Raw genomic sequence first — 57,671 nt, 5'->3', positions numbered from 1 at the left:
CCTTCTTCAGGGCCAACAATCAAAGCACCTTGCACTTTTAAATTTTCTATATTTCTTTGTACCGCTTTATGTTTCCACATACTTTGATTCATTGCTGGACAAATTAAAACCGGCGCCTCTATTACAAGGTAGAGCGTAGATAGTAAATCATCTGCCAATCCATTAGCCAATTTAGCTACGCAATTAGCAGAAGCTGGCGCAATAATTAAATAATCAGCCCAACGAGCTAATTCGATGTGACCCATTGCGCGCTCAGCTTGGGAATCAAATAATTGAGTACGTACCTCATAACCACTTAAGGCTTGCAGCGTTAAAGGGGTGATAAATTGCATTGCAGCCTCTGTCATAACCACTCTAACCTCGGCCCCTAGTCTGGTTAACTCTCTGACTAAATAGGCAGATTTATAAGCAGCAATACCACCACAAATACCTAACAATATTTTTTTATTAATAAAATCTTGCATCATTAACTCATTCTAAATAAGAATAGTCGCGATCAAAACACAAACCTCGCTATAAAGGAATAACTAGCATGAATTTAACCACCGTACCCTTGCGCCTGCGTGAAAAATTAATAATACAAGGTGCCCAATATTTATCCGATATGGAGCTACTCGCTGTATTTATTAGCTCAGGTAATAACAAAAAATCCTGCCTAGATTTAGCTTTTGATTTGCTAAAAAAGTTTGGCGATTTGCGCGCAATACTCAATGCAGACTTTAAGTATTTTAATCAGATAGCAGGTATGGGATTAGTTCGCTATCTACAATTACAAGCCTGTAAAGAAATATGCCGTCGGAGTGACTTAATTAATTTAAAAAGAAATATAAAATTAACAAACAGCCAAGAAACTTATACCTATCTTAAACGTCAATTAAGAGATAAAGCTAATGAAACTTTCTCAGCTCTTTTTCTAGATAACCAGCATCGAATTATTCATTATGAAGAACTTTTTCAAGGCACAATTAATACAGCCTATGTTTATATAAGACCTTTAATTATACGAATTTTAAACCTCAATGCAGCGGCAATTATCCTCGCTCATAACCATCCTTCCGGAATACCTGATGCAAGTGAGCAAGATTTCACCATTACTAAAAAACTCAAGCGCGCTCTAGATTTAATTGATGTGCAACTACTAGATCACTTAGTAATTGGTGATAATGAAGTCTTTTCAATTTCTAATCAGGTCAAATGGACTTGCCATTAGCAATCACCGCCACTTAAATCGCATTATAATAACCAGCATTTATGTTGGTTATTATTTTATATAACTGAATAAATAAGGAACATGTGTTAAGAATTGAGACTATACTTAGATTAAATAAGCTTTAGGCCAAAAACAATGGACTATATCTCTCGATCGAAGATTCTTGAACTCTCAACTGAACAACCTGTTGGACTTATTTACTCTCGTGCTGATTTAAATCAATATCTAGTAGAGTTAATTACTTTTAAAAGAGCAGATTACATTCATAGTGGGGTAGATTTGGCTAGTTTCCCTACGGTAGATGAGGCAGTGTATAGTGCCCGAGAGTCTGGCGCTACTTGTTTTTTTCTTTGCTTAGATAACACTTATGATGAATGTGGTTCATTACCAGCCGAAGACCGTTTTAACTACTTACCCATTGTACCTCCTATAGAACCTAATACAGGTACATAAAGTATATGAGCATCTTAAAGCCCTTTTTCTATAGAGACTGACTGTATATGGCAATTTAGAAAGAGTGCCGATATCTCACCGTAGCCATTTTTCCTTTGTTGTGGAGTTTAAAAGAAATCTATAATAATTAATATTAAATAATAAATCTCAAGCAGATTTACTAAAAGGATTTAATATGGTTCAACAAATAATAGATGTACTGGTTGTAGGTGCAGGTCCCGTTGGCTTATTTTGTGCTAATGAATTATCGCGGCATGGGTTAAATTGCCGCATTATTGATAAAAAAGCTACTTTAAGTGATAAATCAAAAGCGTTAGCTATCCATATCCGTACTTTAGAAGCATTAGAAGATACTTCCTTTTTAAATGATGTCTTTGAGGAGGGGCATAAGGTTTATGGTGTATTGTTTAAAGCTGATGGCAAGGTGGTAACTGAAGTTAGTTTCGACAATATAGGAAGTAACTATAATTTTTTAATTGACTTACCACAAAATAAAACCGAGCGTATTTTTTATCAGGGTTTGTTGGCAAGAGACATTACGCTTGAATGGCAAACTGAACTCGTTTCTTTTACCGATGGCGACCCCACAGTGGCTGTAGTAAAAAAAGCTAATGGGCAAACTGAAGAAATTGCGACTAAGTGGATTATTGCCTGTGATGGCTCTCACAGTACATTAAGAAAGTTATGCCATGCAAATTTCTTAGGAGCAGAATATAAACAGCGCTGGTGGTTAGCTGATATTCATGTGCAATGGGATATGCCAGAAGATAAAATGATTATGTATGTTAGTCATGGTGGTCCCTTAGCTTGTTTCCCTATGGGAAATAGACGCTATCGTTTTGTTGCAACAGCGCCAATCAATAAGACCGAAGAGCCTACTTTAGAAGATATTATTACTCTTTTCAATGAGCGAAGCTCGGATAAAGCAGTTTTATCTGATCCCGTTTGGCTAGCTGAGTTTTCAATTCATCATCGTCAAATTGATAATTATCGCTATAATCATGTCTTTTTTTGTGGTGACGCAGCACATATTCATAGTCCAGCGGGTGGACAAGGGCTAAATACCGGTATTCAGGATGTTTATAACTTAGTGTGGAAATTAAGTTTAGTTCTTAAAGGCTATTCCCCGGAGTCACTTTTAAATAGCTACCAATTGGAACGACATCCTATAGCCAAAGCTGTTTTAAAGAAAACAGATATTATGACTAAGATGTTTTTACTTAAAAATAAATCACTAATCAGTTTACGTAATAGATTAGTTAGTGCTTTATCTTCTTATGATTTTATAATTTCTCCTATAGCTAAAGACTTAGCCGAATTAGATATTTCATATGCTAAAAGTCCTATAGTGTGTGTAATGGGGCAAAAAACTCGATTTCGTATTGGGCAATTTATACCAGCAATAGCGCTAAAATCTCTACGACATAGAACATCGCAACTTATTGAACAAATTTGTCAAGGAACGCTACATCACTTATTTATTTTTCTAAAAAAGAACGACTTAACTGAAGCAATGGATAAACAGTTAGTCGAGTTGGCAAAAAGTTATCAAGCTGTTTTAGAAGTGCATTTAGTCGTTATTGACTCCTTAGACTGCAATTCACAACTTTCTTCCGTGTGGGTAGATGAAAATTATATTATTCAAGACCGATTTCATATTAAAAATTGTGCCAGTGTAGTTGTACGTCCAGATAAATATATTGGCTTTGTAGAATCGCCTTTTAATTTTAAATCACTAGAAACTTGGTTAGAAACTATTTTCTGCATCACTCCACATGAATTAATTTAAGGAAGAAGTATATTAATTCTGCTAAGATGAATACTCTACAGCTATTCCCTACTTAAATTTGGTGTTAATATTTTTACAGCATTTTGAGATTTATACTTCTTATCGAAGAATGTAAAGATCAATTAGCCATAAGGGTATCTAAGAGCAATTTTAATAGATAATAATAATTTAAATAAAGCATGAGGACTATTATGCGCTTGCTAATTAGCTTATTTATCTTTGGAGCATCCTTCGCTACTGCTGCAGATACGATTGATCATTATATGAATATTTTTAATAACATTCCGAAGATGGAAATGAAAGCAGACCCGCAAGCACATGCTTGGGCCCGCTCGGCACGAAACATCTTAATTTTAGCTGATGAAAGTATTGCTGAAACACTAGTACAAGGAAATGAACTAGCCAAAAACCAAGGAAAGCCTCTATTTTGTTTACCTAGTAATATAAAGCTGACTGCCGAAACGCTGCATGACATTATTTTGCGTACTTATAATAATATTTCAAGTCAACAAAGCGATAAAGATAAAATGACTGTATCGCAAATTGCTTGGTTAGGTGTTATGCAAAATTATCCCTGTCAATCCCAAGCCGCACCTAGTTTAGGCTTTAAAAATGAAGACCAAGCGATGCAACATTTAGAAGCTGCAGGCTTAAAAAAATAGCCTATTAATTAATTTGACAAGTTACTCTTATAGATGAGCAAGTTCAGCTAATTTATTAGCTTTTTATTTAAATTTCCTGCGTTTTGCTTGCCTCTACTTCTAACGATGCTTTTATATCTTTATAAATAGGAATAGCCGTTTGAAATAAGCTATTGAGATTTTCCCAATTTTTATTTTCAGGACTACAATTACTGGTCACGACCTTAAATAATTTTTGGCATTCAGCATGTAAATTGTCTATAGGCTGCTCATATGTAAAACTATGCTCATTTTTTGAACTAAACAAACCTATTGAGGTCTGCGGTGCTAAAGCCTGTTCATTTACAGATAAGCTCACTAAGTAATTTAGCATCTCTTTTAAATCTGCTGTATTTAATAAATTTAAAAGACTTCCCCCTTTATCATTAAGCAATAAATCCTCTTTTCTTGATAAAATCTCGTTTAACAAAGTGATTATTGGTTCTATTCCAGCGTAAGGGATAAGCGTGCCTACTTTTTCTTCAACCTTATCTATCATTGATAACATCTTTTCTGCTTGCGCGTGCCAAATCGTTATATTTTTATAAAAAATATCTTCTATAGAGCTAGTTTTATTTTCTCTAGAGCTAGTTTTATTTTGAAACAAAGAAAGCAAACCTTTCGTTTTATTTTGACACAAAGAAAGGAAACCTTTCGTTAAATTAGAATCAGCACGGCTCTTTTCCTCAATAATTGCAAAGAAAAGTGCTGATGCTTCTTTAAGAGTTTGTACTTTATCTAAGTCGTTTATTAATTTTCTTGCAACAACAATATTTACTGTTGCAGACGGATTTCTTTTACAATAACTGTTTAACCAATCTTTATAAAATTTTAACAGGCTTCGATTCATAATAAGCTTAAATAATTAATTGGCCTTTAATTATACAAAATAAACATTAAGTAATTATTATGAACAATTGGAAATCGCTCTTGAACCTTTGCCCAGGATAAAAATAACAACTATTAAAAGCTCTTTCTATAGGCTCTATTTCCTACGGCTTGCCCAAAAAAGCCCTTAATTTAGCTAGATTACTGACTTTCACAAATAAGTCATAGTAATTAGGCGAAGATTATTTTGCCCGGTAAAGAGTCTATTAGATTGGTTAAAGAAAAAAAATTTTAAGTAAATTATTAAATTTTATGCTTAAAGGCAGAATGCTTGAGCATCATTCATTACTAAGGAATCAATAAGTTAATAACCCTTAAAATTAAAGTAAAAACTGATACTAAAAAATACCAGTTTTTACTTTTTGCTTAATATAACAGCTTAATTTCTATTGATTAAACTCTTCAAACGCTTCTAAAGCTTCGGCAGCATACATTAAAGAAGGTCCACCTCCCATGTAAATAGCCATTGCTAGCGTTTCCATAAGTTCTTCTTTAGTGGTTTCTAATTTAGCTAATTTTTGTGAATGAAAACCGATACAGCCAGGACAATGATTTGCTACAGCTAAAGCCATAGCTATTAACTCTTTTGTCTTTTTATTTAATACACCATCTTTTCCTGCTGCCTGGCCTAATGTAGCAAAACTAGCCATTACCTCTGGCATTTCTTTGTGCATTTTAGCTAATTGAGTATTAATTCCTTTTGTAATATCACTAAATTTAGTTGACATTGGCGTAAGCTCCTTAAGATTAGCAGTAAATTAAGAAATCATTTAATGGTTTCAACAGAAGAGTTTGTCATCTTCGCGTAGACGGAAGTCTATTTTAATACTTACATTAAACCAGCATAAAAATAGATTCCCGCCTACAGGGGAATGACAGAGTTGTTCTTAAGCTGACGCCATTAAGAGATCCCCCTTACCAAAAGGCTGTATTTGGTACAACGCACGAAAATAATGCTGTAAAAATACTCATCCAAAATACCAAACTGCGCATATTATGTATGCTTATTAAGCACAATGAACTCAAATATAATCTTTCACTAAGGTTCAAATTATTCCCTGCTCTATTACGCAGTAAATAAAACAATATATGTTATAGCATGACTTTCTCTTAGAAACACTAGGCAGTATTAAAGTTTCATTTAAAGTAAAAAACCCTTACCTGCCTATTTTTTTAAAATTTAATAAATCATTCCACAATTGTTTGGCAATTAAACCTTGAACGGGCTTTTGCAAGCGAATAGCTTCAAGCGGAACAAGGCGCTCATCAAAATGGTGGCCTGATAGAACTTGTAAACTGCCGTTATTTAATTCTGTATCAATAAGGTGCTTTGGCAAGCGGCCCCAGCCTAAACCGGCTAAAATAATTTCTTTTTTCGCCATAACGTCACTAACTGTCCAATGCTTACAATGCTCAATAACACCAAATGAAAAGTCAGCTTTTGATGAGTCTTTTAAAATAACTTGTAGGCAGTCTTTAAGTGTATCTAGATTACCTAATTGTTCCTTATATTGATTAATAAACTGCGGTGTGGCAACAGCAGGCATTAACACAGTTGTTAGAGGAATTACCTCGACTGCTTGTTTAGAAATTAAATTTTCACTAATAATTAAATCTGCTTGTCCTTGTAATAGGCGCTCACAAGCGCCCCCTATAGATTCTGAAAGAAAATGAAAATGTGTTTGTGGAAAACAGCTTATCCAGTGATGAAATAAATCTTTTAATTCAGTTAAGGGGTAAAACACATCAATAGCTATGGTAATATCAGTCTCCATATCTTCTTGTAATAACTCTGCAAACTGATTGATATGTTGCCAATGGGAAATTAACGTTTTAGCTCTTTGATACAATTTCTCACCTTGTATAGTTAAGCGCGGTCGATAATAACTTCGATCAAAGAGGCTAATATCTAACTGCTCTTCTAGTTTTTTAATAGTATGGGTAATAGCTGGCTGGGATTTAAACATGGCCTCTGCAGCAGCATGAAACCCGCCTTTTTCAATTACTGTGACAAAAACTTTCAATGCGTCAAAATCAATCATGATTACTTTAACTTATCAAATTAATTCGGTAATAATATTATCAATTTATCAAAGTTTTTACTAGGATGAGAATAATTCTCATTAACAGATTTTAGGAGCTACAACAATGCAGAGGATAGCAGCAGAAATAATTTCTTTACTATTAAAACAAAAGCGACAAGTTAAACCCTATGCTCTTTATTGCCAGGGTAACTATTGCCTAAGTTGCCAAGCGCCTCACTTAGGTCAAGTTATGCAAGCCATTAAAATGGAGCAGCCAATCACTTTAATTTTACCTGCTTTTCCAGCTAAATCTGCTAACCGTGAGAAAACTATTTCTTCTTGCCCTGATTTAGGAGAAATCATGGGACTCACCAATCTTAATCATTTATGTGCAAAAATAAATCAGCTACATGCGCCAGGCGTAAATCTTATTATTTGCTCAGATGGTCGTGTTTTTAATGATTTAGTTTTAGTTGAAGACAGTGATGTTGATTTGTATCAACAGGGGATTAAATCAATCATTGCCGAAAACGAATTAACCTATCTAAGCACTTTTTCTTTAGATGATGTTTATGTCGGGCAAACTTATGCAAGTATGCGCAACAATTTAATGCAAGACTTTAGTGAATCAGTGATGTCATTAAAAAAGAAAATTCAAGCAGATGAAGTGCTTCTCTATCAATTTAATGGTATTCATCGCTTTATTACAGAAGATCAATTATATTTACGACGCACGCTTTCAAAAAATCAAATTCGTAAAGAGGCAAAGCAAGTTGCTTATGAAGTAATAAGACGTTCTAATGCTTGGTCTAACTTATTAGCAAAGCACTTTCCATTTGCCATCCGTTTATCCATTCATCCTCAACCTTGCGGTTCTGAAAAACTAGGCATTCAATTTCTGCCCGCTAGTAATTGCTGGGCAACACCTTGGCATAATGTTTTATTGAAAAATAAAGAATCTTGGCAATTAATTAAACGGATAGAAGCCGAACGCTTAGGTGCTAAACTCAACCACGATCATTACGTTTTGGAGGCTTGCTAATGACTACAATAATAGATTCTTCCTTTCACTCATATATTTTTACAAAAGAGCAAGTTAATTGTTTAGCTGACATTAATTTAACTGAAATTCTTAAGAAAGTTAGGCGCCATAAGATAGTTTTATTTCGTGGTTTACCAACCTTAACTCGCGAGCAATTGTTAACCTATTGCTCCTCGCAAGCTAAACTTTTGCATTGGGATTTCGGTCCTGTGATGGAAATGCGGCCTGATCTTAAGGCTAAAAATTATTTATTCACGCATGGCGATGTACCACTACATTGGGATGGCGCCTTTTATCAAGAGCCACGTTTTTTATTTTTTCATTGTCTACAAGCTCCTAAACAACATACCGGTGGCGAGACGCTATTTGTCAATACAGAAGCAGTTTGGCAAGATGCCACTGAGCAACAGCGACAACAATGGTTAACATATGAATTAACTTTTGCAACAGAAAAATTAGCCCACTATGGCGGCCATATTAAACGAAATTTAATTGCCAGGCATCCAGACACTCAACAAACGATTATACGTTTTGCGGAACCTGTTGGTGAAGACTATCTTAATCCGGTAGAGGTTTCAGTCATTAATAAAAGTCATGCTGAATCAGAAGCCATTATTAAAAATATTAGTCAGTTAATGCGTAATCCGCGTTATTGCTATCAACATCAGTGGCAAACAGGAGACTACCTTCTTGCAGATAACTTCTCTCTTCTACATGGACGCAATGCCTTTAGCGAAATTACACCTCGCCACCTAAGAAGGATTCAAATCCTATGACAACGTATACTTTAATGCAGTTAAAACAAACCACTACGCCTGAAGAATTTGCTCATCATTTACATGAAATGGGATCTTTATTCTGGTGGGATCCGGGTAAATTTTGGGTTGTTACCAAATATGACCTAGCTAAGCAAGTTTTGTTAAGTTCAGATTATACCTGCGATAGAAGTCCTTTTTTTATTTCTCGCATGCCTGAGATGGATTTATCTCTAATCCAAGACTTTTTTAAAGTAGTCAGCAAAATGATGGTCATGAGTGATGCACCAGAACACACCAAAAGACGTCGTATTTGTTATCAGGGCTTTACTAATCAAAAACTAGTAGAGTTAAAGCCCCTTATTGAGCAAACGTTACTTAAGCGCTTAGCTGGTTTTAAACCTAATCAAGCGTTTGACTTTGTCACCGAAATTGCGCAAGTTATTCCTTCAACAACGCTTGCTGAACTATTTGCTATTCCTGAGGAAGAACGCTTAGATTTTTACAATTGGTCTAATAATATGACGCAATTTTTTGGCGGCTCAACTACTTATTTTAATGAAGATGGAATTAAGGTTAATACGAGTGCGCAAAATTTATATAATTACTTTGCAGCGTTAATTGATCAAAGGCGAGCAAAACCTAGTAATGATTTTTTAAGTGTTTTGCTTGAGCATCAAGCGCATTTTGGCTTAAATGATGAAGAAATTATCTCTCAAGCGGTGATGATGTTAGTAGCAGGTCAAGTAACGACCACTGATCAAATGTGCAATAATCTCTATACAATGCTTTCCACACCGAATCTTTGGCAAAAAATGGCCAGCTCTCTTAATCATTTAGATGATTACATAGAAGAAACTAATCGACTTGATCCTGCAGTAACGTTTATTTTTCGTGTAACTAAAAAGGATACTTATTTAGGTGAGCAATTTATTAAAGCAGGAAGCGTTATTTTTATCTCAACCCATGCTATCAACCGTGATCCAGATTATTTTCCTGAACCTGATACCATAAAACTTGACTCACGTTTACATGCTCCTCATTTTAGTTATGGTTATGGCGGGCATTTCTGCTTAGGTGCAAAGCTTGCACGAATCGAGATGAATTTAGTTTTTAAAATGTTATTACAATATTACCCAAGCTTAAAGTTAGATAAAAAGCAATCTGCTATTAGAAAGCATCATAGTTTATCTTTTTCAGGCTTTGAACATTTATGGTTAACCTTAAATTAAATTTATGCAATATATTAATGACGATATAAAGTTGCTTATAAATTTAAATAGGCAACTTTATATTAGGAATTCACTTTAATATAATTTAATTATTTTTAGCCCTTAAAAATTAAACGTTAACTGACCAATTAAATATTCGCCAGTTTGCAAACATCCTCTTAAGGTGACAATAAAGTGACCTTTAAAGGGGCACATTCCTTTTAGGTTTAGCTCCAGGTAAAAATATGAAGTTTATTAGCTCTTTTTTCCACTCAAATCATCGAGCACATTTTTCATAAATCGTTGTAGTTTTTCATTTTCATTAATTTTTTTGCCATAAGGCCCATAGTTATCAAGACCAACAGAAAAATTAATTGAACCCGCTGAAAAAATCTTACTTCCAGAAGGAGTGATAAGTTTGATTGCATCTGCTGGCGAATACGTACCGTATTTTGACATAGCATCTGAATGAAACAAGACAGTAGCTGTTCCTTGGCTACAGCCTGGAGCATATTCGTTCCACTCCCCGCCAACAACATTTGTGATATGCTCCCCTAGTTGAAAACCTGTGCCTTTAAACCAAGGGTCTTTATCTACACTTTGCAAAACAACATAGTCAGAACGATTCGCACCATTTGCACCTACATTATATTTTTCTCCGGTCAAAAGACATTCTGGGCGAGGAGGGGTGAGTAATTCATATCTAATCGTTTTTAAAGAAGGGTTTGGCTCTGGGTCAAGGTTTTTTTCTCTATAGACTACAAGTGTTCTGCCGTTATTTTCATACCTATCTTGCCAATAGATAAAATTAGCGCCCATAAAAGCTAAATTGACTCCCGAATCTCTCGCGCTTTCAAAAGCATCTCGAGTTTGCTTACTCCAATATTCATCATGGGTCATTGAAATAAGTAGTTTATATTTTTTTAAGTCTTCCGGTGATTGGTCAATATCATAATCCGTTGTGTAAGAAACATCATAGCCATTTTTTTCTAAAAAGCGCACCATATTGTATTCACGGCTGAAAGGACCATTGGACATAATAAGTAGTGGTCTATCGAAGGATACTTTATAGGCTCTTTCTTTATAAGCTTGTCTTTTATCTTTAGGTGCGGTACTTCTATATAAACTCTTGCCACCCCACTCATTATAAGCTTGCCAAGTATTAAAAGACGCTTTAACCAAAATAGTGGATTTTTTATCAGGAGCCGCTTTTATAATAAAGGGAATAGGCTTTTCATAAACTTCTTTTTTATCCGTCAGAACTGGTAAAGCAAAGTAGTAACCACTTACCCAATTATTAGGAACTATCAATTTATCGGTAACTGGCCAAGTATTTCTAAGCTCGCCCGTATCTAAGTCCATCGCTCCAGTAGGGTAAAATTGTCCCGGCTTATCTACTGAACAGCTAGGCAAACAAGCCACTTTTCTTGCGCCTACACCCTTATACCAACCTAATCGATAAATATCTAAGCGATAATGGCCAGGCAGATTAAGCATGCGAACATGAAACTCTAAATTGTCTCCAGGCGCGGCACTCGTAGTAGAAGCATATCCTTCGATTAAAGGCTCCTTTTTCTTCCACAACTGTTCATCCCATCCTGGCGTACCAGGCAAGGCGTTTTCTTCTACAATGGGATTTTGTATCGGCGTCATTTTAACAGGGCTGGAAAATGCAGAATGAAAGAGTAAGGCAGAGAGAAAAAACGATGATGTCCTAAAAATAGATAATTTTCTGTTAAAATCCACTTAAAATCTCCTGAAATGCGGAAGGTAAAATAATTTACTTTGTATTTTTAGTATCTTTAGAAGCTCCAAAATTGTCAAAAGTTTATACTCAAGCTGGCAAGGCTTCTAAAAACCAGGCAGCGAATTGTTAGATAATTTAAAATATTATTCAAGCTCTTTAGCAACTGGTTACAAATTGGTTCATTTTTAATTGGTCAATCAGTTAACCAGGATTTTAATTATAACTATGTATATCATCGCTTTAGAATGTCACGGATTTGTACTTAAAAAATTCCCATTTGCCATCCGTAGTTTAGTGTCTATTATTAAAAAGATAGCTTTTATTAAAAAGATAGCTTTGTAATGAAATTAACAGTTTTAGGGATAAGGAGAGTAAAATGGAACATTTACATCAAGAGCCACAGAGTCATTTTAGCCCAAGGCCATTACATAGACGAGTTAAGCAACGATTTGTTGAAGTAATCCATGATAGTCGTGATGGCATTGCTCATGCACAATCAGCAATAAAAAATTATTCTGGCTCAGCTGTACAAAAAATTATTGACAGGCCGCTTCCTTATTTATTGGCAGCTAGTGCTCTCGGCTTTTTATTATCTTCTATGTTTCGCCATCACCATAAGTAAAAACAAGATATTACAGTTAAATGCATCCCGCGAATAAGTCGCGGGACATAGATGAGAAAACTTATAAGACTTTAATTTTATCTTTAAGACGGTTAAAGTCTAACTTAAGAGAAAAACGCTTTATCTATTTAAAAATTGGAAATGGCTTAGCAAGCTTTTTCCTTGCCAACGTTCTGCGACCTATTCGCAGGATCCAATAATGTAGTTAGCTCGTTAGACCCACATAAGTCAAAGGATATAGTAAAAAAGCCGATGGCTTAACGTTTTTAACTAAAAAGCACACTGCTTTATATTACAATTATTTGTTCATACTGGAGGAAAATATGCAAGAAAAACAACCGCCACAACATCAAAACCAGCAACCTGGCATTGAATCAGAAATGTCGCCAAAACCTGAATATCTTTCTCCATCTTATAAAGGTAGCGATAAATTAAAAGATAAAGTCGCTTTAATTACTGGCGGCGATAGTGGTATTGGTCGTGCTGTTGCATGTGCATTTGCGCTAGAGGGTGCAAAAGTGTTAGTGCACTATCTTAATGAAGAAGAAGATGCCAAAGAAACGAAAAGAATTATTGAAGAAGAATTAGGCGGACAATGCCATATAATGGCACGTAACTTACAAACTTATCAAGCCTGTGAAGAAGTAGTTCAGGAGGCCCTTAATCAGTTTAAGCAATTAGATATTATAATTAATAATTGTGCTGAACAACATCCACAAAAGTCTTTTGAAGACATTAGTTGTGAGCAATTAGAGGAAACCTTTAAAACAAACTTTTTTTCTTATTTTTATATGATAAAAGCAGCACTACCTCATTTAAAAAAAGGAAACGCTATTGTCAATACTACTTCAGTTACAGCCTATAAAGGTAGTGATCATTTAATAGATTATTCATCAACGAAGGGAGCAATTATTGCTTTTACTCGCTCGCTTTCACAAAATTTAATAAAAAAAGGAATTCGAGTTAATGCGGTTGCACCAGGGCCTATTTGGACACCGTTAATTCCTGCCACATTCTCCAAAGAAGAAGTGGCTGAATTTGGTGGGCAGGTTCCTATGCAGCGTGCTGGCCAACCTGCAGAGATGGCGCCAGCTTATGTTTACTTAGCCTCCGAAGACTCTTCTTACATGACAGGCCAAGTTCTTCACCCTAATGGCGGCGTGATTGTTAATGGCTGATTATGGTCATTTAAAATGGTATTAACGTAGTAAACTTGCAGCCTTTAGCTAGGCTGCAACATTAAAACACTAAAAACTCTTAGTTTTAAATTGAAAATCTGTTAGCAAGATTTATGTATATTAGTAAGGCACAAAGAAATTATCAAAGCTGTTTTTCCTAGGTAATCATTACTTAAAAGAGAACAACCCTTAACATAGAAGAATAGTATGAATCCGTTGCATGTCATTTAGCAGAGCCTGAAGCGTATTTTCATCCCCTATTATACTTATAAGACACTGTTTAATTTCTTTTCGAAATTTAACGTAAATTAACTCACAGACATCTTCTTTACACTTTTTAAGATCTAGGCAAGCTCTCAAAATACCCTCCTTAGTCGATGACGAAAAATATAATAAATTATTTATTAAATTATTAAGGAATAAATACTCTAAATCAATGAGACTACTTTCAACAGATTTAAACATACTTAGTAATGTATAATTTAATGTGTCTCTCTCTCTTTGAATTTGCTCAAGTATAGTAACGAGTGAAACGATATTATTTTTAGATAATAATACTGTTTCAAACGCTGTATTGTAGCTGTAAATAAATTCCTTTAATTTAGTAGAATTTATAAGGTTTTTGCTGCCTAAAATACCAATAGTATCCACTATATCATTACCCGTCGATGAGCCTGCACCTGCGCTAGATGGCTCAAGTAGCTCTTTAAGTTGATCAGGTCCAGCTTTAACAAAATTAGCAAGGTATAATTGAGACTTTAATATAATATTATCTATTGAGCCCCATATTAGAGGGCTATTTTTATCTTCAATTAATAGTTGTTTTTTACAAATTTTACTAAAATAATCTTTCTTTTTGATTAAGTTATTAAACAATACTTTCGCCTTTATTAAATCTAGCTTAAATAATAAGAAATTAAGACCTGTATCATCAAGAAAAAGTACTGTTTTAAAGCCTGCTAGCTGTAGATTATTAAAAAATTCGTAATCGCCTCGTTGGTATTTAACGGCCTGATCTTCGCTACTGCTCATTTGAGCAATTAAACCACTATAGAAGTCTAAACCTATATGTGCAATTGATCTGCCAAGGTATCTCGATAATACAGCTAAGCAAACACCTTGATCCTCTAATAGATAGCTTAAATTAATTATCGCCTGCTTATTAACCGCAACTGGCGGTATATGCTCTAGTATAATCTGAGAGAATTTAATAGTGGGAAACAAACTACTAAGCTTAGGATTATCTAAACTACATTCAATATCAGGGTTATATTGACTACCCGGTAAATTCATTGTTAAGAATTCATTAGGAGGATGTAATGTCTTATGGTCTAACTGAGGCAAACGTACACCTTGCAAAAGAACACTGTCTTTACAATTATTACCGCATCCAATCACAATTTTATCTTGTGTTTTAGGCTTAACAGAGGCTGGTTTCATATTAAATTCTTAATATGACTTTAATACTAGCAATTATAAAATAGTAAGATTATGGCAATATTAATAAAGTCAAAAATTAAGGCGAAAATAGCTAAAATATACAATTTATAGAAAAATTGTAATAAAAACTCAAGCTTATTAGGCTAATATTAATTTATAACTAAATAAATATCGTATAGCACTGCTCCCTAAACTTTCGAAAGCGCCGGTTAGCGAGCGGAATGAAATGTAGGTAATGGACTACACTACAGCTTATTGAGGAAAAATCATGCGAAAAATCCTGCTATTTTACTTAGCAGTTATATCGACTTGTTTCTCTATGCCTTCACTAGACTTATTCCAAGAAAAGACTGCCAATAATTATAACTTAATGGCTATAATAACTGCCATTTTTAACCCTCCTCTCGAAACGCAAGTTCGGGAGGTAGATCCCTTAAATGACATCAAGCAGATGCTGCAAAAAGAAGGCAGTTCATTAAACGGTGCGGTAATTGATAAAGTATTAACCACTTTAAAATGTGCTTCTCAATATAATGTTGAGCATAATAATGTTTTAACTATTATTGATTACTCACTGCCTTCTAGCGAGAAAAGGCTGTGGGTTTTTGACTTACAAGAAAAAAAATTGCTTTTCCATACTTATGTTTCACATGGCATTAATTCGGGCACTTTATTAACTAATTACTTTTCCAATAAATATAATAGTAAGGCCAGCAGTATTGGCGTTTATGAAACAGAAAAAGCTTATTATGGGCGTGAAGGTTTGTCATTACAGTTAACAGGATTAGATAGAAGTTTTAATGACAATGCAGCTAGTCGCGCTATTGTTATGCATCCAGGATGGTATGTTGAAGAAAGCTTTATCAAAAAATATGGTCGAGCTGGCCGTAGTTGGGGCTGCCCTGCTCTTCCTGAGAACTTAAGTGAATCAATTATCAATGCAATAAAAGATAAATCATTATTAGTTATTTATTATCCAAACGATAAGTGGTTTGCTAAATCAAAGTTTTTAAATTGTGATAATAGCCAAATAATTAGTAAAAATAATTTAAATCTTCTACCTGAACTTAAGCCAGATGCCAATAGCATTCCTCTAGAAGAGATTTTGTATGTTGACTTAAATAAAAATAATAGGCGCGAGGAAAATGAACCTATTTTAGCCATTGCAGCTGATAATTACGAACGTCTCTTTCAAAAAAAAGCGCCACTAACAAGAATGCTGCGCCGCCAAATTAATAATATGGAATATGTTGCTTTAAATAGATCTGAATTTAAAACGTTAATGGACACGAATAATGTTCTTTTAAACACCAACAAAAGTGATGTAAATGCTGTTTACTTTGTTATTCCTGAAGTAAAAATGCGACGCGGTTATTATGAAACATTCATGAAAATTATTGTTTTAGGTAAACCTAAAGATGTACGACTAAATAGTGCCTCCCTGGTCGATAATGGTGATGCAAAAAGCTACAATGTTTACTTCGATACCCAATCCTTCATTAGTCTTAAATCTTCCAAGCAATTTATTCGTTGGCTTGGGCTTTAGCAAAGACTTCTGCGAAAGCTGTTTGTGTCGAGACAAGTTTAAGCGAAAAAAGCGCTGAAAAGCACAGTAGTTTATAGAGCGCTTTTTCATTTGAAGTTAAAGTAATAACCATTTCTAAAGCAGCTTATTGGCTAATACGAACCTCACAATGTTCATCAATTTCCAAATGAGCAGGCAATGAGTTTAAATTATTATCTGGAAAAATGACACGAAAGCCTGGCTCTAGAATTTGCCCTAAAGGGTTAGCAGAGATTTCAGAAGCACCAATTTCAAGTCGTCTTTGTGACAACAAAGCACACATAGTTTCTACCTTATTATACTCTTTTAATTTTTCCTGACACTGATATAAAATCTTTTCTGCTTTCTGCTGATAGAAAGCTGGGTTATGGCTTGGGTCTGTAAGATTAGCTAATAATTCTTTAGCATTTTGAGTGGGCGCATGCTTAAGATTATGCTTAAAAATAGTAAGCCATTTAGACGAGTATTTATCAGGCAGATAACGTAAAAGTGCACAACGCTTAGTTGAAAAAATGGGGTTGGTAATATCAATGGCCAATACATCTGCAACAAATTTATTGGTTATTAGACCTTTATCAACCAACCTTTGTATAATTATTTGATCAGATAATGCTTTTACTGGCGCAAGCCAAGCATGATCAGCATCATGTTGAGCCGTTTCTGGAAAATGACTTAAAGCCTTAGTAAGAGCTGCCTCATAATCAGCCCGCGATATAACAAGAGGCGCATGTTGATAAGACAATAATCTTTCATCAATAAAAAAAGAACTAGGAATAGCAATGAAAGCTTGTTTTAAATCATTAGGTAATGCATCTGATACAAAATTAACTTCAACCGGACAAAATAAAGGTCGCAATTGTTCCTGCCAAGACAACTCAGTATAAGGGTAGCTTTGTGAAAGTTTTTTAACCCCCTTGTTAACGTGATTCGCCAACTCTTTTGCTGAGACCAGCGTTGTTAAAATAGCGGCTAATTTTGTGTCAGGTTTTCGGCCACCTAAATCTAATGGCCTATTTGTCGTCCACCAATCATTATAGGGATTATAAATTTCTTTCATAATTGGTCCGCCTTGGCCATGACATCCTGAACAGCGTAACCGCTTACCAAATTGTGGTTGTTTTGGATTAAGCTGGCGGTGCAAGTATTGATTATCAGCAAAAATTGCTAAGGAATCACCGCGATAAAACCATTGCCCTTTCTCACCATCGCCACGTAATTCATAAAAATTATAAACTTTTTTATTATAGTCCCAAGCAATAGCCTCAATCATTAAAGCGCCCTTAGTAGGCTCTTGGCTCGCAATGAGGTAACCCTCATTATCAATATCTGTAAAATGGCCGAAGAAAAATTCCCCAGACTCAATGGTAGGCCCTTCCTCTACACTACCTGTAACTATCTCAAATAAGCTGAAACTACCTAAACTTGGATTATGAAAACCACGATTAGCTACTAAGGTCGTTTTTAAAATAAGGTGCTGTGCTTTTAATAAATCTCTAAAGGCAAAGACATTGGTAGGACAACTAGAGTTTCGCTCAATAATTAATCTTAAAGCATCGCCTGTAGCTGGCGCTGCCTGATTATTAGAATCTAAAAAAGTACAGGCAGACCTACTTACTACATTGACGCTTATAAATAATAAAAAAATGATAGTACGTAACATCCTGTTATCCTTTTACATAAGACACTTTGCATAACTTTATAATTGTCTAAGTTACCTAATAGCTAAACAAAATAACGCAAGCCAATAGCTTCTTTTACTTCTGTTAGTGTTTTCTTTGCTACTTCTCTTGCTGCAAAGGTGCCTGTGCTTAAGATATCTAGCACTTCCTCACGCTTAAAGGATGCTCGTTTTTCACGTATTGGCTCTAGTAATGACTCGAGTGTCGCCGTTAGCAATTTCTTGATGACTGAATCGCCTAAGCCACCGCGCTTATAGTGATCTTTTAAAGCCTCTACCTCTTCTTTATCAGGGTGAAACGCATCTAAGTAGGCAAAAACAACATTACCTTCGACTTTACCAGGATCACTAACTCGCAAATGATTAGGATCCGTAAACATCATATAAACTTTACGTTTAACTTCTTCTACGCTATCCGCAAGAAAAATAGCATTACCTAACGATTTGCTGGCTTTTGCTTGGCCATCAATTCCTACTAGCCTAGAGGTTTTACTTAAAATAGCTTTGGTTTCTTTCAGGCAATCGGTGTTATAAATTCGATTAAATTTTCTAACAATTTCATTAGTCTGTTCAATCATTGGTACTTGATCATCACCCACCGGTACCGCTTGTGCTTTAAACGCTGTAATGTCGGCAGCTTGGCTAACAGGATAACAAAAAAACCCTGCGGGAATAGATAAATCGTAATTTTTCTGTTGAATTTCTGCCTTGACAGTTGGATTTCTTTCTAAACGACCAAGCGTTACTAAATTAAGAAAATACGTTGTTAATTCTGCAAGTTCAGAAATTTGTGATTGAATAAAAATGGTACTTTTTCTAGGATCAATACCTACAGCTAAATAATCTAGCGCTACTTCATAAACATTTTCAATAATTTTTTCAGGATTTTCAAAATTATCGGTTAAGGCTTGAGTATCAGCAATCATTACAAATTGCTGGTAATCATCCTGTAATGTAACACGATTAGCTAATGAGCCAATATAATGACCTAAATGTAGTTTTCCAGTGGGGCGATCACCGGTAAGAATAACCTTGTTCATGAAAATCCTAATTAAACTAAAAATAAACCTCTAGAGTCTGGCTACACTTGACTTACCAAATAATAAAGTGCACAAGCACTAGAAATAACTTGATCATAAAAGGAATAATGTTAGAAGACAATTGTTGCAGCTAATTGTAGTAAATAATATCGTGACTAGCAAAAGGCACTTTATACTGATAAAAAGTAACTCTTAATAAGCCCATCACTTTCCATGCCTTAGATAAACCCTAAACTTTAAGTTAAGCTAGACAACTTTATATTTGTAATTCTAATGTTACTATTTATTATGAGAGGTTTCCTTTGTTTTGACTGTAACGCTGCTACTATCAAAACTGGAAATTCTCTCTATTTAAATGATAGGTTAGATTACATCGGAATTAATACAAATAAATGAATAAATCTAACAAGTGCTATTAAGATGTTAACCCAGTATCATTATTAGGTCCTTTAGGTGGCTCTGGCTCATTTTGTTTCGGTGGAAATACGCCAAATGCGCCAGGGCTCTTAGGTTTGTCTCCTACAGGATCAGCTTGAGCTGGCTTTTCTTCAATATTTTGTTTAAGAAATATTGCCATTAATTGTTGGTTTGCTTGCGTAGTCTCAACTATAACAGTATCCTGCAACTTTAACGCTTCAGCTGCTTCTCTTACGCTATCGGTCGAACTAAAAAGTATTTTTTGAACTGGAATGTTATTAAAACTTCGTTGTATAAAATCAGATATAATAGCTAAAGGGAAATCATTTGAACCGCTATGGCCTAAGTTAACATCTGAACTAAAAACTATTGACTTTATATTAGGTATCGTTTCATTAATTTTTTTAAACTCTGCCGTTAGCCAGTTTTCTAATGATGCATCATCTGGTATGTCTGCTGAAAGCTTTTGTGAATACTGAGGCTGGCCAAGTTTAGACATCTTCAACCCAGCTCCAGATAAAGCAGAAAAATTATGAGCTGCACCAATTACTAGTTCATTATCATTTGTTACACCGTAGTATAAATAAATTTTAGGCATTTTAAACTCCGTAAATCTCTAATAAAAATAATAAAAATATTATTAAACTTATCATTAATATTTTTATTTCCACTATATTAAAATTTAAATACACTGGTGATTTTTAATAAAGTTTATAGTTATTTTTACCCGTTTTTATTAACTTATCTAAGCTGTTGTTTAAATTTTAATGAAAAATATATTACCATTTTTTCATTAAGAAACTATTATTAAGTAATTTCAATTAACTTAGAATTGAGAAATTTATCTAGTTATTTTTTGAAAAATTCATTGAAAGCATATGAACTTATATTTATATAAAATATCAAAAATATGTTGATTATTTTTTAATATTTTAATACATAACCTTTCACTTTATTCTCTTAATTTACCATCAATGATAAATAATTTATAACTTATACATCATACAAATATTAAATTATATTAATCAATTTATTATCACAATTTATAAGTAACTTACTGATAAAAAACCGAGTTTATTTGACAACATTTTGAATTAGTTCTCGCTTAGCAATATGCGAAGCTCATTTTAAAGCCACTAATTTATATCCAGAATCAATATATAAAAAAACCTTAGAAAACGTCTACCAAAATATATCTTCTAACACGCTTAGAGAAAAATTGATTAAGGGAATCTATAAGGTAGTACGTGAGCATTTTGAAGACTTTTTTCGGCTGAGATTGGCCATTAATGCTAGTTTGGAAAGAGGTCTAATATTAATTTTATAGGCATGACAATTATAGGCTCATAATTTTTGAAACCAAATCAGCTATTATTTGAATTTAAATACTTGTTAGAGCTTCTTAACAAAAGAAGAAATACAAAAATTTATTAAAAGGAGATTGATATGAAAACTGCACTTATTACTGGTGCCAATAGAGGACTAGGCTTAGAGTTTGCTCGTCAATTAAAGAAGAAAGGGTATTATATTATAGGCTGTTGCCGTAATCCATCAAATGCCAATGAACTAAAGGAAGTAGCGGATGAATTAATTAAGTTAGATGTAACTAGTGACAAAGATATAATCTCTTTAAAACAAGCTTTAAATGATAGACCTATTGATTTACTTGTAAATAATGCCGGTACAAGTGGTGAGCAAGGAGTAACAATTGGCAATATTGATAGAAAAAACTTTCTTGACGTTATTAATGTAAATTGTATTAGTGTGGTGAAATTAAGTGATGCCTTGTTAACAAATATAGAGGCAAGTCAGGAAAAAAATATTTTAGTTATTAGCTCAACTATGGGAAGTATTGCTGAAAATCAACGAGGTAGGTCTTATGCTTATCGTACCAGTAAAGCAGCGCTTAATTGTGTCATGCGTAGTTTTGCTATAGATGTGCAACCTAAAGGCATTCATGTCATGCTCATTCATCCGGGGTGGGTAAAAACAGCAATGGGCGGGTCAGAGGCACCAATTGATGCACAAACTAGTGTAGCAAAAATTCTAAAGCAGGCAGAGAAAGAGTTCACCCATAGTCATGCAGAAAAGCTCCTTACTTATGAAGGCGATGTGATAGCTTGGTAATCATGGACGCAGAAGCTATTTTTTAAGACTTCCTTTTGCCAAATTTATTAAATTAGCTCTAGGTAGCAGGTATTCTCCGTATCCACCTATTTCTAGAAAGAGCGGCAAGAAAGGTAGCCTTAAACAGCTATAAGAATGGGTGTTATAATTAAATATAATCAACCAAAATGAGAGGAAAATGAGCATCAGTCTCGTTGAAATTGGCTTATCCTTTCTAGAAGGGTTAGCACTGATTGCCTCGCCTTGTATACTACCAGTATTGCCGCTGGTGCTCGCTGGCTCCGTTGAAGGCGGCCGGAAGCGACCTTTTGGTATCATTGTTGGCTTTGTTGTGGCATTTACTTTGTTTGCACTCCTGTCGCGCCAGCTGGTAGCGACCCTTCATCTTAATCTTGATTACATTAAATACGCCTCACTTTTATTGCTTGCGCTGTTTGGCCTAATCCTCTTATCGAAAAAGTTGTCATTGAAATTTAGTCTGTTAACGCAACGTTTTGCAAATATGGGCAGCAATTTATCAACTAATGCAAAAGAAGGCTTCTTTAGTGGCCTTTTTATTGGTGTATTAATTGGGCTTGTCTGGACACCTTGCGCCGGACCCATTCTTGCTGCAGTGCTAGTGCAAATTATCCGCCAACAAAGCGACCTACAAGCATTTTTTCTAATAGCTTCCTTTGCCGTAGGAGCAGGCATACCGATGCTGGTTATTGCTCTTTTAGGCAGGAAAATAGTTGGTAAACTGGGATTTTTCACGCGCCACGCTGAGACCATACGAAAAGCTTTTGGTGTAATCATTCTACTGGCTGTTATATTGATTGCCTCTGGGGTGGATATACAATCATGGCTAGAAGAAAAAAGAGAAGTGCCTATCGCTAGCACACAAAATAGTCTTATCGACCCACTTTCAAAGCCCTATCAGGCGCCTGAATTTCCCATCAACGGTGTCTGGATTAACAGTCCACCGCTCACTATGGCAAAACTCAAAGGAAAAGTCGTATTGATCGACTTCTGGACTTATTCTTGTATCAATTGTATCCGCACCTTACCATTTCTCACTAACTGGGATAGCAAATACCGAGATAAGGGCCTGGTCATCATTGGTGTTCATGCCCCCGAATTTGAATTTGAAAAAAACAAAAAAAATGTTGAGAACGCTATTGCTACCTATCATATTAACTATCCTGTAGTGCTTGATAATAATCTTGATATCTGGACAAACTTTAATAATCGTTATTGGCCAGCGCATTACCTGATAGATCAAAAAGGCCGTATTATTTACACTCATTTTGGCGAAGGCGATTATGGAATTACCGAGAATAATATTCGCACTTTGCTAAGTTTAAATAAAATGACTATGGCACCTGATGCTGTTGTTTATAGCGCTCTACAAACACCAGAAACCTACTTAGGCAGCGCTCGTCAAAGCAATTTCAGCACTGGTTTAGAACCATTACCGCTTAATCATTGGCGCCTGTTAGGAAAATGGCGCATAGAAGAGGAACGTATAGTCGCTGAAGAGGCAGGGGCTAAATTACAATTACATTTTAACGCCGGTAAGGTGTTTCTTGTTATGGGAGCGCCTAAAGGAAAACCTGTCGAGATAACCATTAAACTCAATGGCAAACTAGTCGGTAAACTGCTTATTGACCAACATAAACTCTATACTTTAATTAATCAACAAGGTTTAAAACAAGGATTGCTCGAAATCACTGCGACCGCCCCAAGGCTCGAGGCTTACGCTTTTACTTTTGGAGAATAGAATGAATAAATCTATTTTTTTAGCCTTTCTATCAATGATGGGATTAGGTTATGTGAACGCATTTGGCCATACAATTCCTAATAAAGAAAGTACACCCTTAACTGAGATGCAAAAATACGTAACGCAACAAAATGGTACTGAGCCCCCCTTTGATAATGCCTACTGGAATAATCATGCAGAAGGCATTTATGTAGATATTCAGTCTGGCGAAGTTTTGTTTTCCTCTAAAGATAAATTTGACTCAGGTACCGGTTGGCCAAGTTTCACCAAACCAATTAATGCGAAAAATATTTATGAAAAAAATGACCTTTCTTTAGGCATGTCTCGAATAGAGATTCGCTCCGTAAAGGGAAACTCCCATCTAGGCCACCTTTTTAATGACGGTCCAGTTGATAAAGGAGGCTTACGATATTGTATCAACTCAGCTGCTCTTAAATTTATCCCCAAAGACAAATTAGTTGAGGAAGGCTATGGTGAGTATCTTAAATTATTTGAATAAGGAACTTTTTCTTAAACCTATCTTTAAAGTTCAACATCCTTAACTTATAAAGCTTAATATAGAAGTTATGCACCAAGTCGTTTACCTAAATCTTCATCATTTGCTATACCTGGATTATTCTTACCTTCTTCAGCGAAAAAAGCCTGCTCAGGTCGTCTACGTTTTTCCTTATGACTTTGCTTGTATTTTAATTTAAGTGGCATTTTGTTATCAGTAACTTCCTGGCGTTCTATCGAAGATAGATTAAGGCATTTGCGCTTTGCAGGACTAGGCCGCTCTTTTTGTAAATCATATTTCTCTTTAATGAGTGCCGCAATTTCAAAATGCCCCATAATTCTGGCAATTTGATAGGGAGTAATTGAAACATAATCCATTTCATGCTTGCCATCACATAATAAATGTAAACGTTGGTTTATGGGATAGTTTTCCTTTCTAGCCCACTCTTGTAATTCATCGACTGTTAAGCGCAGAGGAATATTAAAATCAGCTTGAGCTAATAATAACTCTTCGACTGTTGATTGATTGCCCATCTGTGCGGCAATGAAAATTGGTGTTTTACCGCCACACATTGAATTTACATCTGCACCTGCTTGAGCTAATTGGTTGACAATAATAGGATGCCCCCTATCAGCTGCAATCCAAATAGGCGTAAATCCGCTTTTATCTGCTTGATTAAAATCAACACCAGCTCGGATTAATACCTCAACAACATCAATATAACCCTTATTAACGGCAATACAAATGGGTGGAGGTATTACAATATCAGCTTGTAGACTAGCACCGGCTTTTACCAATGCCTCTATAGCTGCAGCATGACCATTTAAAGCAGCAATCAAGATAGGTGATTCTCCGTTGCTATTTACTTGATCCACATCGGCCCCTTCCTGAGCTAACAGCTGAATAATGGCAGGTTGGTTATTACAAGCAGCAAGCCAAATAGGTGTTTCGCCATCCTTATCAGTTTGATTTAGGTCTACATCATCTTTATATTTTGTAAAGACTTCTATAACTGATGTATGACCATTAAAAGCTGCTATACAGATAGGCGGTACACCATCTACATTAGGTATAGCTAAATCGGCTTCCGCTTCAACTAAAACTTCTACAGTAGCAGCGTGACCTTTAGAAGCGGCAAGCCAAATAGGTGTTGCCCCCCTATTATCCCTATGGTTTAGGTTAGCCCCTGCTTTAGCTAGTAGCTCAACGATAATAGGATTATTATAATAAGCGGCAAACCCAATAGGTGTTAGATTATCAGTAGCGACTGGATTTAAATTTGCCTTATTTTTAATTAATAGCTTAATTATAGCGTCATAATTATTAATTGTCGCAATAGTAAGTGAGTTTCCCCCTTTACTATCTGTTAGGTTTAAATCCGCACCGGCTGCAATTAATGCTTCAACCTCTTCTAGTAGTCCATATTTAGCAGCGATATATAATAAATTGACAGTCCCAGTCCGGCGACGTGCAACATCTTCGGTAATAGGATAAGTAATTTTTAATGCTTGTAGTCCAGCTTGTAAAGCTTCACAACGTGGATCATTTTTAGTTAATAACACCTTAACATTAAAAGCCGTGAAAAAACTGTCATTTTTTTGTTCAAAGGCTTTTTTAATTGCTTTTACTAATTGACTTTTCTCTATAGGAGGCTCTAACTTCTGGTTAATATCACCACAATTCCAGCCATATCCTGGTTGATAAGTTAAGCCAATACTGTGATCTTCCCCACCTAACAAGAGCGCTATTGGGTCTTTAGAAAGTACTGCTGAGGTTTCAAAAAGAACCCCTAATTTATCTAGATAATCTGCAATTTCTGCTTCTGTTAATATTAGAGCAGCTGAATGTAATTCTTTTAGTCCACCTTTTTTATGGATGGCCTCCGAAGAAGCCATAGGCGAGCTATTTTCAATCTCATGTTGGCGTATGTGAGGGTTATTGATTATAGCAGGCCACCTATGTGGCATATGGAACAACGCTAAACTATCAAAAAAGCTTAATATTTCAAGTATATTCCGATCTAAAGCAGTTAAATTTTGACCTTGTTTTGCAGTTGTGTGATTAATCACTGCAATTAGTTCTTCCGTTGGCATTGAAGCAATATAATGAATTCGCCTCTCAAAACGTTGTAACTCTTCTTCACCTAACAAAGATGCCTCTAACCAACGTATAGCAAAGCCATGACATAATCCTTCAATATTAGACGGATATCCCAAGGCATAATATAAATTAAACAGCGCTGCGTGGACTGACATTTGAAATCCTGTCTGTACTAAAAAAACTAATCTTTAATTAAATTTTAGTGTACAAATATTATGCATTTATTAAGTTATTTACACATATTTAATGCATGCCTTCAGTAATAAACAAAAGCGTATAGAGAGCTTTATGAGGTACTATAAAGACTACAACAATAGACCTCTTGCCTAACCTGTTTATTTTGCGTGAGTGCAAAGCGCAAGGGTTTTGAGGAGCGGAGTTTACATGGCGTAAATGAGCACCCGAGGAAACCTTGCAACACAGTAATCGCGTAAAATAAACAGGTTAGGCAAGAGGTCTAATATAAATTTTAAGCTGATTTAAATAGATGTAATAAGGAAGCTTGTCCGTAGGACCGTAACCTGGACGTCACTTTGTTTCACTCAGGTTATAATCATTATTTAAAACAGATAAACCTTAAAGAATATTAAAAGGTAACTTGGCAAAAACGTCGCTTAGACAAATAGAATCATCCTGATTAGCAATTTCATCGCCCGTTAAAAGAGAATGAAATTGACGTTTATACATTTTGGGTAAAATGATTTTATCATCTTCATTAAATGCAGTATTAGACCAAGTCGTAAAAGGCTGAATTAACTTGCTTACCCAGCGGAAGCTAACAACGATGATAGAGGTATTATCAAATTCTCTGGCAAAAGCAACCACATGTTTTGCCAAATTACCTTGTACTTCTAAAGGAATATAGTTGCCGTGCATAAAGACATTGTTAAAGCGCTGCCTGATTTCTAAAAGCTTACGTGTCGTATTTAATTTAATCCGACCATCTTCCCATCTTTTTAATAAGTCAGCTAAAGGCTCATCACTGGTTAAAGAAGTAATATGACTATAATCCACCGGATGTCGATTATCTGGATCGACTAAATTAAAAATAAACTCTTCTGAACCTTGATAAAAATCAGGGATACCCGGTGCCGTTATTTTTAAAACAACTTGAGTTAAAGAATTGTAAACACCAAAAAAGGCTACTCTTTTTTGGAAAGTTATAAAATTATTTAAAAACCAATCATCCTTAAGTAAAGATTCAAAAAAATTAACTACAGCTTTCTCATAACTCGCATTAGGTGCAAACCAAGTAGTATGGCTTTTTCTCTCTCTTAATGCTTTGGTTAAATAGTTATAAATACGATCTTTAAAACTTTGATTGATATTAGCTTGAGTCATATTAAGAGGCCAAACACCTATTAATGTTTGATAAAGCATTACTTCATCGTTAATATCAGGCGCTAACATTCGATTAACAGTCGTTTTCTTTGACTCATTATGTTCAATCCATTGTTTTAATAGTGCTGTCCATTCTTCACTAATTTCACTTAAAATATTTAGTCTTGCTCGTACATCTTCACTACGCTTGGTATCATGAGTTGAAGTAGCATTTAAACTATAAGGCCATTTTTCTTGTTTAAGCTTGTTATAGGAATGAAAATCAGCAAGCTGCCCTGCCCGTTCATAATATTCAGGTGAACTTCCTACTTCATTGAGCGATAAAAAAGCGTTATAACGATAACAAGTCGTATCTTCAAATCCCTTGGCCATGAGAGGGCCGGTTAAAACTTGCCAATTACTTAACCACCTCGCCCAAAGTCCCTTTTGTTGGTCACTAAGACTGGCATCAAATTCTAATAATAAAACTTGTTTAATTTTTCTTAATAAATCAGGGCGTTTAGTGTTTACTTTTTCCGCAATATTATTAATTAATTCTTTTTCATTGAGAGGATAATAATCTTGATTACCATAGATTCTATAAATAGGCATATAAGCACAAATTTGTAATAAAATTATTCCTATTTCATTATCCTGCTCATTTATTAATTTTTTTAAATGACTGACTAAATTTTGAAACTCTGTACTGAATAACTTTTCAATTACTAAAATAATACTCTCTTGCCGAATCTGCTCCACTGTCTTTTGCGAATGAGTTATCGATTGGTAATACGCTACAATTTTTTCTAAACCGGCCGGATCAATTAATACTTGATTTAAACGATTTAAAAAATCATAGCCTGTTGTACCACAAATTTCCCAGGTTTGCGGTAGCGTTTCATCAAATCCTAATATTTTCTCAACAATGATATAAAAATCAGCGCCTGTATGTTCTTTTAAACAGGCCAGGTAATTTTCAGGCTTTCGTAACCCATCAATATGATCAATACGAAGCCCTTGAATTAATTTTTCTTTAATTAATGAAAAAAGCAAGTGATGAGTTTTATTAAAAACATCGGGGTCTTCAACTCGTAAACAAACTAATTCATTTATATCAAAAAAACGACGATAGACTAATTTATCTGCTGTGGAACCTGACCAGTTAATATCAAATAAAAAGGCGAACTCTGATTGCTTTCCTTTATTAACTACATCTTGCCAATAGCGATTATGCTCGGTGGAAGCCATATGATTAGGTACAATATCAACACAAAGACCTAAACCCTCTTTTTGTAGCTCTCCACAAAAATGCTTAAATCCTTCATAACCACCTAAATCAGGATTAACTTTTTCATAATCAGTTGCGTCATAACCATGACTACTACCTGGCTGTGCTTGTAAAATAGGTGAGGTATAAATGTCGGAAATACCTAACTTTTTAAAAAACGCTAGCAAAGGCTCTATTTTTGCAAAAGGTAGTTCCTTATTAAGCTGAACCCTATACGTGGCTAGAGGAATATGCATATTCAATCTCCAGATCAAGTTGGTTAGCTAATTCTACTAATAACGAATTATGTTGATTTTGTTCATTATCAAGTAATAACTTATAAACTTCATTCTGCATATGCCATAAGTTAACATTAACAGGACTAGTTTTAACAAACTCGATTAGTTTAATGAGATATTCTAAAAACGCTTTATCCTCAATATGTTGTTCAATCATTAACGCATTGTCATGTACCATATGATTAGCATGAAACTCAATAGTTTCTTTATCTAAGCGCACTCTTAAGCGTTGAGCTTTATCAAAGATGGATTGTAACTCTGCAATATCAGGTTCGGGACTTGAAAAAAGATGCACAATGTCTGTATTAATTAATGAATTAAGTGCACTTTTCATTGTTCTCGGTAATTCAATATTTAAATCAGAAATAAAATTAATCATAGGCGCATTATCATCAAAGAAGCGGCGATAATTTAATTCTAAGTCAGCTAGTGATGAAGATAAGATTTCTTGCGTAATTCGAAGTTTTGTATCATAGAATAAATCTCGTAGAGAAATCGTATTTTCACCAAAATAATTATCAAAGAGTTTAACAACTTGAAAGACGTCCCCTGTCCGAAACGTCTGATATAAAATTTCGCCCACTTTTTCTAACGATTTGTGTGGATGCTTAATTGCACAGATTAAGTTTTGATCACCTTGATAAAACAGCCAATACCAAACTCTTAGCGATTCTGACGTTATTTTAGAAGTAACTATTAATTCACCACTTATTAACTGCGTTTTTCCTTCAATAGCTTTATCTACATTAATTAACTCACACTCATAACAAAACATTTCTACTTTATCTTCATAAGTTGTAAATGGTAGCGTTGCTGCTAAGTGAGCGGATACATTAAATAGATCAATACAGAGCGGCTTAACAAACATATTGTATAGTTGCGCTCCATTTTTAAAATGAGAAAAATTAGAGGGTGCGTGGCTTAGTTTTTCAATAAATTGTTCTTCATAACTTTTACCCGTTAATTCTTTATATAATTGCAGAACACGAGCAGCATATTTTATAATTTGGACAGTCTCAATACCAGAAAGTTCATCAAAAAACCAACCACAGCTGGTGTACATTAACATCGCATGTCGTTGTAGCTCCATCCACTTTAAGATTGTTTCTTGCTCATGTTGCTTTAATTTCTTTTTAGCATGCTTTGCTAAGAAGGAATCCTGCTTACTACGATCATGAATAACCTCAATATAATCATTCCTTGCCGCCCAGGGATCCTTAACTAATTTGCCTACTTTTTCTTCAAATACCGGTATTAAGGCGTCACGTAACCAATCTAGTGCTTGCCGTAAAGGAGCTCGCCATTCTTGGTGCCAACCTTGTCCATTATTACAACCACAATTACTTTTCCAGCGCTCTATTCCATGAGCACAACTCCAAGAAGAATTCTCCCAGATTTCTACTTCAAATTCGGGGGGCTGAATCTCAAGAAAATAACCATAGTTAACAATTTCAACATCACTATTATGCTCAATATAATGCAAAGCATAAGCAAGTCCCATATCACCATGCGGGTGATGATGACCATAGGTTTCACCATCCGTGGCAATATGCATTAAAGTATTGGACGTCCACTCTGGTGGAAAAGCACCTAAAAGGCGATTAGCAAAATCTTCACCATGAGTTAATAATCTTTCAAAAGCAACGGCTTTCGACACACCACCATCATAAAAGAAAAGTGTAATCGTTCGGCCAGAAGGTAAATGTTGTAGGTAAGGCGTACCAATAGTAAAGTCATTATTATGCCAATCTTCATCACTATTTAAACGTCTTATTTGCTTTAATTGATTGGGGGCAAGAATGGTAAACTTAATCCCTAGCTCACTCATTATATCTAGCGTTTCTAAATCAACTGCTGTTTCTGGCAACCATAGTCCCTCGGGGCTGCGGCCAAAATAATGCTCAAAATCTTTAATACCCCAATAAAGCTGAGTATACTTATCGCGTGAATTAGCTAGCGGCATAATAATGTGATTATAGGCTTGCGCTAAAGCATTACCATGCCCATTTAATCGCTCCTGACTTTTAGCATCTGCTTCACGTAATAACTCAAGTAATAAGGGATTTTTCTCACTAATCCAAGAAAGTAACGTTGGGCCAAAATTAAAACTAATTTTTTCATAATTATTAGAAATTGCCGTAATTTTTCCATCGGCATTTAAAATTCTAGATGCTGCATTAGGCGCATAACATTCATCTGTGATACGCTCATTCCAGTCATGATAGGGCGCTGCTGAGTCTTGATTTTCTACTGTCTCTAACCATGGATTTTCTCGCGGTGGCTGATAAAAATGGCCATGTATACAGAGATATTTATTAGTCACTTTCTGTCATCCTTTCAAAAAGTAAAATGCCAAAGGGCTTAAGCTCGGCTTGCGAATGGGCAGGTTGGTTGCCTTCATTAAGCGCTATAGGTTCATAATCGTAGGAATCTAATAACAATCTCAGCTCCCGTATATCAACGTATCGGTCATAATTTAAAATTTCATTAGAAAAATTGGCAATAAGCAGGATTTCATTTTGCCGATTATGCCGTTTGATTACCCATAGTTTTTCATCAGCATATAAGTTAAAAGATAAATTATTCTTATTTAATTCAAATAGTGCTGGGTGGTTTCGCCGAATTTGTATAAGCCGTTGATAATATTGCCACATTAATTGGTGTTTAGATTCCTTTTTAAGAGCATGCTTTAATTTACTCATTTGATAAGTATTAGGGTCATATGGATCAGGCACTTCTATATGTTCGTGAAAGGCAAACTCTTGTCGCCGCCCCTTACGGACAGCCTCAATAAGTTGTTCATCCGTGTGGCTGATAAAATATTGAAAGGGAGCGACTTCAGCATACTCTTCTCCCATAAAAATTAAGGGTATGTATGGTGAGAAAAATAAAAGTGCAGCACCTAAGCGTAACTGGGCTGGCGTAAGCACTCGTGTTAAGCGATCACCTGTTGGACGATTGCCAATATGGTCATGATTTTGCATAAAGACTACAAAGCGATCGGCGGGAATTGCTTGCGAACTAACCCCGTGAGGCTGTTTGCGAAAAGCAGAGTACTCACCAGAATAAACATACCCTTCTTGATAAGCTTTTAAAAAATGGCTTATATCACCATAATCTTGATAATAGGTATTTTTCTCTTTAGTCAGTAATGTATGCAGTGCATGATGAAAATCATCATTCCATTGTGCATCTAGGCCAAAACCATATTCTTTTTTGGGACGAATAAGGCGTGGATCATTGGCACAACTTTCAGCAATTAAATAAAATTTTTGGCCCAATGCATTAGATAATGCTCTTGTTCTATCTGCTAGTTCTTCTAAAAAAGGATAGGCAGAAGTATCGACGATAGCATGTAAGGCATCTAAGCGTAATGCATCAATACCATATTCAGAGAACCAATGTAGCGCGTTTTCAATAAAGTAATTACGCACATAATGACTGTACGCACCATCAAAATTTAATGTTTTACCCCAAGGTGTACTGTATTTATCAGTCAAATAAGGGCCAAACTCATTAAAAAAATTACCCTCTGGTCCTAAGTGATTATAAACAACATCTAAAATGACAGCTAATTCTAACTCATGGCATGCTTCCACTAATTGTTTTAAACCCTGTGGCCCACCATAAGTATTTTGCACAGCAAAAGGAAGCACGCCATCATATCCCCAATTTCTATCGCCTGGAAATTGGGCCACTGGCATAAGCTCAATGGCTGTAATACCAAGTTCTTTAAGATTCTGTAAATGAGGAATAATACTGGTAAAGGTACCTTCTTCTGAAAAAGTTCCTACATGTAGTTCATAAATAATGTAATCAGCTAATAAAGTAGCCTGCCAAGGTTTAGGTCTAATTTTGTTAATGATTTCAGAGGGGCCAAGAATTCCGTCGGGTTGATAATCAGAGGCTAAATCAGGCAAACATTTATCAGCAAAACAGTAATAATAGCGATCACCTTCTTTAATATTAGAGGTTGTAAGTTCAAAATAATCTTCTTCTCCCTTATGCATATCAAGGTAATAAATATCACCATTTTTCGGTAATATTTTAATTTGCAATTGATCTGCAAAAGGTGCCCATACACGAAATGTGCAAGAACCGTTTTGATTTAAATTTGCGCCTAACGTCCGTGTTATTTTTCTATCCATTTATAGAAGCTCGCACTTAGTCCTGGTAGTGTTAAATTAATTGAATAATCCCTATGGTGGAATGGATGTTTCTCAGTTGTTAAAACCTTATCTTGATTACCTACGCCGCCATATTGGGTTGCATCACTTGAGGCAATAAGCTTCCATGTTCCTTGCTCAGGGACACCTATACGATAAAAAAATCGAGTAACAGGAGTACAATTTAACACTATTAATATTAGTTCATTATTGGCTGATTTGCGCAGAAAACTATAAATACTATTGTGGGCATCTTCACAATCTATCCATTCAAAACCAGCCGGCTCTTGATCAAAATCGTGTAAAGCTCTTTCTTCCCGATAAAGTTTGTTTAAATTAGCGACCCATTCTTGTAATCCTTGATGAAGCGGCCACTCTAAAACATGCCAATCAATACTTAGCTCATGATTCCATTCGCCCTTTTGACCAAACTCATTACCCATAAAAAGTAATTTCTTACCAGGAAGCCCAAACATATAGCCAAATAATAAACGTAAATTAGCAAAACGCTGCCATTCATCGCCAGACATTTTAGAAAACAATGAGCCTTTTCCATGAACAGTCTCATCGTGCGATAAGGAAAGCGTAAAATTCTCATTAAATGCATAAATCATGCGAAAAGATAAACGATGCTGATGAAAACGGCGATGAATAGGGTCAAGGTGTAGATAAGACAAGGTATCGTGCATCCACCCCATATCCCATTTAAATCCAAAACCTAAACCGCCTATGTAAGTAGGCCTTGACACACCCGGCCAAGCCGTTGACTCTTCAGCAAATGTTTGCACATCCGGGAAATAATGATAAATCGTTTTATTTAATGTTTGTAAAAAATCAATTGCTTCAAGGTTTTCATTACCACCATGAATATTAGGAATCCACTCCCCTTCACGGCGGGAATAATTTAGGTATAGCATCGAAGCGACTGCGTCAACACGTAAACCATCAATATGGTATTCCTGTAACCAATATATAGCACTACTGATTAAAAATGATTTCACTTCATGGCGGCCATAATTGAAAATGGCACTTTTCCAATCGGGATGAAAACCTTTTCTGGGATCACTGTGTTCATATAAGTGCGTACCATCAAAATAGGCTAAACCATACTCGTCATTTGGAAAATGAGAAGGCACCCAGTCAAGTATCACTCCAATATCATGCTGATGGAGATAATCTATAAAATATTTAAAATCATCTGGATTACCATAACGCGACGTTGGTGCGAAATAGCCTAAAGTTTGATAACCCCAAGAGCCGTAAAAAGGATGCTCCATGACTGGTAAGAGTTCTACATGGGTAAAATTCATTTTTAAAACATATTCAGTGAGTAAAGGTGCTAATTCACGATAAGTTAAAAAACGGCACCCTTCTTCAGGTACTCGTCGCCATGAACCTAAATGAACCTCATAAATAGAAATGGGCGAATTTAAGTGTTGATGCTTATGACGGTTGGTCATCCATTTTTCATCTTGCCATTGATAATTGGAATGCCAAACCACTGATGCGCTTTTTGGTGGAATTTCTTGTAAAAAGGCAAAGGGGTCAGCTTTTTCAGTGCTGTAATAATGGTTTCTAGCTTCAATATAGAATTTATATAAATCCCCTGGCTTGGCATGAGGAACAAAGGTTTCCCAAATACCTGAAGCGTCAACTGAAGTCATCGGATTTTCACCTCGATTCCAATGGTTAAAGCTTCCTACCACAGAAACATATTGCGCACTAGGCGCCCAAACAGCAAAGTAAACACCTTTGCTCCCTTTTTTACTAATATAGTGCGCGCCTAAATGCTCATAAAGCTGGTAGTGAGTTCCTTCATTAAATAAATATAAATCTTCCTTACTGACTAAGGATAGTTTTTTAGCTTCTTTAACAATTTTAGCTTTTTTCGGCCTTAAATCTGTAATTAGTTTTAAAAGATAATTGACAGTAGACATTGTTTTAATTTGCTCGATTGAATAAGCAAATTTTCTTCGCCAATTTGGCTCATTTGGCCCACTAGCAGGCGTATTTTGTGGTGCTGTTTCCTGCCATAAATCCTCAATGTTTAAGATTAAAATTTTAGCTTTGCTCGCTGCTAAAAATTTAAGTGTAGATTCAAGTAAATTATCTTCATCTAGCTTATGCTTAGCTAAAGTCTCTCTTAAAAATAAAATTTGATTCTTGCGTGTTTGAATAGCTTTGCGGAATACCTTTGGCGATAACTCTTGTTCTGACTTCGCTTTTTCTATATCTAGCCCCTGGCAAAAGGCAAAGAAAGTTGGCATATCGTGGGTATTTAAACTAGTAAGCATTAATTCACTTGTGGGCTCAAGTGACATTTTTGATTCTAATAAATATTGCGTAATATTCATTTGAATCATCGCATGCTGTTGCATCATTTCATCCGTGATAGGCGGAACGCAGCCTAAATTCTCACCAATGATTGACGCCTTATGACGATGAGATTCAATAGATAAGATGGCATACATTTCTTCAGCAGGATATTGAACATAGACGCCTTCTGAAATAGGAAAATTGTCAGGGATCCAAAATAGACGATTAAAGCCCATGACATGATCAATACGTAAAATATCTACGTATTGAAAAATATTGCGCAACATTAAAATAAAATATTGAAAATGCGTCTTCTTTAAAGTCGTTGGACTTAATGGTGGTGAGCCCCAATTTTGGCCATTTTTAAAAACAGGATCAGGCGGTGCACCAATACTAATACCTTCTAAAAAACTATCCTGAAAATACCACGTATCAAAACCATCTTTATGGACACCAACAGGTAAATCCAAATAAAGTAGTTGACCACGTTGATTAAGCTCCGTTTTAAATGCTTTTAATTGCTTAGCAAATTGCCACTGGGCTAAAAGGTGATAGTAATAGTATTTTTCTAAATTATTATTTAAAGCAAGATCCCCTTCTCTTCTTTCTTTTGCAGTCCAAGCATGCCAAGTTTGATTATCTACTTCATTTTTAGCCCTAAAAAGCGAGTATTGCTTCACTAAAGGTTGTTTTTCACAATAAGTTTGCAGCTCTTGGTGTAATTCTTCATCATTTAAAATAGTGTCAATATACTTTTCAAAACGCTGACGTTTTACGCGTGCTGCAGTAGAGTAATCAACCAAGCGCGATTGCTCATCTTGCTCCGCTGTGTCGTTATACTCCGCTTCCTCTTCTTCTAAATCACCTAAATAATTTAAATCTAAATACAAGTCGTTCCAGAATAAGCGACTAACGGGTGAATAAGGACTAGGCTCACAATGGCTTTCAGAAAATCCGGCAAAAAAAGGCATTGTTGCTACCACTTTAGCACCTTGTTCAGCCAGCCAATGAGAAAAATGAGCGAATGTCGCTAAATCACCACATTGCTTGGTATGTTTATCATGAAGAGCATAAATGGGTGCAAACATACCATAACAAGGTTCTTTATCTATATTCCTGGTATAGAATTTAGTAGGGGCAACAATTAATAGACTTGAATAAGTTTTTGCCTGGAAATTTATTTTTAATTGATGATAGCCAATAGGTAGTTCAGGTAGTGAAATTAGTTTTTCTATATACTTGATACCATGTAATTGTTTACGCTTGGCTTTAATTTTACTAAGCTCAACTGTCTCTTCGAAAACGTTACCATCTTCTAAACTGATCTTATAAGTTAGCGATTTTTTTAGTTCATCTTCAGCTAGAAGGATAGGTATATTTTTAGCTTTACCATCCCAGATAACAATATTTTTGGCAATTTTTTCATCTATTTTCTGTTGAACAACCTGCTCTAGAAAGAGAGGCGCTTGCTCAATTTTTTTAATAGGGATACCTAAGCGGTTTAAAAGACAAAGAATAACTTCCGGAGTTGCCTTAATCTTTTTCTTCCAAGCATTTTCATAAGAAAGTAAAATACCTGCATCTTTAGCAAGTTCCCATAATAGCTTCAAACTATCCTTGTTTGATTTATCCATATGTAGTGTCTACTCCAGAAGCTGAATTAAACCCTTACAGGGTACATGTAGCCAATTAGGGCGATTATTTATTTCATATTCAATTTCATGTAAAACCTTTTCAAACATAAATGCTTTAAGCAATAAAGAAAAACAGGCAGCCTCTTTAGGCATTAGCGTTTTAATTTCCGGATATTCTAGGTAAGTATTAATAAATAAATGGCATATCCAACAATACCATTCTTCGGCATCGAAGTGATGTCCTGTAGTAAATACAGTTTTATTCTCTAATACAGTATATAACGCATAATGGAAGGAACGTAGAATACCGGCTACGTCTCTTAATGGTGGACGTTTTATTTTCCGCTCTGATAAAGGCCGTCCTGGCTCGCCTTCATAATCAATAATTACAAAGTCATTGCCTGTATATAAAATTTGTCCCAAATGGTAATCGCCATGACAGCGAATTTTTTTGCCACCTATTTTATGATGCAATATCGGTTTTACATTATCTAATAATAAATCTTTATCAGCTAAATGCCTGCTAATTTTTTCCTGTAACTCGCATTCTAATTTAACTGTGTTTGCTTTAAATAAACTAGACGTTTTAATAAATGAATTACGTAAAGACTGATATAAACTGCGCTGATCAAATAAAGTAAAGTTCTCAGCAGCAAAGTGTTTATTATTAGGATCAGCAGCTAGAGCAAGGTGCATTTGTGCTGTACGTTCTGCTAGAATAATAACCGAATGAGCATATAAACCTAGTGATTCAGTAATCTCTTTGGGTAAGGAAGGTATAAGTTTTTGCCAAGGATAGATACGCGAAGTTGTTAGTTTAGCAGGAGTTGAAAGATCCATTTGTTCAATTACAGTAGCAATTGAGTCAAGCGTATGCTCCCAAGCATTACCAGCATTAGCAATATATTCTTGCACAATGCCTACCGTCATCGTTTTATTTTTATGATGATATTTTAAAGTACACGCAATTCTTGGGGATTTAACATCTTTTTTATCTGTTAGAAATTGGCTAATCTCTACCTCTGGATTTTCTTCAAATTCGCAGCGCCGATAAATTTTTAACAATGCTGTTTTATCATATAAAATTGATGTATTTGATTGTTCTACTGCCAATGCTTTAATTTCTACAACGTCAGTCTGGTTCCCAATAACTTTTTTATAAAGGCTATTAACATTAACTTCTAATTTACCATTAGCACCAGCTAATGTTTTGTTAGCACTAAAAATGTGAAAAATATCTTTCCAAACTTCCGACGTATACATAGCGTCAATTAAATAAGATACTTTCTTAGTTTTATTAACCAAAGAGCAAATGATTTTAGCTGGTTGATCAGAATCATAAAGCTTATCTTCATCAGTTTCAGCTGTAACAAACATAAAATATTGTTCAGCCTCTTTATCATTAAACTCCACATTAATTAATAAAAGATAAACAGGTACTGCTGAATTTTTAATTAAAATATGATCAGCAATCATAACTTTTGCAATGGTATGATTTTTAGATCTAAACCAACGACAATCAACTATGTAATGAGCAAGTATTTTTTCTAATTTTTTCTTTTCACTTGAAGCAAGTAAATCACTCCATTTATCTTTTATTGTCAAATGCTCATTGGTATGAGTAACAGTTCTGTTATGTTGAGCATCTGGTTTATTAATTTCTAACCATAAGAAACTATAAGGACCAAGAACAAAGAAGTAAGGGTTTTCAGTAATGGTTGGGAAAGCAGTTCTACCAAAAGCCTCAGTGGGCGAATGGTTTACATATTTTGCTAAATCTAATTTAAAATTTTGCGTAAAACGAGATAAATTGATTAAAACTAAAATAACTTCTTCTTCGTGTATTCTATAAAAAGCAATTATCTTATTATTTTCAGGGTATAAAAATTCAATAGTACCTCGGCTAAATGCGGTATAGGCACTGCGCACCTCAATAAGCCGCTTCATCCACCATAACAATGATTGGGAGTTTTGTTGCTGCAACTTAACATTAGTAGCTTGATAATTGTATTCAGGGTCAATAATAACGGGTAAATATAATTTTTGTGGTGTAGCCCCTGAGAAACCAGCATTATTATCGTTAGACCACTGCATTGGTGTTCGTACCCCATTACGATCACCTAAATAGATATTATCACCCATACCAATTTCATCACCATAATACATAACAGGTGTTCCAGGCATGGAAAAGAGTAAAGCATTTAATAGCTCAATTTTCCTTCTATCACCCCCCATTAATGGCGCAAGCCGTCGGCGAATACCAAGATTAATACGCATTTGCTGATCTTGACCATACATACGATACATATAATCACGCTCTTCATCAGTAACCATTTCTAAGGTTAGCTCATCATGATTACGGAGAAAAATGGCCCACTGACAATTTTCAGGGATGGGTGGCGTTTGCTCAATAATATCAATGATTGGAAACCTATCTTCCATTTGTACAGCCATATACATTCTTGGCATAAGAGGAAAATGAAAAGCCATTTGGCATTCATCGCCTTTACCAAAATAATTAACTGCATCTTCTGGCCATTGGTTAGCTTCTGCTAATAAGAAGCGATTATCAAATTTAGAAGTAATATGCTTATTTAATTTTTTTAAAAAATGATGAGTTTCAGGTAGGTTTTCACAATTTGTCCCTTCGCGCTGAAATAAATAAGGAATAGCATCTAATCGTAAGCCATCAACACCCATTCCTAACCAAAAATCAACGATTCTGAAAATCTCTTTCTGTACATTTGGGTTATCATAATTTAAATCAGGCTGATGAGCATAAAAGCGATGCCAATAATAAGCATTAGCACTGTGATCCCAAGTCCAGTTAGAAGGCTCAAAATCTCTAAAAATAATTCGTGCATCAGCGAACTCCTCTGCAGTCTCACTCCAGACATAAAAATTACGCCAATAAGAACCTGGTTTAGCCGAACGTGATTTAAGAAACCACTCATGTTGGCTAGAGGTATGATTAATAACTAATTCCGTAATAACACGAATGTTTCTTGCATGTGCTTCTTTTAAAAATCGTTTGAAATCTTTAAGGTTGCCGTAAATAGGATTAATACTCATGTAATCGGCTATATCATAACCTTCATCTTTTAATGGGGACGGATAAAATGGCAACAGCCAAATAGTATTAACGCCTAAAAATTCAATATAATCTAATTTTTGAATTAATCCTTTAAAATCGCCAATACCATCATCATTACTATCATAAAAACCTCGTACATGAATTTGATAAATAACGGCATCTTTATACCATTCTATTTGTCTTAAATCGTCCATGATTTTAGCACTTCCTTTTATTTCCATAAGCGTTCACAGAACGCTGCTAACTTAAAAAGTCTCTCATTTCCGCGCAGGCGGAAATCTATCTTAATACACACACCAAGCCCGCATAAAAATAGATTCCCGCCTACGCGGAAAAGATAGAGACAACACTAAGTATTCACACGCTAGCGCTTAAATCTAACCTTTTATCAAATTTCAAGCATACCTTTAAATAGTTATTTACGGTATTCATATAAACTATTACGATACAGCTTAAAAACCCTGTCATTTCCGCGCAGGCGGAAATCTATCTTAACGTATGCACAGTGCCTAGTTAGCAATAGATTCCCGCCTGCGCGGGAATGACAAAATAAAAATCTGCCTTAATCATTGTAAGTTGTAAGCGTCGGTCATTTCCAAAACTCGGTCATTTCCAAAAACCTTGTCATTTCCAAAAAACCTGTCATTTCCGCGTAGGCGGAAATCTATCTTAACACATGCACAGTGCCTAGTTAGCAATAAATTCCCGCCTGCGCGGGAATGACAAAATAAAAATCTAGTTCAATACGCAACCAAACCCGTATAAAAATAGATTCCCGTCTGAGGGAAAGCCAGGGACATCATTAAGCATTCACACTCTATGCACTTAAATGCAACCTTTCATCAAGTTTCAAGCATGCTCTCTAAATAGCTACTTATTTCCTTACTTGGAAAATGTGCGCATACTGGTCTTTTTCAGGATTAAGTTCTACATAACATTTACCGTTTTGCCAGGTATATACTTCATCTGTTAATAAATCATGAATTTTAAATGGCTTATCTTTTATACCAAATTTTTCAAAATTAATGTCAACAAATCCGGAATGTTTATAGCGGTAATCTAGATTAACTAGAATTAAGATAATGTTATCTTCAAGAGTATTGTGTTTACTATAGCAAATGAGGTGGGGATTATCCGTGCGATAAAAGCAAACGGAACTTGTATTTTGTAAGGCCTCATGTTCTCGGCGAATTTTATTCACTTTGGTAATAATATCGCTAATATTATCCTTTGACTTCTGCCAATAATGGATAGAATATTTTTCCGAATTTAAATACTCTTCAGAGCCTTCGTGTAGAGGTTTATTAATACAATTTTCATAAGCAGGGCCATACATTCCATAATTACTGCTTAGGGTTGCTGCTAACATGAACCGAATGATAAAAGCAGGTCGTCCTCCTTTTTGCAAAAATTCAGTTAAAATATCAGGTGTATTAGTCCAGAAATTTGGTCGGAAAAAGTCAACAACAGGCGGTGAGTTTAATTCCTGTAAATAGCTCGTCAACTCTTCTTTAGTATTACGCCAAGCAAAATAAGTATAAGATTGCGAAAAGCCACATTTAGCTAATTGATACATAATCTTAGGGCGTGTAAATGCTTCAGCTAACATAAGTACATCTGGATGCAAGGCTTTAATTTCTTGGATTAACCACTGCCAGAAAATAAAGGGTTTCGTATGCGGGTTATCTACACGAAAAATTTTAACGCCTTGTTTAATCCAAAACAAAATAATGGATTTAAACTCATTCCACATACTTGGCCAATCGGTAGAAGCGAAATCAAGCGGATAAATATCTTGATATTTTTTAGGCGGATTTTCAGCATATTGTAAAGTGCCATCAGGCCGATGTTTAAACCAAGTTGAGTGTTTTTTTAGGTAAGGATGATCAGGGCTACATTGCAAAGCAAAATCAAGGGCAATTTCTATATCTAATTCTGTTGCTCTTTTCACCATCTGGCGAAAATCTTTTAAGGTACCTAATTCAGGATGGATACTTTTATGCCCGCCTGCAGGCGAGCCTATGCCCCAAGGGCTACCTGGATCACCTTTAGCTACCTTTAGACTATTATTTTTGCCTTTTCTATTAGTCTCACCAATTGGATGAATGGGCGGTAAGTAGATAACATCAAAACCCATTTCCTTAACTGTCGGTAGATAATTAATAACATCTTGAAAAGTTCCATGGCGCGTAGATCTATCTGTAACCGAACGCGGAAACAATTCATACCATGTACTAAAACGTGCTTTTTCACGATCAACTACAATAGTTAATGTTTGTGGATAGACGGTGATGAAATTTGGTTTTAATGTTTTCTGCAGCCATTGGATTAATTTTTTATGATTCAGTAATTTTTCTAATTGTTTCGGCTGCTTTATTGTTGCCAGTTTTTCTAAGGTTGAATTAATAAAGTCAGGGGTTTCTGTTTGACAAGCACGCTTAATTAACTCAGTACCAATTAATTTTTCTACCTCAATATCATCTTTGAACGATAATTTTTTAAAAAAGCGTTTTTTCCAAGTACTAAATTCATCAATCCAAGCTCGAATCGTATAAAAATATTTACCTATTTTAGCTGCTGTAAATGTGGCTTCCATACGATCATTATTGAGTAAAGAAAAACTAGCTTCTTGCCAATTTTTTTCTGTTTCATGTTTATAAATTAACACGGCTTGAATCTCATCGATACCATCACAAAACATATCTGCCTCGATAGTGACAATATCATTAAGAATACGCTTAGCCGGAAATTTACCGCCATCGATCTCTGGGTAAATATTGGTAATCCATACTCTTTTTAAACCTTCCATGTTCAAGTTAGTTTGCTTGGTATTTTGCATTTGATTTGTTTCTATTTTTAACATTCTCTTTATCCCTAAATTTTTAACATTTCATCTATCCATAAACACAATGTCAAAATGGCAAGCATAAAAAATTTTTTTTATAAATTTTTCCCTACTAATTGTCTTAGACGGTTGAATAATTTTACTTATTACCCTATCTTAAAATTTGGAACAGTCAAGGGATTGCTGGATGGAAAGAATCTTTAAGATAAAATATCTAGGTTTAGCCTTACTAGCATTTGCTGTTAATTTTTGTTTTACTTTTCAACTTTCTAACCTAACTATTTTATTAAAATTTGTCGGCGCAAGTGATGCCTCTATTCCGCTGTTGTGGTTAATTCCGCCGCTAACAGGGATGCTTATTCAACCTTTAGTTGGTTACTTAAGCGACAATAGTTCCACAAGCTATGGTAAGCGAAAACCTTACATTATAGGTTGGGGTATTTGTGCTGCTTTTTCTTTTCTACTTCTACCGCTTTCTAGCTCCATTATTTATATTGTTTGGTTTACTTTTTTAATTGATTGCAGCATAAATGGAAGTGCTGAGGGTTTACGTGCCTTGACAGCAGATTTTTTTCAAGAAAGTGTCACGCGCACCCGTGCTTTTTCAATCTTTGCTTTCTTCTCAGGTTTAGGTGGGGTTTGTGGCGCCTATCTACCTAGTATCATTCAAAAAGTTTTTATTGGGCAGGAAGCCAGCTTATCTGCAACTTATGCTATTCCTAGTAATCTTGTAGGTGGCTACATATTCACCGGACTTATGTTGCTTATTACTTTAGTTTATTTTTTTAAAAAAACTAAAGAAAGGCCTACACTCGATGCACCTATTACTAAAGGCCTTTTTATCTCTTTAGTTAAAGAGCTATTTTATAAAACTAAATCTATAAAAACAGAAATTAAAAATACCCATCCTATCTTTTTAAAAGTATTAACTATCAATAGTATTGCATGGATTGGTATCTTTACTTTTTGGCTTTATTTCAGTTTATGTATAGCTCAACAAGTTTATCACTTACCTAGAAATGTAGTGGTTAATAACTCTGAGCATTATAAAGCTATAATGCATCAAGTAAGCTTAGATGTTTCTTATTATTTTTCACTATATCAATATGTTAGCCTTGTTTTTACGTTAATTGTTTATAACCTATCAAAATATATTAAAAGTGAAAAAATACATGGTACAGCGGTCCTATTAGGGGGCCTGGGTATTTCCTTATTGTGTTTTAAAACAACGCCTACAAGCATGTTTATTAGCTGTACTTGCATTGGTATTTTTTGGGGTAGTTTGATTGTTTTACCTTATGTTATTGTACTTAAGTATTTACCTCCTGATAGAACCGGAACTTATTTAGGAATTTTTAATATAAGTATCACTTTACCACAAATTTTTGGCGGTTTTATTTTGCCACTTGTTTACAATTTTATATTTAAAAATCATGCAAGTTACACCCTATTTATGGCAGGTTGCTTGATTATAATTAGTGGCCTTTTATGGCTACGTCTCTTTTATTTAATTAATAATAATAATTATCAAGCACAACTTGTAAAAATTTAATTATTTAATTGTTTAATAGACAGCTGCAATACGATATAGCTTGAAAAAATACTATCTTAGTAACCTTAATAAGTAGAGGCTATAATGATAAAATTTTTATGCTACATTTATATTTTATTTTCTAGTTTATTATTTGCTAATTTTCTTAATGCATGTACTAACATCCAAGTCAAAGCTCAAGATAACTCATTAATTGTTGGGCGAACATTAGAATTTGGCCCCGATTTACAATCGCGTATTATGAATTCATCACCTAACAAAATAGTTAAAACCACACGCGAAGATGGCACGCCTAGTATGAGTTGGACGTCGAAATATGGCTATTTATTTGCTGATTTCTTTCAGACAGGTCAAGCGTTAGATGGCATGAACGAAAAAGGCTTATCATTTGGCTATTTATACTTACCAGGGTACACTAAATACCCTACCGTGGCAGCCAATTACAATGATAAAGCAATTCCTTATACTTATTTAGGTGATTGGATTTTAGGTAATTTTAGCTCCGTTGCTGAAGTAGAGCAGGCTATTAAACAAATTTATATTTTTGCCATACCAATTAAAGTAGCAGGTCAGCCAGCTGTTTTACCTGCGCATGCTATTGTGACGGAAAAAACTGGAAAGAGTATAGTTATTGAGTTTATTAATGGTAAGGTTAAAATTTATCATAATCCTTTAGGTATATTAACTAATGCACCAACCTTTAACTGGCAAATAACTAATTTACAAAATTATGCTAATCTCTCACCTTATGCACCTAAAGCAATTAAGCATGACAGTATTGTTTATTCTGGCACTGGTCAAGGTTCAGGGTTAGTAGGCTTACCTGGCGATCCCTCCCCTCCCTCACGTTTTGTTAAGGTAGCTATGTTACAACAAACAGCAATGCCTGTTCCTGATGCTTTAAGTGCTGTTATTTTAAGTGAGCACATTCTCAATAATGTTGATATTCCATTTGGATTTATTAGAAGTGTAAAAGGCACTCCTAATACAGAAGATAATTTAGATAAAACGCAATGGACCGTCTTTAAAGATTTAACCAATGGGATTTTTTACTTCAAATCCTATTCCAATCCTACGCTACAGAAAATTGACATGAAAAAGATAGATTGGTCGCCTAAAGCTAAACAACTTGTTATTCCTATGGCAAGCCCCGCTTTCATCTTGGATGCTTTAGCTAAGCGATAAAGCTACTAAAATACTTAACAATATATTTTTATGTAGGTTGGGCCCTGGCCCAACATTAAGACTTAAATCGACATCGTTAACTCAACAGCATTTCAGATTAAAATAAGCTAAAATAAACTGTGAATTATCATTCTCACCTAAGCAAAAATCTCTTGTAAAAAATTAGTCATTAATTGTATAGAACGTTTCTCTGCTAAAGGATTATAAATTGTTCCAAGTTTTGGATCATTGGCCTGTGGATTAGAAAAGGCATGCTGAGTATTACCAAAAACATGGACTTGCCAGTCGACATTAGCTGCTGTCATTTCATGACAAAACTGCCTAACTTGATCAGGTTTAACCATAGGATCATCAAAACCATGGAGTATTAAGATTTTGGCCTTAATAGCTTGCTTTTCTTTCTCGTCAGGTTTATTGAGTAAACCATGAAAACTGACAACCCCTTTTAAATCAGCACCACTACGAGCTAAATCTAATACACATAAGCCACCAAAACAAAAGCCTATTGCAGCAACTTTCGTGCTATCTACTTCAGGCATTGCAATAAGCGCATCAAAAGCTGCCCGTATACGAGACAGCAACATTCCTCTATCAGCAGCCAATGGTTGCATAAGCGCTTGCTTTTCATCAATTGTTTCACCAATGCGTGCATGACCATACATATCCAAGGCAAAACCTACATAACCCATTTTTGCTAACATTTTTGCTTTTTCACAGCTAAAATCATTGCGACCGCTCCAATCATGAGCCACTAAGACTGCAGGCCTTGGCTGATCAAATCGGTCATTATAAGCAAGAAAACCATATAATTCCTGTTCACCATCATGGTAAAGATAATTTGACGTATGCATATTCATCCTTTTAGCGTAATTTAAATCTAAGCTAATCTAATTATATATCTATTCTTAATAGTTAGGCGTGCTGTAATTAAGTCTGCCAATATACCCTTGATCATTTATGCTAACAACAAAACTTTATAATATTTCAGCAATTACTTGTAATTTCTAGAAATAGAAGCTACATAAGTTATAGGTAATTATTTTAATTTTATTTATTTCAGCTTTAAAAATTTCAAGATCAAAGTAAAAACATAAGATATTTAGTGCTTAAATTAAACATTTCTAATATAGAAATTGAAATTTTTGCGAGTACTGTTATTAAAATTAATTTATTAACTACTCTTTATATAGCGCCATCCACTAAGTTTAGATAAGGCGCAAGCTTATTCGATAAAGAAGTGTATAGACGTATATGACTAAGCCGAAGGAGCTTGCAACGTTGTATAAAGTGTAGTGGGTAATACTATAATATATAAAGTAGTGAGGATAATGCTATGATCGCTAGTGCATTGGCCGAACTAAGAAATTTTTTTCATGCGCAACTTTGTTATCAGCTGTTTATTACGCCTCTTCCACTGCCTGTGGAAAAAGAATATAGAGAATTTGCGCAGCAAGCTTGTGAATTTTTACTTAATAATCGCACCAATTTATTGACTGCTAATTCGCCACGCCATCATGTTATTCATCATTTTGCGCAAGTAGATAATCCAGCAGCAAAAAAAGTACTTATTACACATGGGTGGATGTCTCGTGCAGCTTATATGGCCCGTTTGATTCGCGCTTTGCACCAGCAAGGTTATGATGTTTACGCCCTAGACTTTCCTGCTCATGGCGAAGCTAAAGGACTACAATTAACTTGGATTGATGCCGTAAATACCCTTCGGACGGTTATCAATAATTTAGGACCTTTCTATGCCGTGGTAGGCCATTCATTTGGTGGCTCTATGCTTTTAAACACCCTAAATTTAGCCTGCCAATTACCAGAATGGCAACTTGAAAGGTACCTGAGCGTGCCGTCCTTATAGCCTCTCCCACTAATATGCGTACTCCAGTTAGCCGGCATGCTAGACGATTTAAATTAAATGGCAAAAGTTATCTGCTTCTTAGAGATGTTATACAGCAAAACTCTAAAACTAGTATCGCGCACCTTAATTTTCGCAATTTTATTAATCGTGGAACAACTCATATTTTATGCGTTCATGGTAAAGAGGATAATTCTATTCCACCCCGAGAATCCATCGAATTCTGCCGTTACTATCCCTACGCTTCACTTGCTCTACTTACCAAACTTGATCATATAAATGTATTAATAGATGAGCGTGTAGAGCGCATGGTTACCAATTTCTTAATTTAATTTCATTCTAATCTAGTGTTTGTCTAAAGCGCTTAAAGCCAATTAGCATAATAATCAAGGTAAACCCAATAATAGGAATTATTTCATACCATACATCTAAGAAAGTATTCCCCTTTAATAATATACCCCGCACAATAACTAAAAAATGAGTTAGCGGCAATATGCTACCAAGCCATTGTGCCCACTCAGGCATACCCCTAAAAGGAAACATAAAGCCAGATAAAAGTATAGAGGGCAAAAAGAAAAACATTGCACTTTGTACTGCTTGTAACTGATTAGAAGCTAAAGTTGAAAAGGTTAATCCCATAACTAAATTAGCAGCAATAAAAGGTAGGCATAAAATTAATAATAAAAGAATACTTCCTTGCATAGGCACCCCAAATAAAAATCTCGCAAAAAATAAAATTAACGATGTCTGTGCATAACCTACCATAATATAAGGAAGTATTTTGCCAACCATAATTTCTAGCGGTCTTAAGGGTGTTGCTAAGAGATTTTCCATCGTTCCACGCTCATACTCACGGGTAATCACTAAGGCTGTGACTATCACCATAGTCATAGTCAATACGACCCCTAGTAAGCCTGGAACTATATTATAGGCTGAAATAGCCAATGGATTATAAAGGGTATGAATTACAGGTGTGTAAGGTAGGGAACTAGCATTTAATCGTTTAAGTGGCCCAATTAATTCTTCTTTTAAAACTAAAGAAGGTAACTCATTAAACACAGCAACTGCACGACTTGTAGCTGCCGGGTCACTTGCATCTGCTTCCAATAGTAAAGATGGACTTAAACCTCTTACGAGATTATCAGTAAAATTAGGTGGAAAATTAACGACAAATTGAACTTTTCCTCGTTTTAATAACTCATGCGCTTCTACTTCACTTACGGCTGGACTTAGAAATTTAAAATAAGTTGAATTTTCCATACTAACTAAAATACGGCGTGTAAAATTAGTCTCATCATCGTTTACGATAGCGGTCGGTAAGTAGCGCGGATTATTATTGATTGCATAACCAAATAAAATTAGCTGCATTAAAGGAATTCCAAGTATCATGGCGAAAGTAGCTTTATCACGACGCATTTCAATAAATTCTTTACTAATTACCGCTATCAATCGCTCTATTCCCGCAATCACTCTTGCTCTCCTTGTGATTTTTTTACAAGACTTATAAATGCATCTTCAAGTGTTGATGAAATTTGGTGCCATTTTATATGTTCCGTTCGCGCTAAATCGTTTAAGCTTGCTTCAATGACCTGTTTGTCATAACCACTGATATGAATTTGACTACCAAATAAGGCAGCCTGTACAACACCCTGTAGTGTTTTCGCTTTTTGTAATAAAGTCGTAGTGACTTGACCTGTAATTTCCCAAGTTAAGAGCTTAGTAGAGGCAATAACTTCATCCACCGTTCCGGTAATTAATAATTCGCCGTAGGCTAAATAAGCTAATCTTGTACAACGCTCAGCTTCATCCATATAATGAGTAGAAACTAACGTTGTAACGCCCTGTTCACTGAGCATATGAATTTTGTCCCAAAATTCTCGTCTTGCAATGGGATCAACGCCTGCTGTTGGCTCATCTAACAGTAATAAATCTGGATTATGTAGCAGGCAAGCAGCCAATGCCACTCGTTGTTTCCAGCCGCCGCCTGATAAAGAACCTGTTAATTGTTTACGACGACTACTTAAGCCAAGTTCTTCTAAAGCTTGTTCAACGCGCTGTTGGCGATTCTCCATACCATATACACGGGCTACAAAACGTAAGTTTTCTTCGACACTTAAATCCGTATAAAAGCTAAATTTCTGCGTCATGTAACCTACATGCTGCTTAATTTCTTTCGACTCTGAAATGATATCGTAGCCTAAACAAGTTCCTCGCCCTGCATCAGGTGTTAAAAGACCACATAGCATACGAATAGTTGTCGTTTTCCCACTACCATTGGGGCCAAGAAAGCCAAAAACCTCGCCTTTTTTTACATGTAAGTTAACTCCGTTAACAACCACACGATTTGCAAAACTTTTACGTAAATCATACACATCAATAATTGTCTCTATAGTCATGGTAGATAGATGGTCACCGGTTGGCCAGGTTTATATTGATTAAACATTATCATATTAGCTTTAATTCGAAATACCAATTTATTATCATTTTCACGACTATAAACTAGTGGCGGAAGATATTCAGCTTCAGGCGAAATATAGCTGATAGTTGCTTGACTAGCTTGATTACAGCTATAGCATTTAAACTTAATTACCTGCCCGACTTTAATAGTTGTTAATTGATCGACAGGCACAAAGAATTCAATATATACATTTTTAGGAGTTAATAGAGAAACTACAGGCTGCTGACTACCAACAAACTCACCTTCACGATAATAGGTATCAAATATAACACCTGCGTCAGGTGCACTTAATTTTTTCTGCCTAAGTTGCCAAACAGCATCGCTAAGCTTTTCCCTAAGGGATATTATTTGTGCTTGTTGCGCTCTAATTTGTTCAACGCGGCTACCCTGTTTTGCTAAGTTTAGATTAGCTTGAAATTGCTCTTTGCTTTTTAATAGTTGCTGATAGCGTGAAACGACTTCATCATAAACGTCCTTTGCTACGACATGACGCTCATAAAGCTGTTGATAACGCTTAACCCCAACTTGAGATAATTCCAACTGCGCATTAACCTGTTCTATTTGTGCTTCAATCGCAGCAATTTCTTGAGTACGTCGTGGATTTAGTAAATCTTGCAGCACATGTTCTGCCTGGTTCATTTGAGCTTGATATTGTTTAATAATAAATGCTTGCGGGTTAGGGTCTAGAGCAAATAAAAATTGATTCTTCTGTACCAATTGCCCTCGCTGAACAGCTAATTTTTCTAAAATGCCTGAATAAGGCGAAGCAAGATAAATATTTTCACCTTCAATATAACCTTGATAAGCTGCCTCTTTTGGTCGATTGCAGCCTAGGAAAGTTAGAACAACTAAAATCAGTATGATTAATTTTAAGTTCATGAACAATAAATTATATCCAGTTAATAATTATAATGGCGCTAATTTAAGTTTTCGGCAAATTTCAAAGTATTCTTATTAATTGTTGAAGAAAATAATTTGGCTAGCTAAAGTAGTTAGTAGGTAGTTTTAATTAGAGAGTAGGTAATGGATTTTGATTTAATTGTTTTAGGGGGAGGAAGCGGTGGAATTGCTAGCGCTGTTCGGGCAGCAAAACATGGAGCTAAGGTTGCTGTAGTTGAAAAATTTTATTTAGGCGGAACCTGTGTTAATTTAGGTTGTGTGCCTAAAAAGGTTATGTTTAATGCTTCTTTAATTGCAGAGCATTTACACAAAGCACCAGACTATGGATTTTCACCTGTTGATGTAGAACTAGATTGGCCTACCTTAGTAGCCAAGCGCGAAGCTTATATTGCAAGGCTTCGGGAGATTTATCTTAGTCGTTTTACGCAATATAATATTACTCATTTGCAAGGAGAAGGATTGTTTGTTGATAAACAAACCATTTCCGTTGCTGGAAAGAGGTATCAGGCGCCACATATTATTATTGCTACAGGAGGGGAGCCTACCCTCCCAGATGATCTAATAGGCATTGAACATGCCATTACCTCGGATGGGTTTTTCAATTTAACAGAGAAACCAAGTAGTGCTGCTATTATTGGCAGTGGTTACATTGGTGTTGAGCTAGCTGGAGTATTACATGGTTTAGATGTTAGAACTCATCTATTAATTCGGGGTACTCATCCACTTAGCCGCTTTGATGACATGCTAGGTAATACTCTACTTGAGATTATGAAATTACAAGGTTTAGACGTTCATTTAAATCACCGCGCTCAGGCTATTAATCTTCAGCCAGATGGTAAAAAAACTATTCATTGTAAAAGTGGATCCGTTATTTCTGATATTGACGTAGTTATTGCCGCAGTGGGTCGCTCACCAAGAACATTTAATTTAAATTTAGATAAAATCGGTGTTGTACATGATCATAGAGGCTTAATTAAAGTTGATAAATATCAAAACACTAGCGTACCAGGTATTTATGCTATTGGTGATGTTATCGATGCGCCAGCATTAACCCCCGTTGCTATTGCTGCTGGCCGCAGGCTTTGCGATCGCTTATTTGGTGGGCAAAAAGAGGCATATTTAGACTATAAAAATATTTGCTCAGTTGTTTTTACCCATCCACCTATTGGCAGTGTAGGCCTTAGTGAGGAAGAAGCTTTAAACCAATTTGGTGCTGAAAAAATTAAAGTTTATAAAACTCGATTTAATCCTATGTTTGATGCATTAAGTGAACAAAAATTACCGACAGCAATGAAATTAATTACGCTAGGTAGTGAGGAAAAGATTATCGGCTTACACGTCATTGGTTATGGTGCTGATGAAATGTTGCAAGGCTTTGGTGTAGCTGTCAAAATGGGCGCTTGTAAACGTGATTTTGATAATACTGTTGCTATTCATCCTACTAGCGCTGAAGAATTCGTGACTTTAACTTGAGTTTAACATGATTCGTTCTTTTGAAAATAAGACTCCTACTTTAGGTAACGAGGTCTATATTGACCCTACTGCTACAGTAATTGGGGATGTAGAGCTTGCCAATGATGTCTCAGTATGGCCAATGGCTGTTATTCGTGGAGATGTTAATTCTATCCATATAGGTGAAGGCACTAATATTCAAGATGCTGCTGTTTTACATGTAACCCACGATGGGCCATTTACGCCAGGCGGGCGTCCACTTATCCTCGGCAAAAAAATCACAGTTGGCCATCAAGCGGTTTTACACGCCTGCACTATTGAAGATTACTGCCTTATAGGAATGGGCGCTTTAGTGCTGGATGATGTATATATAGAAGAAAAAGTTATTATCGGTGCAGGCGCTCTCATCCCACCCGGAAAGCGCTTGCAAAGTGGCTATCTATATTTAGGAAGTCCTGCAAAAGCTATTAGAGTACTCACTACAGGAGAATTAGAACACCTTAAATACTCAGCAGAGCATTATATTCGCTTGAAAAATAGATATTTATCGCAAGCTAAAAATAAATAACTTAATTTGCCCGCAACGCCTCATCAATATAAGGATAATCAAATTTAAAACCTGCTTCTAATAGCCGCTTAGGTATCACACGCTGACCTTGTAAAAGTAAATAATCACCCATTTCACCGAATAATAATTTAACTAAAGAAGCGGGCATTTTAAAAAACAAGGGTCTATGCATTGAATTCGCTAACGCTTTGGCAAATTCTTTTTGCGTCACGGGATTTGGAGAAGTAACATTAAATGGACCTTGAAGATCAGTGTGATTAAGTAGAAAAATAAAAGCGGCAATGACATCCTTAATATGTACCCAAGATATTACTTGCTGCCCATCGCCAATGATACTTCCTGCACCAAGTTTAAAACTTAAATTCAATTTTTTTAAAATTCCTTCGCCTTCCTTTAAAACAACACCAAAACGTGTAGTTACCGTGTTTAATCCGTAATCAACTGCAGGCGGTAAGGCTTGTTGCCACTTTATTCCTATTTCACTAAGAAAATCACGTGGCTGTGTCATATTAATAATAGAATTTTCATCAAAAGAACTTACATCATCCTTATCTTGCGCACCATAAATTCCTACCGCATTAGCAACAAAAAGTCTTGGTTTAGCCTTTGATTTTATAATCCAATCTATTAATTTAGTTGTAGTGCTAACACGTGAATTTATAATTTTCTGCTTGACATCATCGCTCCAACGAGAAGCGGCAATATTGTAACCACTTAGATTAATAACTACATCATAATCTTGAGCTGATAATTGGGTAAGCTCAGGCCAAGTTATAAGCGATATAGAGGCAGGAAATATTGTTTTAAGTTTATTTTTATCCCTACCTACAATAGTAAGGTGATGCTTATCTTGTAACGCTTTTGCCAACTCCTGACCAATAAATCCTGAGCCTCCTGCAATTAAAATATTCATTACTATTCCTACTTAGTTTGTATTTAGGGCATGTTATCAAGTAGTGCTTTCAACTAACAATTAAGCAAATTTATCTAAATAAAATTTAAGTTCATTAAATAAATCTACTATTCGCCTCGCTCAGGTTAATATAAGCTAAACTATCTCAATTTTTACTATAAAAGTAATTAATGACACATCCAGTAATACGATATAAAATATTTAAATTATTTTTGAAATAACCTAAATTAATTTTGTATTGAGTAACAATTTATAATCAGGCCAATTAGGCATAAATTGTGTCATTAAACTATGAAAACGTTTATTATGGCTTGGTTCGAGTAGATGAACCATCTCATGAACTAAAACATATTCTAAACAAACAAGTGGTTTTTGTATTAAATGAAGATTAAGCCAAATTCTTTTAGCAACTGTATTGCAAGAACCCCAGCGTGTCTTCATTATTTTTACGCCATATTCTAAAATATGCACACCAATAATAGGCTCCCACTTTTTAATTAATGAGGGCAGAAGCGCTAGCATTTGCTTACGATACCAATTGTGCAAGGTTGCTTGTTTTATATCGGAGTTTATATTGGGAGCATAGCAATACAAATAAGGTTCATTAAGGACAATTTCACTTTTAGTTGTACTTTGCTTAAGAAGTAACTTATAACGCTTACCTAGAAAAAAGTGATTTTCACCCTCGCGTAAATGCAAGTTAATAATTGTCTCTTTACTTTTTAAACGTTCTTGGTTATTTACGATCCAATCTGATTTATCTTTTACAAAGCGAGAAATACTGCTTAGAGAGGAGCGTTTAGGAGCACTAACTTTAATGTTCCCTTGAGACGTTATCCGTAAATTTATATATTTAACTGGCTTTCTGGTGAGTTCAACTTGGAAGCCTTCTATTTGAACAATCATAACTAACTACAAATTAAATTCTAGGGGAATAATATATATCGATTACAGTGCAAGCTTCAATAGGAGGAAGATAAAATAAAAAAAGCGGCTTAAAGCCGCTTTAAGAATAAAACCCTGGCGATGACCTACTTTCACATGGGGAAACCCCACACTATCATCGGCGCGAATCTGTTTCACTGCTGAGTTCGGGATGGAATCAGGTGGTTCCAAATTGCTATAGTCGCCAGGAAAACCGGTTGGCTTTAAAAAAAGCCGGTAAAGATTAACGTCACACACGCGTTTAGGTGCCTTATAACCTTCCACACGTCACAGCGCTTGAGGTTATATGGTCAAGACAATCAGCCAATTAGTACAAGTTAGCTTCATACGTTACCGTACTTCCACACCTTGCCTATCAACGTCGTCGTCTTCAACGGGCTTCATGGGAAAACTCATCTTGAGGGAGGCTTCCCGCTTAGATGCTTTCAGCGGTTATCCCGTCCGAACTTAGCTACCCGGCAATGCCACTGGCGTGACAACCGGTACACCAGAGGTTCGTCCACTCCGGTCCTCTCGTACTAGGAGCAGCTCCTCTCAATTTTCCTACGCCCACGGCAGATAGGGACCGAACTGTCTCACGACGTTCTAAACCCAGCTCGCGTACCACTTTAAATGGCGAACAGCCATACCCTTGGGACCTGCTTCAGCCCCAGGATGTGATGAGCCGACATCGAGGTGCCAAACACCGCCGTCGATATGAACTCTTGGGCGGTATCAGCCTGTTATCCCCGGAGTACCTTTTATCGATTGAGCGATGGCCCTTCCATACAGAACCACCGGATCACTAAGACCTACTTTCGTACCTGCTCGACCCGTCGGTCTCGCAGTCAAGCACCCTTTTGCCTTTACACTCTTGGTACGATGTCCGACCGTACCGAGGGTACCTTTGTGCTCCTCCGTTACGCTTTGGGAGGAGACCGCCCCAGTCAAACTACCCATCATGCACGGTCCTCAGCCAGGATGACTGGCTTAAGTTAGAACCTCAAGGATAACAGGGTGGTATTTCAAGGTCGGCTCCATGACAACTAGCGTCGTCACTTCTTAGCCTCCCACCTATCCTACACAGTTATCATCAAAGTCCAGTGCAAAACTATAGTAAAGGTTCACGGGGTCTTTCCGTCTAGCCGCGGGTACACTGCATCTTCACAGCGATTTCAATTTCACTGAGTCTCGGGTGGAGACAGTGTGGCCATCGTTACGCCATTCGTGCAGGTCGGAACTTACCCGACAAGGAATTTCGCTACCTTAGGACCGTTATAGTTACGGCCGCCGTTTACCGGGGCTTCGATCAAGAGCTTCTCCTTACGGATAACCCCATCAATTAACCTTCCGGCACCGGGCAGGCGTCACACCCTATACGTCTTCTTACGAATTTGCAGAGTGCTGTGTTTTTAATAAACAGTCGCAGCCACCTGGTCTCTGCGGCCCCGAGTCGCTTTGCCATGTAAAATGACTCACCACCCAGGGCGTACCTTCTCCCGAAGTTACGGTACCATTTTGCCTAGTTCCTTCACCCGAGTTCTCTCATGCGCCTTAGTATGCTCTACTTGTCTACCTGTGTCGGTTTGCGGTACGGTTTTTAATAAGTTATGGCTAGCAGCTTTTCCTGGAAGCGTAGCGTCAATGACTTCTCTGCACCTCGAAAGGTCAGAACCCTGTTGCCCCTTAGCGTTAGTATGTGTCCGGATTTGCCTAAACACACCGCCTACAAGCACAGACCGGGATAACCATCACCCGGCTCACCTAGTTTTTCTTCGTCCCCACATCACCACTTATCAAAAGTTAAGGACTATTAACCTTATTCCCATCGACTACGCTTTTCAGCCTCGCCTTAGGGGCCGACTCACCCTGCTCCGATTAACGTCGTGCAGGAAACCTTAGACTTCCGGCGAGAAGGGTTTTCACCTTCTTTATCGTTACTCATGTCAGCATTCGCACTTCTGATACCTCCAGCCCACCTCTCGGTGAACCTTCATCAGCCTACAGAACGCTCCCCTACCACGTGCACATAAGTGCACATCCGCAGCTTCGGTGGATGATTTGAGCCCCGTTACATCTTCCGCGCAGGCCGACTCGACCAGTGAGCTATTACGCTTTCTTTAAAGGGTGGCTGCTTCTAAGCCAACCTCCTGGCTGTCTGTGACTTCCCACATCGTTTCCCACTTAATCATCACTTGGGGACCTTAGCTGGCGGTCTGGGTTGTTGCCCTCTTCACGACGGACGTTAGCACCCGCCGTGTGTCTCCCGTGATTCAATTAGCCCGTATTCGGAGTTTGCATCGGTTTGGTAAGCCATGACAGCCCCCTAGCCGAAACAGTGCTCTACCCCAGGTAATCATTCACGAGGCGCTACCTAAATAGCTTTCGGGGAGAACCAGCTATCTCCGGGCTTGATTAGCCTTTCACTCCTAGCCACACGTCATCCGATAATTTTTCAACATTACCCGGTTCGGACCTCCAGTTGGTGTTACCCAACCTTCATCCTGCACATGGCTAGATCGCCCGGTTTCGGGTCTACTCCCAGCGACTATCGCCCTTTAAGACTCGCTTTCGCTACGGCTCCCTTAATAAGTTAACCTCGCCACTGAAAGTAACTCGCTGACCCATTATACAAAAGGTACGCAGTCACCCAACCTAAGTCAGGCTCCCACTGCTTGTACGCAAACGGTTTCAGGT

Annotated in this window: 39 protein-coding genes, 2 rRNA genes and 1 pseudogene (2 of these 42 cut by a window edge); 18 read left to right on the top strand and 24 right to left on the bottom strand. The window is 36.0% G+C overall.

Annotation, left to right across the window (positions count from 1 at the left end):
- Window positions 1-464 carry the 5' portion of a bifunctional phosphopantothenoylcysteine decarboxylase/phosphopantothenate--cysteine ligase CoaBC gene (coaBC, locus tag ACNVED_RS02240; protein WP_419420134.1) on the bottom strand. Its footprint begins 742 nt before the window's first position, so only the first 464 of its 1,206 coding nucleotides appear in the window; the start codon lies at window positions 462-464; its stop codon lies off the left edge, out of view.
- Between the two features lie 68 nt (window positions 465-532).
- Here coaBC and radC point away from each other — a divergent pair, with 68 nt between their 5' ends.
- From radC to ACNVED_RS02220, 4 genes are all read left to right on the top strand, one after another.
- Complete coding sequence (radC, locus tag ACNVED_RS02235) at window positions 533-1,210, top strand: RadC family protein (RefSeq protein ID WP_419420133.1); 678 nt, start codon at window positions 533-535, stop codon at window positions 1,208-1,210.
- A gap of 135 nt (window positions 1,211-1,345) precedes the next feature.
- Window positions 1,346-1,663 carry a hypothetical protein gene (locus tag ACNVED_RS02230; protein ID WP_419420132.1) on the top strand — a complete coding sequence of 106 codons (318 nt, stop codon included), beginning with the start codon at window positions 1,346-1,348 and terminating at the stop codon, window positions 1,661-1,663.
- A 175-nt stretch (window positions 1,664-1,838) separates the two neighbouring features.
- A complete protein-coding gene (locus tag ACNVED_RS02225) occupies window positions 1,839-3,452 on the top strand; it encodes an FAD-dependent monooxygenase (RefSeq protein WP_419420131.1) in 1,614 nt (537 codons plus the stop codon).
- Between the two features lie 191 nt (window positions 3,453-3,643).
- The gene (locus ACNVED_RS02220) at window positions 3,644-4,114 is read left to right on the top strand and encodes a phosphatase (RefSeq protein WP_419420130.1); all 471 of its coding nucleotides are present in this window, start codon (window positions 3,644-3,646) and stop codon (window positions 4,112-4,114) included.
- Window positions 4,115-4,181: 67 nt separating this feature from the next.
- Here ACNVED_RS02220 and ACNVED_RS02215 read toward each other — a convergent pair whose 3' ends face one another.
- The 3 genes from ACNVED_RS02215 to ACNVED_RS02205 form a co-directional block, all read right to left on the bottom strand.
- Window positions 4,182-4,982, bottom strand: coding sequence for a hypothetical protein (locus tag ACNVED_RS02215; protein WP_419420129.1), 801 nt, complete (start codon window positions 4,980-4,982; stop codon window positions 4,182-4,184).
- A 424-nt stretch (window positions 4,983-5,406) separates the two neighbouring features.
- Window positions 5,407-5,748, bottom strand: a complete 342-nt coding sequence (locus tag ACNVED_RS02210) for a carboxymuconolactone decarboxylase family protein (RefSeq protein WP_419420128.1) — start codon at window positions 5,746-5,748, stop codon at window positions 5,407-5,409.
- A gap of 429 nt (window positions 5,749-6,177) precedes the next feature.
- Entirely contained in the window at window positions 6,178-7,062 is an 885-nt protein-coding gene (locus ACNVED_RS02205; protein WP_419420127.1) for a LysR family transcriptional regulator, read from the bottom strand.
- A gap of 106 nt (window positions 7,063-7,168) precedes the next feature.
- Here ACNVED_RS02205 and ACNVED_RS02200 point away from each other — a divergent pair, with 106 nt between their 5' ends.
- Genes ACNVED_RS02200 through ACNVED_RS02190 form a run of 3 tightly spaced genes read left to right on the top strand, consistent with a single transcriptional unit; the run spans window position 7,169 to window position 10,073 of the window.
- Complete coding sequence (locus tag ACNVED_RS02200; protein ID WP_419420126.1) at window positions 7,169-8,086, top strand: L-tyrosine/L-tryptophan isonitrile synthase family protein; 918 nt, start codon at window positions 7,169-7,171, stop codon at window positions 8,084-8,086.
- Complete coding sequence (locus tag ACNVED_RS02195) at window positions 8,086-8,862, top strand: TauD/TfdA family dioxygenase (RefSeq protein WP_419420125.1); 777 nt, start codon at window positions 8,086-8,088, stop codon at window positions 8,860-8,862. Before ACNVED_RS02200 ends, ACNVED_RS02195 begins: the two co-directional genes overlap by 1 nt.
- Entirely contained in the window at window positions 8,859-10,073 is a 1,215-nt protein-coding gene (locus ACNVED_RS02190; protein WP_419420124.1) for a cytochrome P450, read from the top strand. The genes ACNVED_RS02195 and ACNVED_RS02190 overlap by 4 nt, the downstream gene beginning before the upstream one ends.
- A 234-nt stretch (window positions 10,074-10,307) precedes the next feature.
- Here the strand turns inward: ACNVED_RS02190 and ACNVED_RS02185 are convergent, their stop codons facing one another.
- On the bottom strand, window positions 10,308-11,798 hold the full coding sequence (locus tag ACNVED_RS02185) for a N,N-dimethylformamidase beta subunit family domain-containing protein (RefSeq protein ID WP_419420123.1): 1,491 nt from the start codon (window positions 11,796-11,798) through the stop codon (window positions 10,308-10,310).
- Between the two features lie 377 nt (window positions 11,799-12,175).
- Here ACNVED_RS02185 and ACNVED_RS02180 point away from each other — a divergent pair, with 377 nt between their 5' ends.
- Together ACNVED_RS02180 and ACNVED_RS02175 are read left to right on the top strand one after the other, a co-directional pair.
- Window positions 12,176-12,421: a hypothetical protein gene (locus tag ACNVED_RS02180; RefSeq protein ID WP_419420122.1), complete on the top strand. Its 246-nt coding sequence runs from the start codon at window positions 12,176-12,178 to the stop codon at window positions 12,419-12,421.
- Window positions 12,422-12,744: 323 nt separating this feature from the next.
- The gene (locus ACNVED_RS02175; protein ID WP_419420121.1) at window positions 12,745-13,599 is read left to right on the top strand and encodes an SDR family oxidoreductase; all 855 of its coding nucleotides are present in this window, start codon (window positions 12,745-12,747) and stop codon (window positions 13,597-13,599) included.
- 189 nt (window positions 13,600-13,788) lie between these two features.
- Here ACNVED_RS02175 and ACNVED_RS02170 read toward each other — a convergent pair whose 3' ends face one another.
- Window positions 13,789-15,039, bottom strand: a complete 1,251-nt coding sequence (locus ACNVED_RS02170; protein WP_419420120.1) for a hypothetical protein — start codon at window positions 15,037-15,039, stop codon at window positions 13,789-13,791.
- 268 nt (window positions 15,040-15,307) lie between these two features.
- Between ACNVED_RS02170 and ACNVED_RS02165 the strand changes: the two genes are divergently transcribed.
- Window positions 15,308-16,585, top strand: a complete 1,278-nt coding sequence (locus ACNVED_RS02165; RefSeq protein ID WP_419420119.1) for a murein L,D-transpeptidase catalytic domain family protein — start codon at window positions 15,308-15,310, stop codon at window positions 16,583-16,585.
- 124 nt (window positions 16,586-16,709) lie between these two features.
- On the opposite strand, the gene ACNVED_RS02160 is transcribed toward ACNVED_RS02165, so the two are convergent.
- From ACNVED_RS02160 to ACNVED_RS02150, 3 genes are all read right to left on the bottom strand, one after another.
- Window positions 16,710-18,263 (bottom strand): hypothetical protein, encoded by a 1,554-nt coding sequence (locus ACNVED_RS02160; protein ID WP_419420118.1) that lies wholly within the window; start codon window positions 18,261-18,263, stop codon window positions 16,710-16,712.
- A gap of 62 nt (window positions 18,264-18,325) precedes the next feature.
- Window positions 18,326-19,321: a tryptophan--tRNA ligase gene (gene trpS, locus ACNVED_RS02155; protein WP_419420117.1), complete on the bottom strand. Its 996-nt coding sequence runs from the start codon at window positions 19,319-19,321 to the stop codon at window positions 18,326-18,328.
- Window positions 19,322-19,736: 415 nt separating this feature from the next.
- Window positions 19,737-20,336: a hypothetical protein gene (locus ACNVED_RS02150; RefSeq protein WP_419420116.1), complete on the bottom strand. Its 600-nt coding sequence runs from the start codon at window positions 20,334-20,336 to the stop codon at window positions 19,737-19,739.
- Between the two features lie 848 nt (window positions 20,337-21,184).
- Here ACNVED_RS02150 and ACNVED_RS02145 point away from each other — a divergent pair.
- From ACNVED_RS02145 to msrB, 3 genes are all read left to right on the top strand, one after another.
- Entirely contained in the window at window positions 21,185-21,865 is a 681-nt protein-coding gene (locus tag ACNVED_RS02145) for an SDR family oxidoreductase (RefSeq protein WP_419420115.1), read from the top strand.
- 178 nt (window positions 21,866-22,043) lie between these two features.
- Window positions 22,044-23,624, top strand: a complete 1,581-nt coding sequence (locus ACNVED_RS02140) for a cytochrome c biogenesis protein DipZ (RefSeq protein WP_419420114.1) — start codon at window positions 22,044-22,046, stop codon at window positions 23,622-23,624.
- 37 nt (window positions 23,625-23,661) lie between these two features.
- Window positions 23,662-24,123 (top strand): peptide-methionine (R)-S-oxide reductase MsrB, encoded by a 462-nt coding sequence (gene msrB / locus ACNVED_RS02135; RefSeq protein ID WP_419421133.1) that lies wholly within the window; start codon window positions 23,662-23,664, stop codon window positions 24,121-24,123.
- 65 nt (window positions 24,124-24,188) lie between these two features.
- Here the strand turns inward: msrB and ACNVED_RS02130 are convergent, their stop codons facing one another.
- From ACNVED_RS02130 to ACNVED_RS02100, 7 genes are all read right to left on the bottom strand, one after another.
- Window positions 24,189-26,375: an ankyrin repeat domain-containing protein gene (locus ACNVED_RS02130; protein ID WP_419420113.1), complete on the bottom strand. Its 2,187-nt coding sequence runs from the start codon at window positions 26,373-26,375 to the stop codon at window positions 24,189-24,191.
- 421 nt (window positions 26,376-26,796) lie between these two features.
- On the bottom strand, window positions 26,797-29,064 hold the full coding sequence (treY, locus tag ACNVED_RS02125) for a malto-oligosyltrehalose synthase (RefSeq protein WP_419420112.1): 2,268 nt from the start codon (window positions 29,062-29,064) through the stop codon (window positions 26,797-26,799).
- Window positions 29,039-31,429 carry a DUF3536 domain-containing protein gene (locus tag ACNVED_RS02120; RefSeq protein WP_419420111.1) on the bottom strand — a complete coding sequence of 797 codons (2,391 nt, stop codon included), beginning with the start codon at window positions 31,427-31,429 and terminating at the stop codon, window positions 29,039-29,041. The genes treY and ACNVED_RS02120 overlap by 26 nt, the downstream gene beginning before the upstream one ends.
- Window positions 31,422-33,254, bottom strand: coding sequence for a malto-oligosyltrehalose trehalohydrolase (treZ, locus tag ACNVED_RS02115; protein WP_419420110.1), 1,833 nt, complete (start codon window positions 33,252-33,254; stop codon window positions 31,422-31,424). Before treZ ends, ACNVED_RS02120 begins: the two co-directional genes overlap by 8 nt.
- The gene (gene glgB / locus ACNVED_RS02110) at window positions 33,239-37,222 is read right to left on the bottom strand and encodes a 1,4-alpha-glucan branching protein GlgB (protein ID WP_419420109.1); all 3,984 of its coding nucleotides are present in this window, start codon (window positions 37,220-37,222) and stop codon (window positions 33,239-33,241) included. Before glgB ends, treZ begins: the two co-directional genes overlap by 16 nt.
- A gap of 9 nt (window positions 37,223-37,231) precedes the next feature.
- Complete coding sequence (treS, locus tag ACNVED_RS02105; protein WP_419420108.1) at window positions 37,232-40,510, bottom strand: maltose alpha-D-glucosyltransferase; 3,279 nt, start codon at window positions 40,508-40,510, stop codon at window positions 37,232-37,234.
- Between the two features lie 680 nt (window positions 40,511-41,190).
- The gene (locus tag ACNVED_RS02100) at window positions 41,191-43,179 is read right to left on the bottom strand and encodes an alpha-1,4-glucan--maltose-1-phosphate maltosyltransferase (protein ID WP_419420107.1); all 1,989 of its coding nucleotides are present in this window, start codon (window positions 43,177-43,179) and stop codon (window positions 41,191-41,193) included.
- Between the two features lie 169 nt (window positions 43,180-43,348).
- On the opposite strand from ACNVED_RS02100, the gene ACNVED_RS02095 reads away from it, so the two are divergent.
- A complete protein-coding gene (locus ACNVED_RS02095) occupies window positions 43,349-44,713 on the top strand; it encodes an MFS transporter (protein ID WP_419420106.1) in 1,365 nt (454 codons plus the stop codon).
- A gap of 84 nt (window positions 44,714-44,797) precedes the next feature.
- Window positions 44,798-45,898, top strand: a complete 1,101-nt coding sequence (locus ACNVED_RS02090) for a linear amide C-N hydrolase (RefSeq protein WP_419420105.1) — start codon at window positions 44,798-44,800, stop codon at window positions 45,896-45,898.
- Window positions 45,899-46,035: 137 nt separating this feature from the next.
- Here ACNVED_RS02090 and ACNVED_RS02085 read toward each other — a convergent pair whose 3' ends face one another.
- A complete protein-coding gene (locus ACNVED_RS02085) occupies window positions 46,036-46,749 on the bottom strand; it encodes a dienelactone hydrolase family protein (RefSeq protein WP_419420104.1) in 714 nt (237 codons plus the stop codon).
- 482 nt (window positions 46,750-47,231) lie between these two features.
- On the opposite strand from ACNVED_RS02085, the pseudogene ACNVED_RS02080 reads away from it, so the two are divergent.
- Window positions 47,232-48,091: pseudogene (locus tag ACNVED_RS02080) on the top strand (alpha/beta hydrolase).
- A 7-nt stretch (window positions 48,092-48,098) separates the two neighbouring features.
- Here ACNVED_RS02080 and ACNVED_RS02075 read toward each other — a convergent pair.
- Genes ACNVED_RS02075 through ACNVED_RS02065 form a run of 3 tightly spaced genes read right to left on the bottom strand, consistent with a single transcriptional unit; the run spans window position 48,099 to window position 51,096 of the window.
- The gene (locus ACNVED_RS02075; RefSeq protein ID WP_419420103.1) at window positions 48,099-49,229 is read right to left on the bottom strand and encodes an ABC transporter permease; all 1,131 of its coding nucleotides are present in this window, start codon (window positions 49,227-49,229) and stop codon (window positions 48,099-48,101) included.
- Window positions 49,226-50,155: an ABC transporter ATP-binding protein gene (locus tag ACNVED_RS02070; RefSeq protein ID WP_419420102.1), complete on the bottom strand. Its 930-nt coding sequence runs from the start codon at window positions 50,153-50,155 to the stop codon at window positions 49,226-49,228. The genes ACNVED_RS02075 and ACNVED_RS02070 overlap by 4 nt, the downstream gene beginning before the upstream one ends.
- Window positions 50,152-51,096, bottom strand: coding sequence for an HlyD family secretion protein (locus ACNVED_RS02065; RefSeq protein WP_419420101.1), 945 nt, complete (start codon window positions 51,094-51,096; stop codon window positions 50,152-50,154). The genes ACNVED_RS02070 and ACNVED_RS02065 overlap by 4 nt, the downstream gene beginning before the upstream one ends.
- Before the next feature lie 144 nt (window positions 51,097-51,240).
- Between ACNVED_RS02065 and gorA the strand changes: the two genes are divergently transcribed.
- Complete coding sequence (gene gorA / locus ACNVED_RS02060; RefSeq protein ID WP_419420100.1) at window positions 51,241-52,590, top strand: glutathione-disulfide reductase; 1,350 nt, start codon at window positions 51,241-51,243, stop codon at window positions 52,588-52,590.
- Between the two features lie 7 nt (window positions 52,591-52,597).
- Entirely contained in the window at window positions 52,598-53,137 is a 540-nt protein-coding gene (locus ACNVED_RS02055; protein WP_419420099.1) for a gamma carbonic anhydrase family protein, read from the top strand.
- A 1-nt stretch (window position 53,138) separates the two neighbouring features.
- On the opposite strand, the gene ACNVED_RS02050 is transcribed toward ACNVED_RS02055, so the two are convergent.
- The 4 genes from ACNVED_RS02050 to ACNVED_RS02035 form a co-directional block, all read right to left on the bottom strand.
- Window positions 53,139-54,050, bottom strand: a complete 912-nt coding sequence (locus ACNVED_RS02050) for a TIGR01777 family oxidoreductase (RefSeq protein ID WP_419420098.1) — start codon at window positions 54,048-54,050, stop codon at window positions 53,139-53,141.
- A 222-nt stretch (window positions 54,051-54,272) separates the two neighbouring features.
- Window positions 54,273-54,956: a M48 family metallopeptidase gene (locus tag ACNVED_RS02045; RefSeq protein WP_419420097.1), complete on the bottom strand. Its 684-nt coding sequence runs from the start codon at window positions 54,954-54,956 to the stop codon at window positions 54,273-54,275.
- A 112-nt stretch (window positions 54,957-55,068) separates the two neighbouring features.
- A 5S ribosomal RNA gene (gene rrf, locus ACNVED_RS02040) occupies window positions 55,069-55,184 on the bottom strand.
- A gap of 97 nt (window positions 55,185-55,281) precedes the next feature.
- A 23S ribosomal RNA gene (locus tag ACNVED_RS02035) occupies window positions 55,282-57,671 on the bottom strand; it runs 510 nt beyond the window's last position.

The organism is Legionella sp. D16C41 (assembly GCF_048541585.1).
In the GTDB taxonomy this organism is placed as follows: Bacteria; Pseudomonadota; Gammaproteobacteria; order Legionellales; family Legionellaceae; genus Legionella_C.
This window is presented reverse-complemented; position numbering and strand designations above follow the sequence as displayed.

Bases quoted from the DNA above. Each gene is read 5' to 3' on its own strand.
- glgB (WP_419420109.1), bottom strand. From the start codon at position 37,222: ATGGATAAATCAAACAAGGATAGTTTGAAGCTATTATGGGAACTTGCT.
- ACNVED_RS02140 (WP_419420114.1), top strand. From the start codon at position 22,044: ATGAGCATCAGTCTCGTTGAAATTGGCTTATCCTTTCTAGAAGGGTTA.
- ACNVED_RS02225 (WP_419420131.1), top strand. From the start codon at position 1,839: ATGGTTCAACAAATAATAGATGTACTGGTTGTAGGTGCAGGTCCCGTT.
- ACNVED_RS02165 (WP_419420119.1), top strand. From the start codon at position 15,308: ATGCGAAAAATCCTGCTATTTTACTTAGCAGTTATATCGACTTGTTTC.
- treY (WP_419420112.1), bottom strand. From the start codon at position 29,064: ATGCATATTCCTCTAGCCACGTATAGGGTTCAGCTTAATAAGGAACTA.
- ACNVED_RS02090 (WP_419420105.1), top strand. From the start codon at position 44,798: ATGATAAAATTTTTATGCTACATTTATATTTTATTTTCTAGTTTATTA.
- ACNVED_RS02085 (WP_419420104.1), bottom strand. From the start codon at position 46,749: ATGCATACGTCAAATTATCTTTACCATGATGGTGAACAGGAATTATAT.
- ACNVED_RS02150 (WP_419420116.1), bottom strand. From the start codon at position 20,336: ATGCCTAAAATTTATTTATACTACGGTGTAACAAATGATAATGAACTA.
- treS (WP_419420108.1), bottom strand. From the start codon at position 40,510: ATGGACGATTTAAGACAAATAGAATGGTATAAAGATGCCGTTATTTAT.
- ACNVED_RS02070 (WP_419420102.1), bottom strand. From the start codon at position 50,155: ATGACTATAGAGACAATTATTGATGTGTATGATTTACGTAAAAGTTTT.
- ACNVED_RS02145 (WP_419420115.1), top strand. From the start codon at position 21,185: ATGAAAACTGCACTTATTACTGGTGCCAATAGAGGACTAGGCTTAGAG.
- ACNVED_RS02055 (WP_419420099.1), top strand. From the start codon at position 52,598: ATGATTCGTTCTTTTGAAAATAAGACTCCTACTTTAGGTAACGAGGTC.
- ACNVED_RS02045 (WP_419420097.1), bottom strand. From the start codon at position 54,956: ATGATTGTTCAAATAGAAGGCTTCCAAGTTGAACTCACCAGAAAGCCA.
- ACNVED_RS02180 (WP_419420122.1), top strand. From the start codon at position 12,176: ATGGAACATTTACATCAAGAGCCACAGAGTCATTTTAGCCCAAGGCCA.
- ACNVED_RS02130 (WP_419420113.1), bottom strand. From the start codon at position 26,375: ATGTCAGTCCACGCAGCGCTGTTTAATTTATATTATGCCTTGGGATAT.
- ACNVED_RS02095 (WP_419420106.1), top strand. From the start codon at position 43,349: ATGGAAAGAATCTTTAAGATAAAATATCTAGGTTTAGCCTTACTAGCA.
- ACNVED_RS02215 (WP_419420129.1), bottom strand. From the start codon at position 4,982: ATGAATCGAAGCCTGTTAAAATTTTATAAAGATTGGTTAAACAGTTAT.
- ACNVED_RS02210 (WP_419420128.1), bottom strand. From the start codon at position 5,748: ATGTCAACTAAATTTAGTGATATTACAAAAGGAATTAATACTCAATTA.
- radC (WP_419420133.1), top strand. From the start codon at position 533: ATGAATTTAACCACCGTACCCTTGCGCCTGCGTGAAAAATTAATAATA.
- ACNVED_RS02190 (WP_419420124.1), top strand. From the start codon at position 8,859: ATGACAACGTATACTTTAATGCAGTTAAAACAAACCACTACGCCTGAA.
- ACNVED_RS02230 (WP_419420132.1), top strand. From the start codon at position 1,346: ATGGACTATATCTCTCGATCGAAGATTCTTGAACTCTCAACTGAACAA.
- ACNVED_RS02100 (WP_419420107.1), bottom strand. From the start codon at position 43,179: ATGTTAAAAATAGAAACAAATCAAATGCAAAATACCAAGCAAACTAAC.
- ACNVED_RS02195 (WP_419420125.1), top strand. From the start codon at position 8,086: ATGACTACAATAATAGATTCTTCCTTTCACTCATATATTTTTACAAAA.
- ACNVED_RS02175 (WP_419420121.1), top strand. From the start codon at position 12,745: ATGCAAGAAAAACAACCGCCACAACATCAAAACCAGCAACCTGGCATT.
- ACNVED_RS02205 (WP_419420127.1), bottom strand. From the start codon at position 7,062: ATGATTGATTTTGACGCATTGAAAGTTTTTGTCACAGTAATTGAAAAA.
- treZ (WP_419420110.1), bottom strand. From the start codon at position 33,254: ATGGATAGAAAAATAACACGGACGTTAGGCGCAAATTTAAATCAAAAC.
- ACNVED_RS02050 (WP_419420098.1), bottom strand. From the start codon at position 54,050: ATGAATATTTTAATTGCAGGAGGCTCAGGATTTATTGGTCAGGAGTTG.
- ACNVED_RS02170 (WP_419420120.1), bottom strand. From the start codon at position 15,039: ATGAAACCAGCCTCTGTTAAGCCTAAAACACAAGATAAAATTGTGATT.
- msrB (WP_419421133.1), top strand. From the start codon at position 23,662: ATGGGATTAGGTTATGTGAACGCATTTGGCCATACAATTCCTAATAAA.
- ACNVED_RS02220 (WP_419420130.1), top strand. From the start codon at position 3,644: ATGCGCTTGCTAATTAGCTTATTTATCTTTGGAGCATCCTTCGCTACT.
- trpS (WP_419420117.1), bottom strand. From the start codon at position 19,321: ATGAACAAGGTTATTCTTACCGGTGATCGCCCCACTGGAAAACTACAT.
- gorA (WP_419420100.1), top strand. From the start codon at position 51,241: ATGGATTTTGATTTAATTGTTTTAGGGGGAGGAAGCGGTGGAATTGCT.
- ACNVED_RS02065 (WP_419420101.1), bottom strand. From the start codon at position 51,096: ATGAACTTAAAATTAATCATACTGATTTTAGTTGTTCTAACTTTCCTA.
- ACNVED_RS02160 (WP_419420118.1), bottom strand. From the start codon at position 18,263: ATGTTACGTACTATCATTTTTTTATTATTTATAAGCGTCAATGTAGTA.
- ACNVED_RS02200 (WP_419420126.1), top strand. From the start codon at position 7,169: ATGCAGAGGATAGCAGCAGAAATAATTTCTTTACTATTAAAACAAAAG.